Here is a 40634-nt window from a genome sequence, read left to right as displayed (position 1 = left end):
ACAGTTCTCCCTGGCAGACCGCAGGGATTCGGCCGAAAGCCGGCCGTAACTTGGGGCTAGATTGGAGGTACGGAACAGTCGTTTCCGGGTGCAGGGGTGCGCGTGCAGAATTCGAAATCGACACCGACGACCGTGCCCGGGCTGCGGGTCTACCGGCCCGAATCGCCCGCGGCGCGGATGGCGCTCGTCGGCGCGACGGTCGTGGTCGGGCTCGTGCTCATGTGGATGGCCGGACGGTCGGGTCCCGTCCGCACGTGGATGGTGGCGTCCGGGATCGCCGTCCTGCTCGTGGCCCGGGGGCTGCACCTGCGGCGGCCCGTCACCGTGACGCATGCGGCCGCGGCGGTACTGATGGTGGCGGCCGCGGATGTGGCGTATTCGAGCGCACATTCGACCCCGGGGTTCCTGCTCCTCGTGGCCACCGGACCCGTCCTGATGTTTCCGGTGCGGAGTGTGCCGCAGCCCGAGGACCGGGCCCGCGTCTTCACCTTGATCCAGCAGACCACCGGCGACCCGTTGTCGCCGTTCGCCCTCAATTCGGCGAAGTCGTACTACTTCAACGCGTCGGGTACCGCGGCGATCGCCTACCGGGCCCGGTCCGGGATCGCCGTCGTCTCCGGCGATCCCATCGGACACCCGCTCGAGTTCGGCGCGCTCCTCGACGAATTCGACGAGTTCGCGGCCGAACGCGGGTGGCGTGTCGCGGTGCTCGGCGCGGGGGAGCGGGTCACGCGGCTGTGGGAGATCGGCAGCGACACCCGAAAACCGTTGACGGCGGTCCCGATCGGCCGCGACGTGGTGATCGACGTCGGATCCTTCACCCTGCACGGCAGGAAGTTCCGCAACCTCCGGCAGGCGGTGCAGCGCACCCGCAACGCCGGGCTGACCACCGAGATCGTCCCCGAAGCCGCGCTCGACGAACCGACACGCCGCGACCTCACAGACATCGTCGACGACGCCCGCGCCGGACACCAGCGCCGGGGGTTCTCGATGATCCTCGACCACCTGCTGGACGGCACGCTCCCCGGACTTCTCGTCGTCGTCGCCCGCGACTGCACCGGTCGCGCCGTCGCCTTCCAGCGGTACGGCACCGCCGATTCCGCCCGCGAGCTGAGCCTCGACGTTCCGTGGCGCGGTGACGGCGCACCGAACGGCACCGACGAACGCATGACCGTCGACGTCATCCGCTACGCCGAGCGGACCGGTGCACGCTCCGTCTCGCTGTCGTTCGCGGCGTTTCCCGAACTCCTCGACCCCGACGCACCCGGTGCCGGCGCCCGGCTCTTCCGCCGCGCCCTGCACCTGGGCGACGCGCTGATCGCGCTGGAGTCGCTGTACCGCTACCTCGGCAAGTTCCATGCGACGGGGAACCGGCGCTACGTGCTCCTGCGTTTCCGCTACCTGCTGCCCGTGGCGTTCGCGTGCCTGACATTCGAATTCGTGCCGCACCGGGAACGGGACTGACGCGCGGGTTTCAGAAGTCGAAGTTCTTCTCGTTCGTCGCCGTGAGCGCGTCGACGACGGCCGCGAGATCGGTCTTGGAGACGTCCGCGGTCTCTACTTTCGGCGTCGATCGCGTCGCCTTGTCCGGTCGGGTCTGGTTCTTGGCGGGCCGTTCGTCCGTCATCTGTGTACCTTCGCGATAGGCCGAGCCGGGCAGGGTTACTCACCAGTACACCGTTACGAGCCGGCCTCCGCAACCCGACGGGGTCCTGATGTGACGTGGTGCACGTCGAGTCGGCTATCTGTCAGCTATCAAGCTGTGTTCGGCTGGGGCGACAGGTGCTCGTGGACGGCGATCCAGCCCGAGCCTTCGCGACGCCGGAACAGGATCGTCTCCCGTTCGTCGAGTTCGACCGTTCCCGTCGAATCCCGCACCGTGGTGCCGACCCGATGCGTCAGCACCGCGACATCCGGGGCCGGGAACGTGACGTTCTGCTCGCTGGAGCGGCACGCCAGGACGCGGAAACCGTCCGACTCCCACTCGGTCCACAGATCGCGGTAGGCCTCGCGACTGGGCAGCGGCTCCGGGTGGGTGTAGAAGACGAACGTCGCGTCCGGGCTGAACGAGGAGAAGTAGGCGGTCGTGTCGTGCTCGCCGAATGCCCGGATCAGCGCGTCGATCGCGTCCTGGACGCCTGCTCTCGTCGCCGTGTCAGCCATGAGCGGGGGTCTCCTCGACTGCCAGTGCGGCTTCGCTGTCTTCGATGAACCGCTCCTCGGTGTCGAGGTCGAGCGACCGGGACAGGAACCAGTACACGATCCCGGACACGGCGAGGCCGACCGCGAACGCGACGTCGACGTCACCGAGCGCCGCGGCGATCGGTCCGACGTAGAACGGCAGCACCATGAACGGAACGGACGCGACGATGCCGGCGAAGAAGGCCGTCATGCCCCGCCACGACCACATTCCGTACAACCCGTCCGGCGTGAACAGGTCGGTGATGGCGTAGTGCCCGCGGCGCACGAAGAAGAAGTCGGTGAGATTGACGGCGGTCCACGGCACGAGGAGGTACAGCATGATGAGCAGCGTCGTGTTCAGGACGGTCGTCGAATCGGTGAACAACAGACTCAGCACCAGCCAGACCGCCGCCAGCGCGAGGACGGTCACCACCCGGATCCGGCGGGAGGGGGTGACCTTCCGGAACGAGTCGATGCCGGTGATCACGGTGAGCATGCCGCTGTACGCGTTCAGGCCCATGGTGGCCACCAGTACGAGCGTCGCGACGAGGGCGAGCACGCTACCGAGGAACGGGACCACCGAGTTGCCGGCGTCGTGGATGCCGGCGAGCGCATCCGTCGCTCCGAGTCGGGTGGCCATCCACGCGCCCACCGGGATCAGCCAGACCGGCGACGCGGAGGCGCCGAGGAACACGGCCGACACGATCGCCGACGTCCGCGTGTTGCGCGGCAGGTACCGCGAGTAGTCCGACACGTACGGCGCGTACGTGATGTTGTAGGAGGCCGCGACACTGAACTGGGCGATGAACGCCAGCAGGGTGAACCCGCCCGTCGTGGCGCCCGCGTCGCCGCCGGCGTGCCCGAACACGACGCCCCACGTGAGGATGGCCCACAGCGGCAGCGACAGCCAGAACAGCACACGGAACGACAGATGCAGCAGGTCGTGGCCGTAGATGGCGAGGAGCGTCGCGACGGCGGTGATGACGACGGCGACGACGGCCGCGTGCCACCCGAAGATGCTGTGCAGGCCCGACTTGATGATGACGACGTCCACCACGTTGAACCCGACGTACGTGAACAAGGTCCCGATCAGCGCGAGGACGACGCCGCGGTAGCCGAACTGCGCGCGGGACTGCACCATCTGCGGGAGTCCGAGGACCGGGCCCTGCGACGCGTGGAACGCCATGAACAACGTTCCGAAGAAGATGCCGAGAATGCCCGCGACGACCGTCCAGCCCAGCGACAGGCCGAGGGCGGGGCCGACGAAGCCGATGGCCACCGTGAAGGGCTGGAAGTTTCCGACGAACCAGAAGGGGCCCTGGTCGCGGACCTTCCCGTGACGTTCGTCCTCGGGGACGTAGTCGATCGAGCGGGTCTCGATGGTGCCACCGAGGGTCGCGGCGGTGTCGCCGGAGTGATCTGTCACTGAAACTCCTAGGAGGTGCTGTGGCTCTGATCACCACTCTGCGCAGTGCGCCGCTCCGGCACCAGAGGCGAGATGTACAGTTCGTCTATTACGGTTGGGCAATTCGTACAAGGGGATGCCGGTGATCACCGTCCAGGACGTGCTGTCCGCTCCCACGCTCCGGCTCACGTCGATGAGCGGCAGGGCCGGGGTGAACAACCCCATCACCGCAGCGCACGTGTCCGAACTGACGCGCCCGCGGGACTGGCTGCAGGGCGGGGAGTTGCTGATGACCGTCGGTCTCATGCTTCCCATGACCGAGTCCGGGTGCCGCGACTACGTCCGGGACTGCGTCGCGGGCGGGGTCGCCGCGCTGTGCCTGGGGCTGGGGCACGGGCTGCCCTATCAGGCACCGCCTGCGCCGCTCGTCGAGGCGGCGCGGGAATTCGGCGTCCCGCTGCTCATCGCCCCCGATTCGGTGCCGTTCATCGCCATCACCAAGTGGATCTTCTCCCGGATCGCCGAGGAGGAGAAACGTGCGCTCGAGGACGCCATCGAAGTGAGCTATCAGCTCACGGCGGTCGCGGCCGGACCGTCGCCGCTGAGCGGACTGCTCGACACGTGGTGTTCCGTCAGCGGCTCACTCTGCGCGGTGCTGGACGCGTCGGGCGGGGTCGTCCAACTCTCCGACGGGGTCGATGCGGCGTTCCTGCACGACGCCGAGGACCAGGTGGGTCGCTACACCACCCGCGCCAGGGGCTGGACGGCGTTCGGCGGCGCCGGTCGGCGCGAACTCGAACTGCACCCCGTTCGCATCGAGAACCCGCTCGCGTTCGTCGTGCTCGAGAGGTCGGCGGACAGCGCGCTGCGGCACGCGTCCAATGTTCTCGTCTCGCTCCTGTCGCTCGAACTCGAACGCCGTCACGTGGCCGGCGAACCCGAGCGGCAGCGGCGGGCGGCGGCGCTGGCGCAGCTGCTCCGGCCCGGACTCCGGCGGGAGCGCGCGCATCAGATCGCCGCCGGCATCGGGCTGTCCCGCGACCCCCTGCAGATCGCTGTCGTGCGCTCCACTCCCGACGCGGTGGCCGATCTGACCGTCCGGATCGGTTCGGCCCTCCCGGATGCCGTCCTGCGGCAGCGCAATTCGGACATCGAGATCGCGCACCCCGAGTCCTCCGGGCTTGCGGACCTGCTGTCCGGTGTCGCGGAGGGATGCGCGATCGGGATCGGCGCGCTGGTTCCCGTGGACGCGCTGGCCGTGTCGGCGATGCAGGCGCGGTCCCTCGTCGCGGTCAGTGCCCGGCTGGGCCGCGTCGTCGACACCAAGGAGGGGGAGACCGTCCAGTTGCTGCTGCGCCTCGGCTCGGCCGACGTGCTCAGCGGCTTCTCGACCGCCGTCCTCGCACCCCTCGATCAGCTCGAGCCGCGCGAACGCGTCGAACTCCAGCGAACACTCGAGGAATGGCTGCGCGCCAACGGGGCATGGGACCCCGCGGCGGCCGCCCTCTCCGTGCACCGCAACACCGTCCGGAACCGGATCGACAAGATCGCGGCGCTGACCGGACGGAACCTCGACCAGGCCGACGATCGCATGGAGTTGTGGCTGGCACTCAAGGCCAGGGCGGTGACGCCGTCGACGGACGAACCCGACTGACGCTCACGCCCGGACCAGGATCTTCACCGCCGTGTCGTTGTGCTCGATCAACGTGGTGAGTCCCTCGGAGACCAGATTGTCGAGTTCGATCCGGCCCGTGATGAACGGGGCCAGGTCGATCACCCCGCTGCGGACCATCTCGATCACCGCCTCGTGGTCGCGGACGTAGGCGATGGTGCCGCGCAGGTCGATCTCCTTGAGGACGAGTTTCTGCATGTCGACCGTCGCGGGCTTGCCCCAGATCGACACGTTCACCACCACGGCCGCGGGTCGGACGGCGTCGAGGATGGTGTCGAGGACGGCATTCACCCCCGCGCACTCGAACCCGAGATCGGCGCCGACACCGCCGGTCAGCTCGAGCACCCGGGCCTTCACGTCCTCCGACGACGGGTCGATCACGTGATCGGCGACCCCGCTGGACAGCGCCTTCTGCTTCCGGGCGTCGCTGAGTTCGGTGACGATCGTGGTGACACCCAGACCCTTCAGGACCGCGGCGACCAGGAGTCCGATCGGTCCGGCACCGCCGACCAGCGCGACGTCGCCGGCCTCGGCCCCGCTGCGGACGACCGCATGATGCGAGACGCTGAGCGGTTCGATCAGAGCCGCCTCGTCGAGCGGGATATCGCCGATCTTGTGCACCCACCGGCGGTCGACCACCACCTTCTCACTGAGTCCGCCTCCGCCACCGGCCAATCCGATGAACCCCATCTTCGTACACAGGTGATAGTTGCCCGCCGTGCAGGACGCGCACTCGTTGCACACGAAGTACGGCTCCACCACCACGTTGTCGCCCACCGCGACATCGGTGACGCCCTCACCGACCTCCTCCACCGTCCCGGAGAACTCGTGGCCCATCGTCACCGGCGCGTTCTCGTGCGACAGCGGATGCGGATGTCCCGGCGGGGATATGAAGATCGGGCCCTCCAGGTACTCGTGCAGGTCGGTGCCGCAGATGCCGCACCACCCGACCCGGAGTTTCACGGCGCCGGGCCGCACGTCCGGTTCGGGGATGTCGTCGATCCGGATGTCGCGTCGTCCGTGGAAGCGCGCTGCTCTCATGAATCCGCCCTCACCTCGTTGTGAACCTGCTGATGGGCCGAACGGTACGACGCCGGTACGGGGCCGGGAAGGGTTGCAGTGCGTTGCAATCCGACGACGACTGTGTGACGTTCACCGGCGGATAGCTGGTTTGGCCGGATCCGCGGGTATCTTCGAAGGGAAAGACTGGTTCGATCTGGGGGAGTGAGGCATGGCACGCATACGCACGGCGGCTGAAGCTGAAATCAATGCCGCCGAGCAGATGCAGAAGCTCGGTTACGGCGACGCGACAGCGCTACTCGGCGGCACGGACGGCGGCATCGACGTCTACTCGTCGCGCGCGTACGCGCAGGTGAAGTGGCGCGGCGGCAGCGCGGGCAAATCCGATCTCGCGAACCTCTACGGCACCCGCGGAACCAGCCACGCCCGGAAGCTCCTGTATTTCTCCGGCCCCGGATACACCGACGAGGCCGTCGACTACGCGGACACCGTCGGCATCGCCCTGTTCCGGTGCGAACCCGACGGCGAAACCCCGCCGGTCGGCGCCCACGCCCCGAAACTGGTGGCCGCTGCGCGTAACTCGACGGTTGCGGTGGCCCCGTCCCCGCCGCCGCCACCCGTGCCCGAGTCGCCGGCGCGCATCGTCGCCCGCAACACATGGGCGATGATCGCGGGCTTCTTCGGCGCGCACTGGCAACTCCTCGGCGCCGTCGTCTGCACGATCGTCCTCATGATCGCCCCCTTCGGTGAAGGGAACGTCGGGCTCCGCGTGTTCGCGACGATCCTCGCCGTCGTCGGCGCGCCGGTGTTCTGGCTCCTCTTCGTCCAGCACCGGAGCGCGTCGCACAGATAGTTCGATCCGTAACGATCTCGCTCGCGCCGACGACAGCCAGCGTGACTGTCGACATTCGAGTGGAATCGCGGAGATGAATATGGGCTTGATGAACGGCCTGATGGGTAATGCGGGAAAGATCGACCCGGCTGCGGCGCAGGCGGAGTACTCGCGACTTCTCGGAAACGGTGAGCAGGTCCACGCCGCGTATCTGCTGGTTCGCGATGCCTTCCTGTTCACCAACCGGCGACTCATTCTCGTCGACAAGCAGGGGATCACGGGAAAGAAGATCGAATACCACAGCGTGCTGTACAAATCGATCACGCATTTCGCGGTGGAGACCGCCGGGAACTTCGATCTCGACGCCGAACTGAAGATCTGGATCTCCGGCAATCCGATTCCGCTGCAGAAGCGGTTCTCGAAGTCGGTGGATATCTACGAGGTGCAGGCGATTCTGTCGCATTTCGTCGCCGGGTAGCGCCCGACCCCTGAATACGACAACACCACCGCCGGAACGTATCGGCGGTGGTGTTCTCGTTGCGGATTCGGGAGGCGAGTCAGTTCGCGGTCGGCAGCGACTTCAGCGATGTGACGGTGGCGACGCAGGCCCGCGCGGCCTCGGCGCCCTTCTTGACGAAATGCTCGCCGAAGTAGGTGAGGTGCTCGTCGTGCTCGTGGAAGTGGTGCGGGGTCAGCACAACCGAGAACACCGGCACGTCCGTGTCGAGTTGCACCCGCATGAGGCCGTCGATCACCGCGGTCGCGACGAACTCGTGCCGGTAGATGCCGCCGTCGACGACGAGCGCGGCCGCGACAACGGCGTCGTAACGCCCCGTAAGGGCGAGGCGGCGTGCGTGCAGCGGGATCTCGAACGCGCCCGGCACCTCGAAGAAGTCCAGATCGTCCTTCGAATAGCCCAGCGTGGTCACCTCGTCGGTGAAGCCGTCGCGTGCGCGGTCGACGATGTTGCGGTGCCACGTGGCCTGGATGAACGCGATTCGTCCCTGACTCTCACTCATGGTCTGAAACTACTGCACCGGTACTAGCGGTGTGAACGGGGCAGTGCCGTCGACCGGCCCCACCCGGAGTCGTCGGTGAGGTGCTCGAGCAGCGGCTGAATCCGGTACGGCAGCGGGCTCGTCAGCGCGATGGTGGTCGTCGAATGCGTGATGCCGGGCAGGTTCGCGATCTTCTCCAGCAACTTCTGCAGTTCCGCGTGCGTGGACGTGGCCACCCGCACCAGCAGGTCCTCCCGGCCGGTGGTCGCGTGGATCTCGATGACCTCCGGCAGGTCGACGAGACGGTTGCCGACGGCGGTCAGCTTGCCCTGTTCGAGTTCCAGTCCGACGAACGCCTGGATGGGAATGCCGACCTCGGCGAGGTCGAGGTTGGGGCGGAAGCCGGTGAGCAGCCCGCTGGTCTCCATGCGCTTCATCCGGGACTGCACGGTGTTGCGGGCGACGCCCAGCGAGTTGGCGAGTTCGGCCACGCTCATGCGTGAGTCCTGGCCGAGCAGTCCGAGCAACTGCACGTCGAGCTTGTCGATGCTGAGCACTTTGGGTACCTCCGGGAAGTGACCACCGTCACCTGTTGCGTGAACTGATCAGTTGATCCGATTTGCGTTGACCAAATCATAGAGCAGATACAGGATCAAGCTCACGAAATGCTCAACGCGACGGATCGGGAATCGCAATGACTCAGCTAGACGACGCTCGTACCAGTGCAGCATCCTTTGATCTCGCCGACCGATACCGGGCCGACTCGGGTCCGGTGTTGATGACCGGTGTCCAGGCCATCGCCCGCCAGCTGGTGGAGCAGCACGAACGCGACCGCCGCGCGGGCCTGAACGTCGCGACGTTCGTCTCCGGCTACCAGGGCAGCCCCCTCGCCGGCCTCGACCGCACCATCGCCGCCATCCCCACGCTGAGCACCGACCACGACGTGAAGTTCGTGCCCGGCATGAACGAGGAACTCGCCGCGACGTCCGTCTGGGGCAGCCAGGTGGACCTCCCGCAGGGCGAGCGCACGCACGACGGCGTCGTCGGCGTCTGGTACGGCAAGGGTCCCGGCCTCGACCGCGCCAGCGACTCCATCCGGCACGCCGCGATGTACGGCGCCAATGCGCGCGGCGGCGTCCTCGTCCTCGTCGGCGACGACCCCAACGCCAAGTCCTCCACCATCCCCTGCGCCAGCGAACGGTCCATGGCCGCGATGGGCATGCCCGTCTTCTTCCCGCGCAACGCCGAGGAGGTCATCACGTTCGGCCTCTACGGGGTGGCGCTGTCGCGGATCTCCGGCTGCTGGTCGGGCATGAAGATCGTCGCCGACGTCGCCGACGGACTCTGGACCCTCGACCGCGACTTCGCCGACCTCGACATCGTGCTCCCCGAGATCGAGTGGAACGGCAAGCCGTGGTCGTACCGGCAGCGCGTGCTCGCGTCCCCGCCCGACAGCGTCTACGCCGAGGCCGACCTCTACGGCCCGCGCTGGGCGATGGTCGAGGCGTTCAACGCCGCCAACGACATCGACGCGATCGAGGTCAACCCGCGCACCGCGTGGCTGGGCATCGCCGCCGTCGGCACCGCCTACGACTCGCTGCGCCAGGCCCTGCTCGACCTCGGGCTCGGCGACTCCCAGCTCGAGGACGCCGGCATCCGCATCCTGCGGGTCGGCATGCCCTACCCGCTGGGCGCCGACAAGGTTCGCGAACTCGCCGACGGCGTCGAGCAGGTCCTCGTCGTCGAGGAGAAGATGCCGTTCGTCGAGTCGCAGCTCAAGGACATCCTGTACGGCGGCGCCAGTGCACCCGCCGTGCTGGGGAAGAAGAACGCGCAGGGCGAGAACCTGATCCCCGTCGACGGCGAACTGACCGCCGCCCGGCTCACCGGACCGCTGCGTCGTGTCCTGAAGGACCGGGTCGCGCTGACCCCGGCCCCGCCGCCGCGCCTCGAGCTGACCGTCCTCCCGACGTCGCGCACCCCGTACTTCTGCTCCGGCTGCCCGCACAACCGCTCCACCGCGGTGCCCGAGGGATCGATCGCGGGCGGCGGCATCGGCTGCCACACCCTGGTCACCATGTCCGGCCGCACCGACAGCGCCGTCACCATGCTCACCCAGATGGGCGGCGAGGGTGCGCAGTGGATCGGGCAGGCCCCGTTCAGCGACGTCAAGCACATGTTCCAGAACGTCGGCGACGGCACCTACTTCCACTCCGGCCAACTCGCCGTGCAGGCGTGCGTCGCGGCCGGCGTCAACATCACGTACAAGGTGCTGTACAACTCCGCCGTCGCGATGACCGGCGCCCAGGACGCCGAGGCCGGGCTGACCGTGCCGCAGCTGACCCACAAGCTGGCGTCCGAGGGCGTCAAGCAGATCATCGTCTGCGCCGAGGACCCGAAGCGGCACAAGGGCGCCCACTTCGCCGCCAACACGCTGCTGTGGGACCGCACCCGGCTCGACGAGGCGCAGCGCGTCCTGCGCGACATCGAAGGCGTCACCGTCCTCATCTTCGATCAGCAGTGCGCCGCCGAGGCCCGCCGCAAGCGCAAGCGCGGCAAGCTGCCGGCCCGCCGCACCCGCGTCGTCATCAACGAGGCCGTCTGCGAGGGCTGCGGCGACTGCGGCGTCAAGTCGAACTGCCTGTCCGTGCAGCCCGTCGACACCGAGTTCGGCCGCAAGACCAAGATCGACCAGACCAGCTGCAACACCGACTACTCCTGCCTCGAGGGCGACTGCCCGTCGTTCGTGACGGTCGAACTGCCCGAGGAGGGCGCGCCGAAGACGTTGCGCGAGATCCCGGTTCCGCCGGAGGTCGGCGACCCCGATCCCGCCGTGTGGACCGGAACCCACAACCTGTTCATGGCCGGTGTCGGTGGTACCGGCATCGTCACCGTCAACCAGGTGCTGGGCATGGCCGCGCTGCGTGCCGGGCTGCACGTCGAGGGACTCGACCAGACCGGCCTCAGCCAGAAGGCCGGGCCCGTCACGTCGCACCTGCGGCTCAGCGACCAGACGACTCGGTCGGGAAGCTCGGCGCCGTCCAACCGGATCAGCCCCGCCACCGCCGACTGCGTCCTCGCGTTCGACCTGCTGACCGCCGCCGACGCCAAGTACGCCGGGTTCGGCAGCTCCGACCGCACCATCACCGTCGCGTCGACGAGCCAGACCCCGACCGGCGACATGGTCTACGACCCCGCCGTCCGCTACCCGGACGAGGACAAGCTGCTCGAGCGTCTCGACGTCTCGGCCCGCGAACTCACCGCGATCGACGGGCTCGCCGCCGCCACCGCGCTGTTCGGCAGCACCGCCGCCGCAAACTTCCTGCTGGTCGGCGCCGCCTACCAGGCCGGCGGACTGCCCGTCCCCGCCCGGTTCATCGAGGAAGCCCTCGAGATCAACGGGGTGGCCGTCGAGTCCAACAAGGCCGCGTTCCACTGGGGACGCGTCGCCGTCGCCGACCGGGAAGCCTTCCTCGCCGCCACCAGCTCGGCCGCCGTGCCGCAGCGCAGCGACACCGTCGTCCCGTTCCACCTGTTCGCCGGGTCCACCCTGGGCGGCACGACCCGCGAGCTCACCGAACGCCGCGCCGCGAACCTCGTCGCCTTCCAGGGTGACCGCGTCGCCGCCCGCTACATCGCCCTGGTGCAGCAGGCGTGGAACGCCGAGCGTGAGCTGGGCGACCGGACCGAGTTCAGCGAGGCCGTCGCCGCCGGGCTGCACAAGCTCACCGCCTACAAGGACGAGTACGAAGTGGCCCGGATGCTCACCGACCAGGCCTTCCTCGACGCGGCCGCCGGTGAGGTCCCCGGCGCGGGGAAGCTCACCTACAAGCTGCACCCGCCGGTCCTCAAGGCCATGGGCCGCAAGACCAAGATCGGATTCGGCCCCCGCTCCCACGTCGCGCTCAAGACCCTCGCCAAGGCGAAGTTCCTGCGCGGCACCGCGTTCGACCCGTTCGGCTACGCCAAGGTCCGTCGTCTCGAGCGTCAACTGCTCGCGCACTACGAGGCCACGGTCGCCGGCCTGATCGCCGACCTCACCGCCGACACGTACGACACCGCCACGCTGATCGCCGCGACTCCCGACCTCGTCCGGGGCTACGAGGACGTCAAGTTGCGCAACGTCACCGTCTACCTCCAGCGTCTCGCCGAACTCGGCGTCGACACCTCCACCATCACCATCGCCACCCCTTCGGAAAGGTCCTGAGAAGACATGACTCTCACCGCGGAACGTCACGCCACCGCACCGCTCCAGAACGCCGGAGTGTTCGAACGGACCGATTTCCCCACCGACACCGCGCACGAGCAGGTGACGTTCTTCCAGGACCCCGCCACCGGACTCAAGGCGATCGTCGCGATCCACGACACCACCCTCGGACCGGCGCTCGGCGGCACCCGGTTCTACCCCTACGCCGACGAGGCCGCCGCCCTCAAGGACGTCCTACGGCTGTCGCGGGGCATGACCTACAAGTCGGCGATCGCCGGAGTCGACCTCGGCGGCGGCAAGGCTGTCATCATCGGCGACCCGGCCACCGGAAAGTCGGAGGCGCTGCTCGAGGCGTACGCCCGCTTCGTCCAGACGCTCGGCGGGCGCTACATCACCGCCGGTGACGTGGGCACCAACTCCGACGACCTCGACGTGATGGGCCGCGCCACCGACTACGTCGTCGGACGCAACACCGCCGCCGGCGGATCCGGTGACAGCGCCCCGATGACCGCCCTCGGTGTCTTCCAGGGCATGCGCGCCGGCGCGCAGGAGAAGTGGGGCACTCCGAGCCTCGCCGGCCGCGTCGTCGGCGTCGAGGGTGTCGGGAAGGTCGGGTACCAGCTGATCAAGCTGCTGCTCGCCGACGGCGCATCGGTGGTCGCCACCGACGTCAACGCCGCCGCACTCGATCGCGTGGCCCGCGACTTCCCCGACGTCAAGATCGCCTCCAGCGTCATCGACCAGGGACTCGACGTCTACGCACCCTGCGCGATGGGCGCCACCCTCACCGACGAATCCGTCGCCGCGATCACCGCCCAGGTGATCTGCGGGGCCGCGAACAACCAGCTCGCCCACCCGATCGTCGAGCACGATCTCGGTGACCGCGGCATCACGTGGGTCCCCGACTACGTCGCCAACGGCGGCGGGCTCATCCAGGTCGCCGGCGAGCGGCTCGGCACGTCCGCCGACGACGTCCGCGCACAGGTCGAGAAGATCTTCGCCACCGTCGTGCAGATCCTCGACGTCGCGAAGCGGGACGGCATCCTCGCCGGCGCCGCAGCCGACGCCGTCGCCGAGGCCCGGATCGCGGCAGCGAAGTAGGCGGCTCCGCCGCCCGTGAGTGGTTAACGAGTCCCTGCACTCGTTAACCACTCACGGGCCGTATGCCTAGGCCGTCAGCCGCCGGTGCAGCTCCCAGGCATTGCGCTCCACGCGGTTGGATTCGAGCATCCCGTCGGCGCGAACGTTCCACACGGCGGTGCCGATCAGGTGGATGGGCTGCCCATCGGGTTCGGTGCCCATGAATCCGCGATTGCGGCCAGTCATCTCCCACAGCGACGCGACGCGGGAGCCGTCCGCGTTCTGGAACGTTTCGACGGGGATGAACTCCAGATCCTCGACGGTGGACTGGAACTTCAGCACCCATTCCTTGAAATGGGCCCGGCCGCGGATCGTCTCTCCGCCGCTGACGATGACGAAGTTTTCGACCACGAGCTCGTCGATCGCGTGGGGGTCCTGGGGTGACTGCCACACCCGGGCCCAGAAATTCTCGACTGCGTGAACTCCGTGTTGATGGGACATGCGTTCTTGCCTCTCTCTGGCTTGGAATTTCCAAGTTAGCATGGGTATGACGAGGTCAGGCCGTCGTTTTCTCACGATGTGGCCGGCTTCGTCAGTCGCCCGCGGGCGCCGGTTCTCCCCGCTGCACGTGCAGAGTCGATGCGGACACGCGTCGGCCGTCGTCGGTGACGAAGGCCAGGGACACGGCCTCGCCGGTGGTCTCGTCCGAGTATTCGGGGGAGGTGCTCCCCGGACGCGGCAGGTGGTCACGACCGAACTGGCCCAGCGCCCCGATCACGACATGCAACTCCCTGCCCTTCTCGGTCAGCACATACTCCTGACGTTCCCGCGACCCCACCTGGCGGTACGCGCGGCGCTCGAGTATGCCTTCGTCGACGAGCAACGCCAGCCGGGCGGTGAGCACATCGGACGCCACACCGAGACTGCGCGTGAACTCCGAGAATCGGCTGTGACCCCAGAAGGCGTCACGGACGATGAGCAGCGTCCACCGGTCGCCCAGGACCTCGAGCGCACGCGCGATGGAACAGCGGGCAGGCGTGGCCGGGGACGGGCTCATACGACGAGAATAGTCGCGCCAGGCTTGGCGGGTCCAAGTCAGCGGCTGCGCCGCCCGTGCGCGGCGAACGAGTGCAGAGACTCGCTAACCACGCACGGGCGCGGAGCGCGTCACGCCCGCATCCCGATGATGACGGCGTCGAGGAACTCGTCCGCGATCTCCTCGGGCGTTTCCGCGCCCAAGGGGGTGATCCACAGGTAGCTGTAGTTGAACATGCCCAGCAGGCCCTTCACCATCAGCCGCGGGAGTACGCGGAAATGCCCGTCGCGAATGCCCTGTTCCAACGCGTTCCGCCAATGGGATTCGTAGCGTTCACGTTCGACGATGATGCGATCACGACGCTCGTCCGTCAGCGCGTGGTACTCGCGGAAGAAGACGGTCCACTCCGCGCGGTGTTCGGCGATGTTGCGCATCAGCGCCCGGGCGAGGCCGCGCAGTCGCTTCTCCGGATCGGCCTCGGACAGCGCGAGTTCGTCAGCGACCGTGTTCATCTGGGCGAGTTGCCTGCTGCTGATCTCGTAGAGGATGGCCTCCTTGCTGCCGATGTAGTGGTACAGCGCCCCGCGACCGAGCCCGACCGCCGTGCCCAGGTCGGCGATGCCGGTGCCGTGATACCCCGATTTCGCGAACAATTCGGCGGCCACCTGCAGGACTCGGTCCCGGTTGGCGTCGTACTTGTCGCTCATCGAAGGGCCCCTTTGTCTCCCGGCGGTCGAAGCTGTGAGTCTAGACGCCCCGGATCACGGGTTCGGCGCGCCCAGGGGCAGGCCGAGGCGGACGGCCGTCGACTTCCGCGTGACGACGACGGCGCAGGCACCGTCGGCCCGGGCGTCCTGAGCCTCCCGCGTGATGTCGTACCCGGGATTTCCGGCCTCGGTCAGCGCCCCCATCGACAACCCGGTGAAGGCATCGCGGAGGCCGTCGAACGCGAGGTGATCGATCAGGACCGCGTCGCCGTACCGGTGCCCACGACGACCGTCCCGGAGCAGGTGCGGTGCGATGCTCATCGATTCCCGACAGCGATCCCATGAAGCGTCCGAACGGGGTTCGTGCACCCGCCACGAGGACGGTGGGGTCTGAGTTCGGCGGATGGCGGGGTCAGGGTCGACGCGAGGTCTCGAATGCGTCGGAGAACGCGTACCCGTCGAGCAGTCGTCCCGCCGCCACCAGGTACTGGATCGTCGGCGTGCCCTCCTCGAGCCAGTTGAGGCGGGCGTCCCGGTACAGGCGCTCGATCGGATGCGCACGCGTGTAGCCGATGCCGCCGTGGACGAGCAGCGCCCGGTCGGTCACCCGGCCGACCACCTCGAGGCCGAACAGCTTGCACATACTGGCCTCGGCCGGAATCCGTTCGCCCGCATCCCACTTCCTCGCCGCGTCCGCCAAGATGCCGCGCAGGGCGTAGACGTCGGTGGCCATCTCCGCCAGGTAGCGCTGCACCGCCTGCCGCGTGCCGATCGGCTTGCCGAACGTGACGCGGCTCTTCGCGTGGACGATCGACAGTTCGAGGGCGCGTTCGGAAGTGCCGAGCGAACTTGCCGCGATGAAGACCCGGCTGATCTCCAGGGCGCGTTCGAGATGCTCGTTGCCCTGCCCCTCGGCGCCGACGAGTGCGGTGGCGGGAACCCGGACGGAGTCGAGGGTGACGCGTCCGTGCTCGGTGCCCTTGCAGCCCATCGTCTCGGGCAGTGCCGCGATCGACAGTCCGTCGGTGTCGCGGGGAACGAGGAACGCGGAGACTTCGCGGTCGGTCGTCTTCGCGAACACGATGAAGTGAGACGCGATGTCCGAGTTGGTGATCAACCACTTTTCGCCGGTGATGACGTAGTCGTCGCCGTCCCGTGTCGCGGTCGAGCCGAGGTCGGCTCCGGTTCCGAATCCCGGCTCCGTGAGCGCGAACGCGACCGAATTCCGGCCCGTCGCCGCGCCCGGAAGCACCGCCGCCTTCTGCTGCTCGTTCCCGATTTCGGAGAGCGCGTGGGCGAACGAGTTGTGCACGTGCACGATGACCCGCAGGCCGCCCTGCACCTTGGCGAACTCGGCGATGATCGGCAGGTACTGGACGATCGAGAGTCCGCTGCCGCCGTACTCGCGGGGGACCAGCAAGCCGAGCGCGCCGATCCGGGTGAGGATCGGCATGACGATGTCGTGCGGAACCTGCTCGTCGTCCTCGATCCGCTGTTCCAGCGGATCGAGTTCGGACCAGATCGCCTCGAAGATGCGGTCCCGGAGGGTCAGGTACTCCGACTCCGGAATTCCGGCCGAATGCGTGAGTGTCGCGGTCATGGTGTTGCTTCCCTTCGTTGGTGGTCACAGTCGTGGTGTGTCACAGCGCCCAGCCTCCGTCGATGGTGAGAACGGAGCCGGTGCAGAACGTGGCGTCTTCGCTGAGGAAGACTGCGGCCTTGGCGATTTCGTCGACGGTGCCGAATCGGCCCAGGACGGTGTCCTGTTCGATGCGCCTGCGCGCGGATGCGGGCACCGCGTCGGTCATGTCGGTGGCGACGAAGCCGGGGGCCAGGATGTTGACCCGGATGCCGTCACGGGCGACCTCCTTCGCGAGCGATCGTCCGAAGCCGACCATCGCCGATTTCGCGCTCGCGTAGGCGGTGTCGCCGGGGTGACCGATCACGCCGACGACCGACGACACCAGAACGATGCTCGGTGACGTGCCGTTCGCGAGGTGGGGTAGCGCGGCCCGGGCGAGGGCGACGCTGCCGCGCAGGTTCGTCTCGATCACGCCCCACCAGGCGTCCGGGTCCGTCGCGGTGAGCCGTCCGCCCGACCACTGACCCGCATTCAGGATCAGCGAATCGAGGCGTCCCCAATGAGAGACGACGCGCTCCACCGCGGAGGCCGCCGTGGTGTCGTCGTGTAGGTCGAAGTGGATCGGCAGTACCTGTTCCGGGGCGTTCGCGGTGAGCTTCTCGGCTTCGTCACGGCCGGTTCGGTACGTGCAACCCACCCGGCAGCCGCGCTGGGTCAGGCCGATGGTGACGGCGGCCCCGATGCCGCGGGAGCCGCCGGACACCAGTGCGACGCGGAGATCCTCGTTGTCGTTCTCGTTCATGTTCAGAAATGTACTGACCGATACAAAAATAGTCCAGGGCTGTCGAAAAGAACGCTGTAAACGCACATAATGATCGATAAATGGGCGTGCACCGAAGTTGGATCAATCGGTACAAAAATGATTGCGGTCGACGCGGCGGCTGTGCTAAACCTGTGACTGCGGCCACACGGGGCGACGTCGCGGACACGAGGTCCGATCGGCGAACTCCCCGGGCGAGGCCCGACCGCTCGATCACAACCTTGGTGGCACCGGGCCGACAGGCAACCGCACCGCCCCACATCAGCAGCGATGGGAGATTCGATATGAGAGTCATCGACGACCTGGAGGTCACCAGGGTCGAACCCCGGAAGGTCGCGTTCGCGTCCTTCGTCGGAACCGCGATCGAGTGGTACGACTTCTTCATCTTCGGGACCGCGGCCGCCCTGATCTTCGGGAAGGCGTTCTTTCCGTCGCTCAGTCCGCTGTCGGGAACGCTCGCCGCGTTCGCGACGTTCGGCGTCGCGTTCGTGTCCCGCCCCGCCGGCGCCATCGTCTTCGGGCACTTCGGAGACCGCATCGGCCGCAAGAAGATGCTGGTGTTCTCCCTGGTGCTGATGGGGTCGTCGACCGTCGCCATCGGTCTGATCCCCACCTACGGCGCCATCGGTCTCGCGGCGCCCGTGCTGCTCGTCCTCGCGCGCCTTGCCCAGGGCTTCGCGGTCGGCGGAGAATGGGGCGGCGCGGTACTGATGGCGGTCGAACACGCACCGCGCGAGAAACGCGCATTTTACGGCAGCTGGCCGCAAGCCGGCGTTCCCGCCGGACTCGTGCTCGCCACGCTCGCGTTTCTCCTCGTCGAGCAGCTTCCGGAGGACCAGGTGCAGGCGTGGGGTTGGCGGCTTCCGTTCCTGGCCAGTGCAGGGTTGGTCGCGGTCGGCATGTACGTGCGGCTGAAGGTCGTCGAATCGCCGGAGTTTGAGAACGTCAAGCGCGACAAGAAGATTGCCGACTTCCCGATCCTCGCGGTGCTGCGGGGCGAGAAGCGCGCACTCGGCGTCGGGATACTCACCCAGGCCGCCTCGCTCGTGCCCTTCTACCTCGTCACCGTCTTCGTGCTGTCGTACGGCCCGAAGGAACTCGGCATCTCGCGGCAGACGATTCTGCTCAGCATCCTCGTCGCGTGCGTCCTCGACATCGTGTCCGTGCCCTACGCGTCGATGATCGCGGACCGGATCGGGACTCGGAAGATGCTGATCTACGGCTCCGTCTACATGGCCGCGATCGCGTACCCGTTCTTCTGGCTGCTCTCCACCGGCACGGGTGCCGCGGTGCTGCTTTCGATGATTCTGATCATCACCATCGGCCACGCCGTCACCTACTCCGCGGTCGCTGGATACGTCACCGGTCTGTTCCCTGTCGAGATCCGGTACACGGGCGCGTCCGTCGCCTATCAGTTCGGCGGCGTCGTGTTCAGCGCGCCGGCACCGTTCATCGCGGTGGCGATCACGGCCGAGACGGACGGTGCGTGGGCACTGGCCGCATACATCGCCGCGGCGTGCGCGATCACCGTCCTCGTTCTGACCCTGACGAAAACTGCAAAGGTGAACCACTGATGTCTCTCGACGGACCCGCGTCGCCCGCACTCGCCGCTGCATGGCAGGACATCGAATCCCTGCTGGACCGCGACCCGTACGGCGGCGACTTCAACACGGCACACGAGATCTGCACCCGCTACACCGCCGACCCGAATCGGGTGGCGCTGACCGTCCGGCACGAAGACGGGTCGGCCGACCGCTGGACGTACTTCGAACTAGACCGTCTCGCCGCCAAGGCGGCACGGGTGTTCGCCCGCGCGGGCCTGAAGCGGGGAGACCGCGTCGGCGGACTGCTGTCCCGGCAGGTCGAGAGTTGGATCACCGCGCTGGCGGTGTGGCGATCCGGGCTGGTGTACGTGCCGTTGTTCGGCGGCTTCGCCCCGGACGCGATCGGTCTTCGGCTCGACGCGGCAGGAGTCCGCGCGATCGTGGTCGATCAGCGGTACCGGCCGGCGCTCGCGGAGGCGCAGGCGACCCACGGACTCGACCCGGCCGTGTTCGTCGTCGGCGACGGCGCCGCAGGCGGAACCGACAAGTCGTTCTGGACCGAGGTCGACCTGGCCGCCGCCGACGGTCCGCTCTTGAAGACCGCACTCAGCGACACCGCCACCCTGCTGTTCACCAGCGGAACATCCGGAACACCGAAGGCGTGCACCATGACCCACGCCACGTTCGTCTCGGTCATGCCCTACGCGAAGACCGTTCTCGGGGCCACCCGCGACAGCGTCGTCTTCTCCACCTCGGACCCGGCGTGGGCGTTCGGGCTGTTCAGCACGGGCGCCGCCGTCATGGCGCTGGGCGTGCCGCGGGTCATGTACTCGGGCAAGTTCGTCCCCGAGGCCTGGCATCGCGTCATCCGGGAAGAGAAGGCGACGATCCTCACCACCGCGCCCGCCGCACTGCGGCGTCTGACGGCGACGTTCGCGCAGGAAGGGGTACCGGCGTCGCTCCGCACAGTCGCCGCTGCCGGTGAACCGCTGACCGCAGCGGTCGCCGCAGACTGGGCAGGCACCGGTGCACCCGCCGTGCGCAACGGATACGGACTGTCCGAGGTCGGCATGCTGCTCGGCGACACCCAGGGCACCGAAACGCGGCCCGTTCCCGGCTGGATGTCCGCCGGGATCCCGGGTTTCGACACCTTCCTCGCCGACCGGGACGGCGAACCGGTGGCCGAGGGCCTGCCGGGATTGATCGCGGTACGGCAGCCCCGCCACCAGATGTCCAGCGGGTACGAGAACGCCCCCGAACTGTGGGCCGCCCGCCGGCGCGGTGACGTGTTCCTCACCGAGGACCGCGCCATCACAGACTCGGAAGGGCGGTGGCAGATACTGGGCCGGGACGACGACATGATCATCGCGTCGGGACACAACATCAGCCCGGTGGAGGTCGAGAACGCGCTGCTGCAGCACCCGGCGGTCGCGGACGCGGCGGCAGTCGCGTACGAAGATCCGGTCAGCGGCGGAGTGGTCCGGGCGGTCGTCGTCCGCGCGGACACCTCGGGTGACGACAGCGACCTCGTCACGCAACTGAAGCAACTCGTCGCGCAGCGCGTCGGGCCATATGCGGCGCCGAAGGTCGTCGACTTCCGGCCCGACCTCCCACGCACCGAAGTCGGCAAGCTCCGCCGGGCGGCGGTCCGCGCACTCCCGTAGGGCGGCTCCGCCGCCCGTGAGTGGTTAAGGAGTCCCTGCACTCGTTAACCACTCACGGGCCGTAGGCCTAGGCTCTCCCTCATGGAAACCGAGTTCGTCCGCTGGACCGAGGACGGCACCGAGCATTCGGCGGTGTGGCGGTCCACCAGCGGGGCGGCGCCCCCGAAGAAGATCAGGGTCGCCGACGACTCGATGACCGCCGACGAGGCCTACCGTCTGGCGTGCGAGGGGACGGCGCTGCTGTGGCGCGGCGATTTCCACAACGCCCGCCAGCTCGGCACGGCCGTCGCCGCCCGCACGGACCGCAAGGCCCGCAAGACGTCCACGGACCCGGCCACCGCGTTCCATCTGCACCGGCAGACGCAGTCGCGGCGGGCGGGCATCCTCGGGATGCTGCTGGTGCCGTTCGACGCCGACCAGACCGTGCCGCTGCGCCGCGCCCCCGACGTGCGGCAGGCGGTGCTCGCGGCGTACGGACCCACGGACCAGCCCACCGTCAGCAGCTTGCGTGATCTGCTCGGGGCGATCGGCGCCCACGAGTGGCAGAAGAAGGGCGTCGAGATCCCCGCCCTCGGTGCGCGCATTCACCCCGGCTACGGCGTGTTCTCACCGATTCGCGGCGAATACGTCGACCTCGTCGCCGACACCCCGCTCCCGTCGCTCGCGACGGCGTTCGACATCGGCACCGGCACCGGTGTGCTGGCGGCCGTCCTCGCGCACCGCGGTGTCGAGAAGGTGATCGCGACCGAACTCGACGCGAACGCGCTGGCATGCGCGCGAGCGAACCTGGACCGGCTCGGCTACGCCGATCGCGTGCAGGTGGTGGAAACGGATCTGTTCCCCGACGGCCGGGCGCCGCTGGTCGTGTGCAACCCGCCGTGGATCCCGGCCCGGCCCACCTCGTCCATCGAGTACGCGATCTACGACCCGGACAGCCGGATGCTCCGCGAATTCGTCACCGGACTGGCCGAGCACCTCGAACCCGGGGGAGAGGGCTGGCTCATCCTGTCCGACATCGCCGAGCACCTCGGACTGCGGACCCGCGAGGAATTGCTGACCATGATCGACGACGCCGGCCTCATCGTCCTCGGGCGGCGGGACGTGGCGCCCCGGCACGGCAAGGTCGCCGACCGCTCGGATGCGCTGCACGCAGCCCGCAAGCGGGAAGTGACGTCGCTGTGGCGGCTCGGCGCGAAGGACTGACGACCGCGACTGCGTGGTGTCCGGGCCGTACGACTCCGGCGTGTTGACCCGCGGCGTCGTCACGAGATCCGGACTCGTCCACAACGGTTCGCTCGTCACGCGATCGTAGGCGGCCGTCACCGAGCAGCACCGGAATCGTGGTGTCGGCGGGACGAACGACGGCCTCGGAGCCCAGCACCGTGCTGAGGATGCAGTCGCTGTGGACTCGGAAGGCCACGCCACCCTCGGTGGCCCGGGGGACTGCTGCACCTGTGGCTCTGGGGAACGACGATGGGCGCCTTGCGGATAGGCCGGCCATCGGGTGATGTCTCCAGTTTCCGAAGTGGCTCGTCAACGAACCCATTTCCACGGCTTGTCCCAGAGTCCGGGCGGCGGCACGAACGGTAGCTGGCCCAACTGTCCCGGCGGTGGGAAGAATGGCAGTTGGCCCAACTGTCCCGGCGGTGGGAAGAATGGCTGCTTCGCCGGTTGTCCGGGCGGAGGACCCAAGTCGGGTACCGAGATGCCGGGTATCGGCGGTGGCCACGGATCAGCATGTGCCGGAACGGCGCCGAGTCCCAGTGTGGTGAAGCCCAGCGCACCGGCGACCAGGACACGCGCCGCACTCGTTTTCAGATTCATCGTGACTCCTTCTGCGTCTGCTCGACCACTGGCTGTGGTGGGCAGACCACCGGTATGCACGCTTTCAGTGTGCGCCTGTGCGCATTTTTGTGGGTTACGGATGGGATTGTTGCGAAGTGGCGGCACCACCGCGCTTCAGGGGCCTCGGCCGACCGCGACACCGTCGACGGCTGCCGCTGCCTGGGTCGGGGGTGCCGGTCACCGCGGCCGGTGGTGTTACCGCTTGTGCGCCTTTGTGGTTGCTGCTGCTACCACAAAGGCGCACGGGCGCGGAGCGCCTACGGCTCCTCGGGGTTGTTGAACAGTCCCATCTGCTCGGGCCGCGGCTTGGTGTCGGGAGCGTTCTCGGGCGGCGGCAGTACGACGGTCCGGAGGGCGTTGCGCAGGGTGCGGACGACGCGCTCCCAGTGCTCCACCGACGCGTCGTCCGTGTCACGCAGACGGGACACCCACGCGGTGCCGGTGTCGAGGAGGGCGAGGATCCGGTCGCGGTCGTGACCGCACACGTCGGCGACGACGGCCGGATCGGTGTCGCCACCGCACCCGGGATCGAGATGGAACAGCGTCTGGAGTTCCTTCGGCAGATCGGTCGTCGACGTCCCGTTCCCGGTGTGGGGTGCTGACACCGGATCGGTGTCCTCGTCGGGGCCGGAGTCCCGGTTGAAGAACAGTTCGCCGCCGAACCGCGCCGCGAAGTCGCTGTCGACGGTGCGCAGGAAATCGGCGAACGACTTGCAGCTGTCCGTGAGGTGCTGCGGGACGAACGGGTTGCCCGACACCTCCAGGAACGCCGACAGACGGTCGTCGACAAGCACGAATTTGATCCGCGACCAGGTGCGGTTGAGGTCGGCGGTGACCTCGGCCGCCCGGGTGCGGTCGCTGATGTCGTGCACCAGCGGCGCGAACAGTTGCACGTCGACGGTATCGGCGAGCGGCCCGACGAACAGGATGGTGTTGCCCATCCGGATCGGGACGTCGCCGTCCGGGTCGCGCTCGGGCAGCAGCCCCAGCATCGGCACCAGCGAGAGCGTGATCAGCTCGTGCAGGTGCTCGACGTCCCGCGGGACCACGGCGGCCGCGGGGTCGAGTTGCGCGACCAGCGGCGGCCGCACCGCAACCGGGTCGAACGTGGCCTCGGGATCGGTGCTCGACGTCTCGGTACTCAGGAACGCGGGATGCGTGATTCCCCAGACGTCGCGGAACGCGGCCACCGCCATCGCGGCCAGCTGATCCGACCACGACAGCTTCTTGTCCACGTAGAACGCGGGGGAGCCGTCGTCGGGTTCGTCGTCCGGGCCGCGGGTCGGACGGTTCCAGCCCAGCTCGGTGAGGTACGTCTGCTCGGCCTCGGTCAGCGCGCGGTCGGGGTGCAGGTAATGGTTCGACGGCACCTCGCAGCGCACCGTGTCGCCGTCCCACACCACGAACTGGATGCACGGCATCAGCCCCTGGGATTCGTCGAGTTCCTCGAATCCCGATTCGAGCACCAGAAGGTCCTCGTCCTGCATCGCCGCCAGATAGTCCGCGAGGCGCCGCTGGAACTCCGCCCAGTCGCGGTTCACGCTCGAATCCAGATCGAAGTCCTGCATGTCTGCTCCGTCCGGGTCGGCCACAGGTCACCTACTTCCGCTGTATACGGTAGCGGCGATCGCCGACACCGCAGCGCAGGAGGGGGTGCGGGGCTCAGACGGGGTGACCGGCCGCGATCCGTCCGGTCAGCCGGGTGACCGCGTCGAGGAGGTCCCACGACGTGCCCGGTTCCACCGCCACCGCGGTGTCGCCCCACACGAGATATCTGCCGTCGCCGTCGATGTCACGCCACGCCAGACCGCCGACCGGGCGCGGTGAGTGCCGCGCGCCGCGGACGACGGTGACGACCCCCTGACCCGTAGACGGCCGGTCGAGGACGCGGGCGACCTCCGCCTGCCGATGCGCGGCGGCCGCCCGGTCGACCACGACGCCGCGACGCGTGCCCGCGTCGGTGTCGGGTAGCTGCGCGATCAGCTGCCTGCCGACGTCGTATGGTTCACAGCTGCGGATCACCACCTCGCCGCCCGGATGCTGCACCGCCGCGATCCCGTGCCCGCGCGCGAGCGCTCCGATCAGGCGGATCGGCGTGCCGCCCTCCGAACCGGAGATCTCGATCCGGAGGTCGGGTTCGGCGAGCACCAGCAGCGCCGACGCGAGCGGGTCGTGTTCCGGTCCGGAGAAGTCGGCGCGGATCCGGCGCTGCTCGGCCTCGTACTCGTCGGCGGTGGCCAGCGCGCTCGTGACCTTGAACGGATAGGGAACGCGGTCCTGGCCGGTCCGCGCCCACGACGCCGAGAACTGCGGACCGCTCAACACCCAGTGCCCCACGACTATTCGCCGATCACCGCGGGCGTGACGAGGGGCAGTTTCCCGACGAGTTCGCTTCCCTCGTCGATGCTTTCGAGGTAGGTCGGCGGTTTCTCCTCCTCGTCTTCGCGTGCGGCGGGCAGGGCCGGACTGCCGGGCCGTTCGGGGGCCGGCGCCCGGTGCGCGGCCACGATGCCGTGCGCGTACTGCGCCACCCCGCCGCCGACGGCCCCGGCCAGCGCCGCACCGGCGATCGAACCGGGAGCGGCCTGCGCGGCCTGGGGCTGGACCTCGTCACCCTCGCGGGGCTCGGAGTCCCCGCCGGGTTCGGATTCGGGTTCGGGTTCCGCCACCTGCTGATCGCTGGGTATGCCGTGCACGCCGTTCGGTCCGATGTCGAAGCCCAGCGGCTGCGCGTGGGCCGTTGCCGCAGCGTGGGTCGGGGCGAGACCGTCGGCGGGGAGTCGATCGTCGGCAACCCGATACGCCGACGCGTACAGGGTGTCCATGGCCGCCTTCGCGTCCTGTTCCGCGGTGTCGGCGTCGGCTTCCGCGGTCCAGTTGCCGGGTAGCACCCGGGTCCAGTCGGTCGGGTGGTCCCCGGGCGGGCCGACCGCGCCGCGTACCGCTTCGGCGCCGGCGCTCGCGTGCCGCAATGCGTCTCCCACGTCGGTGAACCGGCCGCCGATCTGCCCGGCCCGGGCGGCGTAGTCGTCGAGCGCCGACGCCACCGCGGTCGCCGACCGTCCGCGCCAGCCGGTGTCGACCGCGGCCCGGGTCGCGTCGTGGAACGCGGCCACGGACTCCTGAAATTTTCGTCCGAGGTCGTCCCAGGACGCGGCGACCGCCTCGGACTCGGCGGGTCTCAGGGCGTCGACAGCACGGCTGATGGCACGGTGATCCCAGGCGCCCGATCGAAAATTCTCCCCGGCATTCATCCCCGACCTCCACTGCTGGACACTCTCGGTCCCGGAGTGGACCCCCCAATCCGGCGGGAAGCCACCTTACCGACTGCCGGACGGGGCTTGTCACCGCTCCCGATCTCCGAAAGGCTCGGATCCATGCCTTCGTTCTCGCCCGCAGTGTCCGGAACGCGCACCCGGCGGTCGTCCGCCCTCGCGGTCGGGGCCACGTCGTTCGCGTTCCTCGTCACGATGATGGGAACGACACTTCCCACCCCGCTCTATTCCATCTATGCGCAGGAACTGGCGTTCAGCGCCCTCACCGTCACGATCCTGTTCGCCGTGTACGCGGTCGGGGTCGTGGTCGCGCTCGCCCTGTTCGGGCGGCTGTCCGACGACCTCGGACGGCGTCCGGTGCTCTTCATCGCCGTCGCCCTCGCGGCGGTGAGTGCCGTGCTGTTCTTGTTGCCGTCCACGCTTCCGGTGTTCGTGGTGGCCCGGGTGATCTCCGGGCTGTCCGCAGGCCTCATGACCGGCACGGGCACGGCCGCGGTGATCGATCTGTTCCCCCCCGACCGGAAGGCGGTCGGCGGAATGCTCGCGATCGGGGTGAACACCGGCGGACTCGGATTGGGCACGCTCAGCGCGGGGGTCCTCGCCGACCTCACCTCGAGTCCGCTGACCATTCCCTATGTGGTGAATCTCATGCTCGCTGTCCTCGCGGGCGCCGCGTTGTGGCTGTTCGCGCCTGCACCGGCCACCCGCCCGACGTGGCGCATCCGGCCCCGCCGCCTGCAGGTTCCGGCGTCGATCCGCGGCGCCTTCGTCACCGCCGTGCTCGCCGCCGGAACCGCGTTCGCGGTGACCGGTGTGCTCACCGCCGTGTCGGCGTTGTTCCTGACCGAATATTTGGGGTCGAGGAGCCACACCATGGCCGGTCTCGTCGTGTTCCTGACGTTTCTGTTCATGGCCTTCGGTCAGCTCCTCGCACGCCGGATGTCGACGGCCGCTGCGATGCTCGCCGGGTGCCTCGCGTTGATCCCCTCAGCCGGCCTGCTGGCGCTCGCGCTGGCGAACATCGTGCTCGCGCCGCTGCTCGCGTCCGCGGTGGTGCTCGGCGTCGCCGGGGGCCTGTGCCTCAATGCCTCGATCGCCACCACCGTCGAACGGGTCGAGCAGCCGTTCCGCGGCGGGGTGTCGTCGGCGTTCTTCGCCGGGATCTACGTGATGCTGGCCGTTCCCGCGGTCGGTGTCGGTGTGCTCGCGCGGTTCACCGACCTTCGGGCCGCCGGGATCGTCTTCAGCGCGCTGGTCGCCGCGCTGGGTGCCGGGGTGGCCGTCGCGCAACTGATCGCGCGCAGACGGGCCTGAGCGTCAGCCTCGTGGCCTGGTGGTGACCGGCGGGATCGTGATCACCGGACGGGTCGTCGTCGTGGTGGTGGTCGGCGCCAGTGTCGGCGCCACGGCGGCCTGCGGCGGAACGGTCGCCTCGGTCGTCGTGACGATCGGGGGCCGGGTCACCGGCGTGGTGACCGGGGCGAGGCTGATCGTCGGCGGAGGGGGAGGCGGAGGCGGCGCGAGCGTCGTCCGGACCGGCGGCGGGGGAGGCGGTGCGGAGGTCGTCGAGGACGCGGGCGGCGGCGCGGTGGTCACCGGCGCCGGTTCGGTGGGGAGCGTGACGACCCGCGGGGTGGTCAGCTCCGCCATCTGCCAGGTGGGGGTCGGCGGGACGAACACCTGGAACGTCGCCGGTTCCGCGCTGTACGGCCCCGCGGCCTGCAGACCTTCCGACGACAGCGGTGGTGGCACGACTGTCGGTCCGCGACTGCCGAACGCGCCGCCCGCGGCGCCGATCATCAGCCCGGAGACCGCTGAAACGGTGGCAATCGCAAGCGCCCCGATCGCTACAGTCCTGTCGTCCATGCTTTACCCGTCGTCGGCGTGCAAATGCGTCCACCATAGAGGGCGTTGCCCCCGGCTGGTGCACGTGTCCGCAATCGAGTTGCCCGGGAGGGGTTCGCTCGAAGGTTGCCGGGCGGCCGCCGGGGTTCGGCGCACGCTGACGAGAACCCTTGCCCGGACGAGGTCGCGAGCCGACGATCGAGCGGTGTCCATACCGCTCCGACCGGGGGTAACGATGTCTCTGCTCGACAGATTGTTCCGCCGCCGCCCGCTGTCCGCACGAGCCGGGGCGGCCGTCGCCGCGTCGGCGATGCTGTTCGCTTCGTGAGCGCACTCGAGATCGTCGCCGACGTCCTCGTCCTCGGCGGCGGACCCGCCGCCACCTGGGCGGCACTGTCCGCGGCCCGGGAGGGTGCCCGGGTGGTGCTCGCCGACAAGGGGTACTGCGGAACCAGCGGTCCCACCGCCTCGGGTGGTAACAACCTGTGGAACGTCCCGCCCGGCCCCGCCCGCGAACGGTCGGTGCAGGCCCGCTTCGAGGACGGCGGCCGGCTGTCCGAACCGGCCTGGATGTACCGGGTGCTCGAGGAGACCCACCGCCGGGTGGACGAACTGGCCGATTCCGGCTACCGGTTTCCGTCCGGCGACGACGGGCGGGAGGTGCGCACCAGCCTGCAGGGGCCCGAGTACATGCGCCGGATGCGCAGGCGGGCGCACCGGGCCGGGGTCACCATCCTCGATCACAGCCCCGCCCTGGAACTGCTCACCACCGGCGACGGCGTCGTGTCCGGCGCCGCCGGTCTGCAACGGCAGAACGGGTACGCGCCGTGGTCGGTGCGAGCCGGGGCCGTGGTCGTGGCCACCGGCGGCTGCGCGTTCCTGTCGGGAAGTTTCGGAACGAACGTCGACACCGGCGACGGACTCCTGATGGCCGCCGAGGTCGGGGCGTCGTTCTCCGGCATGGAATTCTCCACCGCCTACGCGTTGGCGCCCGCGTGGAGCGGGCACACCAAGGGCTTGATGATGCAGTTTGCCACCTACTACGACGCGGACGGCCAGCCGCTCGGGGCCGGCGGCTTCTCCGCACGCGGCGCCGCGATGGCGCACCTCGCCACCGGCCGCCCGGTGTACGCGCGGCTGGACCGGGCCCGGCCCGACATCCGCGCGGCCATGCGCACGTCTCAACCGAATTACTTTCTGCCGCTGGACAAGGCGGGCATCGACCCGTTCACGCAGAAGTACCCCGTGCGGGCGGTGCTGGAGGGAACGGTGCGCGGGACCGGAGGCATCCGGATCACCGGCACCGACTGTGCCAGTGACGTTCCCGGATTGTTCGCGGCCGGCGACGCCGCCACCCGCGAGTTGATCACCGGCGGCCGCAGCGGCGGCGGCAGCCACAACGGGGCCTGGGCGATCTCCTCGGGAACGTGGGCGGGCGCGGGTGCCGCCCGGTTCGCGCGGGGGCGTCCCGTCCCCGACGGAGTGCGCGGCGCGGGAACGGCCGGTCTGCGCGGCCCGTCCGCCCGGCGGCAGGCGTCGCGCGCCATCGTCGGACTGGTTCAGGAGCACACCCTCCCGCTGCGGCGCAGCTACCGGCGCAGCGCGGCGAGCCTGCAGGACAGCGTGACCGCGCTCGACGAAGCCTGGTCGGGTGCCGCCGATCTGCTCGGCGGTGCCGAACGGGAACTGCTGCAGGCACGTTCGGCCGCCGCGATGCTCGCCGCGGCCCGGTGGGCGACCCACTCGGCGCTGGCGCGGACCGAGACCCGGGGCATGCACGTGCGCACCGACCTGCCCGACACCGATCCGTCGCAGACCCGTCGACTGCTGTCGGGCGGACTGGGCGAAGTGTGGGTGCGGCCGGAACACGGCGCCGCCGAAACCCGGACGGTGGCGTCGTGATCGAGATCGTCCTCGCCGACAGGTGCGTGCAGTGCGACATCTGCATCAAGGTCTGCCCGACGGACGTCTTCCGGCGCGGCGAGGACGGGGTTCCCGTCGTCGCGCATCAGGAGGACTGTCAGACGTGCTTCATGTGTGAGGCGAACTGTCCCACCGACGCGCTGTACGTCGCGCCGTTCGACACCCCGGTTCCCGAGGACTCCACCCACACCGACGCCGACGCGCTGGCGGAGGCGGGGGCGCTCGGCGCCTACCGCGCCGTGATCGGGTGGGGTGGCGGGCGCACGCCGGGTTCCACGCTCGACCGGAACCACCTGTTCGCACCCGTGAGTACTTCGTAACCGCCGGACGTTAACAAGTACTCACGGGGGTGGCCCTGCGGATGAACCGGCCGATCTCGCGGATGGCGCGGGTGCCTTCGGGGAGCAGTCCGGCGGCGGCCTGGAAGACGTGCACCTGCCGCTCCCACACCTGCAGTTCGCACGGCACACCCGCCTGGGACAGCCGTTCGGACATCAGTTCCGCGTCGACGTACACCATTTCCTGCGAGCCGGTCTGGATCAGGGCAGGCGGCATGGAGGCGAGGGAGCCGTCCACGGGGGACGTGGACGGCTCGTGCCCGCCCCGGGTGTCCAGGCGTTCGATCAGCCTGGACAGGGCACCGACCGCGCGTTTGGGGAAGACGGCGCAGAGGTCGGCGTTGGGATGGGCCAGCTTGTTCACCGGGTCGAGGTCGGTGAGCGGCGACAGTGCGACGTCGGCTGCGGGACGCGGCAACCCCTGACGCAGCGCTTCGAGTGTCACCATGAACGTCAGGAATCCGCCCGCCGAGTCGCCGGCGACGACGATGCGGTCCGCGGTGTACCCGTGCGCGAGCAGCCACCGGTACCCGTCGACGCCGTCCTCGACGGCCGCCCGGATGGGGTTCCCCGGGATCATCCGGTACGCGACGTTCAGCGTCGACGCCTGGGACTCCGCCGAGATCCGGGACACCATCTGGCGGTGCGAGTTGATCCCGCAGCACAGGAACGCCCCGCCGTGGAGGTAGAGGATCGCCCGGTCGCCGAGCTCACCCGGAGGCCGGATCCATTCGGCGCGGCAGTGCGGCAGCCGGACGGGCCTGCGCTGGGTTCCGCGGATGGGGCCGAGCGAGTACCCGAACAGGTCGACGACTCCGGTGGGCCACGGCAGTTCGGGGTAGCGCGCCCACCCGTCGAGGAACGGCCGGACCGTGCGGCGGAGGGTGTGGGCGAGGGCCGCCGACTGCAGGCTGGTTCCGGCGAACTCCCGCCGGGTCACCGGGAGCGGTGACGGGCAGAATTCGTAAGTCGCAGTGCTCATTGTCTGCCTCCGTTCCGGCCTCGGTGCCCTTCGACGTGCTGCCTTCAGGTTTGCCACCTCTTTGCGCCGTGCGGTCTACATCGAAGTAGGTCGCACGGACGCTACGCCCGACGTAGCATCCAGGCGGAAGTCGTAATGGGATAGTGACCGAGCGGGGGTGAACGTCCAGGTGGGGATCATGCCGGTTACCGATTCGATATTCCTTCTCGGCGAATCGCGAGAGCATCCGATGCATGTCGGATCGCTCGAATTGTTCACACCGCCGGAGGGTGCCGGACCGGACTACGTGAAGTCGATGCACGAAACAATGCTCGAGCACACGGACGTCGACCCCACGTTCCGCAAGAAGCCGGCGGGCCCGGTCGGCAGTCTCGGGAACCTGTGGTGGGCCGACGAGTCGGACGTCGATCTCGAATACCACGTGCGTCATTCGGCCCTGCCTGCGCCGTACCGGGTCCGGGAATTGCTGACGCTGACGTCCCGGTTGCACGGCACGCTCCTGGACCGTCATCGCCCGCTGTGGGAGATGTATCTGATCGAGGGCCTCTCCGACGGCCGGTTCGCGATCTACACCAAGCTGCACCACTCGCTGATGGACGGGGTCTCCGGGCTGCGGCTGCTGATGCGGACGCTGTCGACCGACCCGGACGTGCGCGACGCGCCGCCGCCGTGGAACCTGCCGCGCTCGGGGTCGGCGAACGGAGCCGCCGCCCCCGACCTGTGGTCGGTGGTGAACGGGGTCCGCCGCACGGTCGGCGACGTCGCCGGTCTCGCGCCGGCGTCGCTGCGGATCGCCCGCACCGCGATGGGTCAGCACGACATGAGGTTTCCGTACGAGGCGCCCCGCACCATGCTCAACGTCCCGATCGGTGGCGCGCGCCGGTTCGCCGCGCAGTCCTGGCCGCTCGACCGGATCCATGCCGTGCGGAAAGCGGCTGGCGTCAGTGTCAACGACGTCGTGATGGCCATGTGCGCCGGGGGGCTGCGGGGCTACCTCGAGGAACAGAACGCGCTGCCGGACGAACCGCTGATCGCGATGGTTCCGGTGTCGCTGCGCGACGAGCAGAAGGCCGACGCCGGCGGCAACGCGGTGGGGGTGACGCTGTGCAACCTGGCGACGGACGTCGACGACCCGGCGGAGCGTCTGACGGCGATCTCCGCGTCCATGTCGCAGGGGAAGGAATTGTTCGGCAGCCTCACCTCGTTGCAGGCGCTGGCGTGGTCCGCGGTCAACATGTCACCGATCGCCCTGACGCCGGTGCCGGGGTTCGTCCGCTTCACGCCGCCGCCGTTCAACGTGATCATCTCCAACGTCCCGGGACCGCGGAAGACCATGTACTGGAACGGGTCCCGGCTGGACGGCATCTACCCGACGTCGGTGGTGCTGGACGGGCAGGCGCTGAACATCACGCTCACCACCAACGGCGACAACCTCGATTTCGGTGTCATCGGGTGCCGCCGCTCGGTGCCGAGCCTGCAACGCATCCTCCACTACCTGGAGGCTGCCCTCGGCGAACTGGAGGCGGCACTGCTCTGAGACGCTACTGCTCTGAGGCGCCGCGGGTTTCAGCGTCGGCCCGCCTCCTGCTCGACGAGGGCCCGCCGCGATTCCTCGTGCAGCACGCCGAGCAGTTCGTGTTCGACGTCCGCGAATTCGGGTGACGTCATCATCGACAGTTCGCGGGGGCGGGGCAGGCCCACCGTCACCTCGCGGCGCACGGTGGCGGGCCGGGCGGACAGCACGACCACCCGGTCCGACAGGTAGACGGCCTCCCGGATGTCGTGGGTGATCATCAGGACGGTCCACCGGTAGCGCTGCCACACGTCCTGCAACCAGGTCTGCATCTCGGTGCGGGTCAACGAATCCAGGGCGCCGAACGGCTCGTCGAGCAGCAGCACCGGACGGTCCTGGACGACGGTCCGCAGCATCGCGGCGCGTTGCCGCATCCCGCCGGACAGCTGGCTGGGGCGGGCGTCCTCGAACCCGCCGAGACCGAAGACGGAGAACAGTTCCCGGGCTTTGTCCCGCGCCTGTTTCCGGGGCATGCCCTGCACCTCGAGTCCGAGGGTGGTGTTGTCGAGGACGCTGCGCCACGGGAACAGCAGGTCCTTCTGCGGCATGTACGCGCATTTCGACGGGCCCCTGCCCGCGGGACGCACGGGCTCGCCGCCGATCGTGACGGTGCCGGTGTCCGGCTGGTCGAGTCCGGCGAGCATGGCGAACGCGGTGCTCTTCCCGCATCCGCTGGGGCCGATCACCGACACGAACTCACCCGGTTCGACGGTGAACGAGACGTTGTCGAGGACGGGACGGATGCCGCCGCGGACGGGGAATCCCTTGCTCAGTCCGGACAGTGCGACGCGCGCGGTCTCACTCATGCCGGGCCCTCTCGTTCTTGATCCAGGGGGCGACGACGCGCTCGACCGCGAACGTGAGCAGGTACAGGCTGACGCTGATCACGGCGGTCACGAGCACCGCCGCCAGCACCAGGTCGGTGCGGAAGGAGTTCTTCTGCGTGGCCATGTAGATGCCGAGACCGGACGTGGCCCCGACGTATTCGGCGAACACGGCACCCACGACGGCGTACGTGATGCCGATGCGCAGGGCGGTGAAGAACCGGGGGATCGCCGAGGGCAGCCGCACGTAGCGGAATTCCTGCCACCGGGAGGCGCCCATACTGCGCAACAGCGCGCCCGCCTCCCGGTCGGCGGCGGCGAACCCCTCGATCAGGCCGATCGTCATCGGGAAGAACGTGGCGAGGGCGATCACGAGGACTTTCGGCAGCAGACCGAATCCGAACCAGATGATCATCAACGGCGCGATCGCGATGATCGGCAGCGTCTGCGACACGACGAACAGCGGAACAAATGCGCGTCGCAGCCACGGCGAGAAGTCCACGAGCACGGCGAGAGCCCACGCGCAGAGCAGGGACACGGCGAACCCGATCAGCGTCACCTGCAGTGTCGCGGAGGCGTGACCGGAGATGGCGTCCCGCGCCCGCCAGCCCTGCTGCACGACCCGCAGCGGCGACGGCAGCACCTGCGGCCGGATACCGCTGACCGTCACGTACACCTGCCACGCGACGACGAGCAGTGCCACGACCACGACCGCAGGCAGCACCCGCCGCAGCAGCGGGGACGTGCCCGGGGCCGGGGTCCGGACGGTCGGGTCAGGGCTGAGCGAGGTACTCATTGGTGAAATACGTCGACCAGTCGGGTTCCGTGGTCAGCGGTGCCCCGTCGGGGCCGGTGAGCAGGCCGTGCTGGAACAGGAAACCGGAGTACCCCGCCCACTGCTCGGCCGTCTGGGTCCCGACCTTTCCGGAAGCGTCCTTCATGTACTCGGAGGACAGCATCTGCTGGCTCTCCCGCACGAGGGACTCGTCCGTGAACGCGCCGGGATTGGCGTCGATCAACATCTGCGCGGCCTCGTCCGGCCGGTCGGCGGCGAACTGGTAGCCGCGCTGCAGGGCCTGGACGAACTTGCGGGCCTGCTCGGGATGCTCGTCCATCCACTGCTCGTTGCCCTCGATGACGAGTGCGTACGCGTCCGGGAAGCCGTAGTCGGTGTAGTGGAAGTAGCGCATCGGGGTGCCCCGGTGCTCGGCCTCGATGCCCTCCCAGCCGAAGAACGACACGGTGAAGTCGGCGGTGCCGGAGTACACGGCCTCGTAGGCCGACGTGCCGAGCGTGACGGTGGTGAATTCGCCCTTGCCGCCGTCGTTCCGGATGATCTGCTTCAGGGTCTCCTCGCCGTCGGGGTCCGCGAAACCGGCGTAGATCTTGCCGTCGAGATCCCGGGGGCGGGTGATGTCGGCGCGATCCGCCTTCACCGCGATACCCGTCGCCCAGTGCTGCAGCGGGGCCATGACCGACGTGGTCTGGGCGCCCGCGGCCTTCGAGAACGTCGCGGAACTCTGGAAGCTCACGCCGAACTCCGCGTTGCCGGCGTCGACGAGGGTGTCGGGTGAGGTGTCGTTGTACGGCAGCACCTGCACGTCGAGACCGGCGTCCGCGAACCAGCCCTCCTGCTGGGCGACGAACAGGCCGGTGTGGTTGGTGTTCGGCGTCCAGTCGAGTGCGAACCGGATGGTGTCGTCGGACTGCGAGTCGCCGGCGCAGCCGGTGAGCATCGACAGGGCCGAGACGAGGATGACGGCCGCGGTGGCCGCGCGCTTGGTACGGGAGAAAAGTGTCACGACGCCGGCCATTCCTGCTTGTTGAGTGCTGTGTCCCAGAACATGAGTTCGTAGCGGCTGGCGATCGTGAACGCCTCCACCATCTCTTCGCGCTGGGCTTCGGTCGCGGCGTCCGCGGCGGCGTCCACGAGTTCGCGGGCCTTCGCGACGGCGGCGTGGAACTCCTCCGCGTCGTACGTGGTCACCCACTGTGCGTACGGGTGCGACGGATCGGCATCCAGCACGTCCCGGGCGCTCGCCGCGAGCCTGCGTCCCACGTCCGCGTAGATCCAGAAACACGGCAGCACCGCGGCGGCGGACACCGCGTACGGCTCGGTGGCGGCGACCGCCGTCAGGTAGGAGATGTACCCGAGGCAGGCCTGCGAATGCTGCGGCTCGGCGTCCGACGCGGGGAGTCGCCCGCTGGTCAGCAGATTCTGGTGCAGCGTCGCCTCGACCGTCGCGGCCTCGGCCGCCGAGCCGGCCCAGAAGCCGGCCTCGACGGGGCCCGGCGCATGCGCGGCGACCAGGGACAGGGCCTTCGCGTACCCGGTCAGGTACAGGAAATCCTGCTCGATGTACGTGCGGAACACGTCCAGCGGCAGTGTTCCGTCGCCGAGGCGGCGCAGGAACTCGAGTTCGTCGATCGCCTCGCGCAGCACCTTGGTCCGGTCCCACAAGTGGTCCGTGAATCGGGCGTGCCGGCCTGCGCCCGCAGCACCTTGGACAGAGCTATTCACAACGTTGACATCCCTTCGTCAGCATTACCTGAGCAGGTTCCCGGGTGTGTTCTCAGCCCCGCCCTTGCGGAGCACCCCGTGTCAGAACAAGCCGACCCTAGCACCGGCCGTGCCGCGAACGGAAAGGCCCCGGGTGGGTGGACGCGCTCAGCCTGCGAGGAACGCGGCCGCGCCCGGCGGGAGGGGCGCGGGGCCGCGCGTGTAGATCTCGGCGGGCCTGCCGGTCCCGACGACGGCCATGTCGCCGGTGTGCTCGAGGGCGGGCATCATGTGCCGGCGGAACGAGTCCTTCGGGAGGGGACGGCCGAACACCACCTCGTAGACCCGGCGGAGTTCGAGCACCGTGAACGTGTCGCCGGCCAGCCCCGACGGGTCGACGGACCGCGCGTACCGCTTGCGCAGGTCGGCGACGGCGAGGGTGACGACGTCCGCGTGGTCGAACGCGAGGTCCTGCGTCACCCGGTCGCCGTCGACGGGGATCAGCAGCGCGTCGCGGGGGAGCGCCGTGCGGGGCAGCGCCGCCCCGTGCGTCATCGACAGCACCCACCCGCGGTCGTCGCGGCCGGGGTCGTCGAACATCGCCAGCTGGTGGAACTCGGCACCCGCCAGTCCGGCCTTGATCCGCAGGCACCGCTCGGCGGCGTCCCGCAGCCGCTCGCCTTCGTGGAGGAAGGTGCCCGGAAGCGCGAGCCGGCCCGAACGGTGCGGAACCACAAGCACTTTCAGCTCGGGGCCGTCGACGGTGAGGACGGCGACGTCGACCGCCACGGACGGCCGCGGGTAGTCGAGGAGACTCTTGCCCTCGGGATCGGTCGATGCGGCCACGGAGCACATGTTAGCGCGCGGTTGATCTATATCGCGTTCGAACGGTCCTGCCTGCGCATCGTTGGTAGTTTGGCGAGAGATTCCCGTACGCGCTGCGTGAGGAGATTCGGCCGTGGATGTCGAGAAGTCAGGCGACACACTCGTCGTCCGCGCCCGGGACGGCGACGTGCGCGGCTATCCCGAAGGCGACGTCTACGCGTGGAAGGGCATCCCGTTCGCCGCCGCCCCCGTCGGCGACCTGCGGTTCCGGGCGCCGGCCCCGCCCACGCCGTGGGAGGGCGTGCGCGACTGCGTCGACTTCGGCCCGATGGCCCCACAGGGCCACGGCACCGCCGTCCCGATCGACGCCGGACTCGAGATGGACGAGGACTGCCTGTCGGTCAACGTCTGGGCACCCAGGCCCGACGGCACCCCGCGGCCGGTGATGGTGTGGATCCACGGCGGCGCCTACTGCCTGGGAACCGCAGCTCAGGGCATCTACAACGGGCGGATCCTGTCCACTCTCGGCGACGTCGTGCTGGTCTCGTTCAACTACCGGGTGGGGGCGCTCGGCTTCCTCGACCTGTCGTCGTTCTCGACGGCGGAGCGGGTGTTCGAGACCAACTGCGGGTTGCGCGACCAGGTCGCCGCCCTCGAATGGGTGCGCGAGAACATCGCGTCGTTCGGCGGTGACCCGGACGAGGTGACGGTGTTCGGGGAATCGTCGGGAGCCGGGTCGATCACCACCCTGATGACGTGCCCGAGCGCGGACGGGTTGTTCCACCGCGCGATCGCCCAGAGCCCACCCGCCACGTCGGTCTACGGCAGCGAGCGGGCGGCCACGGTCGCCAAGCAGTTCCTCGACATCCTCGACGTGGAACCCGCCCGGATCGACACGTTGCTGCGCCTCCCGTACCGCACGGTCATCGAGGCCAGCGACACCCTCGTCAACGAGGTGCCGACGAAGATCCCGGGCACACTCGCCATGGCGCCGGTGGTGGACCGCGACTTCCTGCCCCGCTACCCGGTAGCCGCGTTCCAGAAGGGCTACTCCCACCGCATCCCCCTCATCATCGGTTCCAACAAGGACGAGTCGTCGATCTTCAAGTTCATGAAATCGCCTCTGCTGCCGGTCACTTCGGATTCGGTGCAGGAGATGCTGCGGGCGATCGCGACCGATCACCCGGAACTGCCCGCGGCCCGCCTCGCCGACATCCTGTCGGCGTACCCGGACCGCGGCAAACCGAAGGGCGCACTCGCGATGTCCCGCGACGCCGCGTTCCGGATGCCCGCCCTGTGGGTGGCCGACGCCCACAGCAGGCACTCGCCGACGTGGATGTACCGGTTCGACCAGGCCACCCCGATGCTCAAGGCCGCACGAATCGGTGCCGGGCACGCCACCGAACTCCCGTACGTCTTCGGCAATTTCGACACCCTCAACATAGACCCGACGTTCTGGCTCGGCGGCCGGAAGACGGCACTCGAGGTGTCGGGCCGCATCCAGCGCCGGTGGCTCGCGTTCGCGCGGCACGGTGTCCCCGCCGCCCTGGACGCGTCCAAGCACTGGGCCCCCTACGACGAGGAGGACCGCGCCACGTTGCTGATCGACGGCGCGGACACCCTCGTGAAGGACCCGGACCACGAGATGCGGGTGGCCTGGGGCAACGACGTCATGGGGTTCAACTGAGCGGAACCTTCTCGTCCAGTTCCTTCAGCACGGGCAGCGCGAAGCACGCCAACCCGATGATCAGGACCGGGATCGCGAGCACGAAGAACGTCGGCTGGATACCCCACTTGTCGAGGATCGGGCCGGCCAGCAGGTAGCCCAGCGGACCCGCCGCGTACGCCGTGGACGTCATGACCCCGGTGACCCGGCCACGCATGTGCTCCGGACTGCGAGTCTGCATGGCGTAGTTGGCGATCGGGCCGACCGGACCGAACACCAGACCCTGCAGGAGAGCCAGCGCCAGGATCGCCCACAGCGGCGGCAGGAACGCCATCGCGACCATCGCCGCGCCCAGCACCGTCACCGCCACCACCATCAGCATCCGGCGCGACACGAACGGTGCGAGCGGTCCGTACGCGAGGGCGCCCACCACGCCGCCGATGCTGAGCGCCATCAGAACCGAACCGAGTTGCGCAGGTTTGTCGAGTTCGGTGAAGTACACCGGGAACACCACCGACTCGACCGGCATGTACAGCGCGACCACCGCCATGTCCACGAGCGCGATCGTGCGCAGGAGCCGGTTGTGCCACACGAACTTCAGCCCCTCGAGCGTGCCGTGCCAGATGGACGTCGGACGCGTCGCGGTGTCCGGTCTGCCGGCGTGCTCGAGACGCAGGAACGCGATCGTCGCCACCGACAGCACGAACCCGGCGGCGGCGACCCACAACGTGTTCACCGCGCCCACGGTGGCGATGAGGACGCCGCCGATGCCCGGACCGACGAGATACGCCACGTTGTAGTTGGCCTCGTAGAGACTGTTCATCCGGTCGAGTGACCACCCCGCGGACTTCGTGGCGGCGGGCAGCATCGACTCCCTGGCCGCGATGCCGGCCGGATCGAACGCAGCACCGATCGCGGCGAGGACGGCGATCACCGTGACGGTGAGGCCCGCCGTGGTCGCGATCACCGGGATCGCCGCCACGGACAGGGCCGACAGGCAGTCGGAGATCAGCGACGTGCGGCGTCGTCCGAACAGGTCGACGAACGTGCCCGCGAACAGGCTCGACAGCAACAGCGGGAGGGTGGCCGCGCCCGCGACGATCGCGGCGTCCGATGCGCGACCGGTCTGCTCGAGCACGAGCCACGGCAGCACGACGATCACGATGCCGTTGCCCGTGGAGGAGAACAGGGTCGCGACGTTCAGGAGGACCAGGGGCCCGAACCGGCGAGTCACAGCCGTCTCGGTGGCGGTCACGGCAAGGGTCCTCTGGTCGGCTCGGTCGGTGGTCCTTCGACGCTAACAGCGAGGTCGTGGCCACCGCGAGCGAATTTTCGGCCGCTACTGGTTGCGTTGCAGAGTCAACTCGGCGAGCGTGCGCGCACCGTCGCACGGGTCGCCCGTCCCGGAACGTTGCTGCACCCACCACGTGATGACACCGGAGTAGGCGGCGGTGATCCCGCACGTCGCCGAATCACCCGGCCGCCGGGCGCTGAACGCCGACGTGCCCGCGATCGTCGTGGTCTCCACCTGATAGCCCAGCTGGTCCGCCACCGCCCGCTCCCGCTGCAACGAGTTGTTCTCGAACCAGCCGAACGTGACGTCGATCGATCCGGCGGCGGACGACACCGTCCACATGCACACCGCGCCGTAGAAGTACTGGTCGATGCCTGCGCCGTGCAGTGTCTCCACGATCTTGTCGTTGGGGACGGCGTCGCATTCGCGCAGGAGTTTGTCGAACTGCGGCGAGCCGCCGTCGTCGGAGGGGGCGGCGCCCTCGGGCAGGGGAGTGCCCGTGACGGCGGTGCCGCAGCCGGCCAGCACCATCGCCGACGCGACCACCGCGGCGAGTCGCCGGCGGCCGCTCATCTGGCCTTCTCCAGCGTCAAACGGCCGAGCGCGGTCGGTGCCTCGCACGGATCGGAGGGTGCACTGCCCGTTCCGTAGCGGACCAGCCAGTGCACGAAGTCGGAACCGGTGCCGAGCGCGACCTCGCAGAACCCGACGTTCTGCGACGAAAACCCGCGATGCCCGGCGATCTCGAGGTCGTGGACCTCGTGACCGATGCCCTTGGCCACCGACCGCTCCCGGTCGATGGGGCTGCCGCGGTACCAGGTGAACATCACGTACCGTTCGCCGCCGTCCGCTTCCCACCGGCACTTGATGCCGTTCCGCGACACCGGGGTGAGCCCCGCGACCCCCGCCCGCTCGTACACCTCGGCGTCGGTGAGCGAGCCGCATTCACCCACGAACGGGCCGGGCTGCACGGCTACCGAGGTGGTCGGCGCGGAT

39 protein-coding genes, 1 pseudogene and 1 riboswitch (1 of these 41 cut by a window edge) are annotated in these 40634 nt (G+C 69.1%); of the genes and pseudogenes, 14 read left to right on the top strand and 26 right to left on the bottom strand.

Features of this window, described 5'->3' with window-relative positions; all coding sequences use genetic code 11:
• Positions 1-96: 96 nt before the first annotated feature.
• Positions 97-1464, top strand: coding sequence for a phosphatidylglycerol lysyltransferase domain-containing protein (locus P3H15_RS26635; RefSeq protein WP_346348806.1), 1368 nt, complete (start codon positions 97-99; stop codon positions 1462-1464).
• A 10-nt stretch (positions 1465-1474) separates the two neighbouring features.
• Here P3H15_RS26635 and P3H15_RS26630 read toward each other — a convergent pair whose 3' ends face one another.
• From P3H15_RS26630 to P3H15_RS26620, 3 genes are all read right to left on the bottom strand, one after another.
• A complete protein-coding gene (locus P3H15_RS26630) occupies positions 1475-1627 on the bottom strand; it encodes a hypothetical protein (RefSeq protein ID WP_276139972.1) in 153 nt (50 codons plus the stop codon).
• Positions 1628-1755: 128 nt separating this feature from the next.
• On the bottom strand, positions 1756-2163 hold the full coding sequence (locus P3H15_RS26625) for a nuclear transport factor 2 family protein (protein ID WP_276139971.1): 408 nt from the start codon (positions 2161-2163) through the stop codon (positions 1756-1758).
• Positions 2156-3607, bottom strand: a complete 1452-nt coding sequence (locus P3H15_RS26620) for a cytosine permease (RefSeq protein WP_276139970.1) — start codon at positions 3605-3607, stop codon at positions 2156-2158. Before P3H15_RS26620 ends, P3H15_RS26625 begins: the two co-directional genes overlap by 8 nt.
• 121 nt (positions 3608-3728) lie before the next feature.
• Between P3H15_RS26620 and P3H15_RS26615 the strand changes: the two genes are divergently transcribed.
• A complete protein-coding gene (locus P3H15_RS26615) occupies positions 3729-5240 on the top strand; it encodes a PucR family transcriptional regulator (protein ID WP_276139969.1) in 1512 nt (503 codons plus the stop codon).
• A 3-nt stretch (positions 5241-5243) separates the two neighbouring features.
• Here P3H15_RS26615 and P3H15_RS26610 read toward each other — a convergent pair whose 3' ends face one another.
• Positions 5244-6299 (bottom strand): 2,3-butanediol dehydrogenase, encoded by a 1056-nt coding sequence (locus P3H15_RS26610; RefSeq protein ID WP_276139968.1) that lies wholly within the window; start codon positions 6297-6299, stop codon positions 5244-5246.
• Between the two features lie 190 nt (positions 6300-6489).
• On the opposite strand from P3H15_RS26610, the gene P3H15_RS26605 reads away from it, so the two are divergent.
• Both P3H15_RS26605 and P3H15_RS26600 read left to right on the top strand, forming a co-directional pair.
• Positions 6490-7131: a restriction endonuclease gene (locus P3H15_RS26605; protein WP_276139967.1), complete on the top strand. Its 642-nt coding sequence runs from the start codon at positions 6490-6492 to the stop codon at positions 7129-7131.
• 79 nt (positions 7132-7210) lie between these two features.
• Positions 7211-7588, top strand: coding sequence for a PH domain-containing protein (locus P3H15_RS26600; RefSeq protein ID WP_276139966.1), 378 nt, complete (start codon positions 7211-7213; stop codon positions 7586-7588).
• Positions 7589-7667: 79 nt separating this feature from the next.
• Here the strand turns inward: P3H15_RS26600 and P3H15_RS26595 are convergent, their stop codons facing one another.
• Together P3H15_RS26595 and P3H15_RS26590 are read right to left on the bottom strand one after the other, a co-directional pair.
• On the bottom strand, positions 7668-8129 hold the full coding sequence (locus P3H15_RS26595; protein WP_087557879.1) for a 6,7-dimethyl-8-ribityllumazine synthase: 462 nt from the start codon (positions 8127-8129) through the stop codon (positions 7668-7670).
• Between the two features lie 23 nt (positions 8130-8152).
• Positions 8153-8665, bottom strand: a complete 513-nt coding sequence (locus P3H15_RS26590; protein ID WP_072945874.1) for an Lrp/AsnC family transcriptional regulator — start codon at positions 8663-8665, stop codon at positions 8153-8155.
• A 137-nt stretch (positions 8666-8802) separates the two neighbouring features.
• On the opposite strand from P3H15_RS26590, the gene P3H15_RS26585 reads away from it, so the two are divergent.
• Positions 8803-12315 carry an indolepyruvate ferredoxin oxidoreductase family protein gene (locus tag P3H15_RS26585; RefSeq protein WP_276139965.1) on the top strand — a complete coding sequence of 1171 codons (3513 nt, stop codon included), beginning with the start codon at positions 8803-8805 and terminating at the stop codon, positions 12313-12315.
• 6 nt (positions 12316-12321) lie between these two features.
• Entirely contained in the window at positions 12322-13416 is a 1095-nt protein-coding gene (locus P3H15_RS26580) for a Glu/Leu/Phe/Val dehydrogenase dimerization domain-containing protein (protein WP_276139964.1), read from the top strand.
• A gap of 66 nt (positions 13417-13482) precedes the next feature.
• Here P3H15_RS26580 and P3H15_RS26575 read toward each other — a convergent pair whose 3' ends face one another.
• From P3H15_RS26575 to P3H15_RS26550, 6 genes and pseudogenes are all read right to left on the bottom strand, one after another.
• Positions 13483-13896 (bottom strand): ester cyclase, encoded by a 414-nt coding sequence (locus tag P3H15_RS26575; protein ID WP_276139963.1) that lies wholly within the window; start codon positions 13894-13896, stop codon positions 13483-13485.
• Positions 13897-13987: 91 nt separating this feature from the next.
• On the bottom strand, positions 13988-14452 hold the full coding sequence (locus P3H15_RS26570) for a helix-turn-helix domain-containing protein (RefSeq protein WP_276139962.1): 465 nt from the start codon (positions 14450-14452) through the stop codon (positions 13988-13990).
• Positions 14453-14562: 110 nt separating this feature from the next.
• Positions 14563-15138, bottom strand: a complete 576-nt coding sequence (locus P3H15_RS26565) for a TetR/AcrR family transcriptional regulator (protein ID WP_276139961.1) — start codon at positions 15136-15138, stop codon at positions 14563-14565.
• A gap of 186 nt (positions 15139-15324) precedes the next feature.
• Positions 15325-15468, bottom strand: a pseudogene (locus tag P3H15_RS26560) (acetyl-CoA C-acyltransferase); the annotation flags it as partial.
• Between the two features lie 82 nt (positions 15469-15550).
• The gene (locus P3H15_RS26555) at positions 15551-16738 is read right to left on the bottom strand and encodes an acyl-CoA dehydrogenase family protein (RefSeq protein WP_276139960.1); all 1188 of its coding nucleotides are present in this window, start codon (positions 16736-16738) and stop codon (positions 15551-15553) included.
• A 40-nt stretch (positions 16739-16778) separates the two neighbouring features.
• Positions 16779-17522 (bottom strand): SDR family NAD(P)-dependent oxidoreductase, encoded by a 744-nt coding sequence (locus P3H15_RS26550; protein WP_276139959.1) that lies wholly within the window; start codon positions 17520-17522, stop codon positions 16779-16781.
• A 302-nt stretch (positions 17523-17824) separates the two neighbouring features.
• Here P3H15_RS26550 and P3H15_RS26545 point away from each other — a divergent pair, with 302 nt between their 5' ends.
• The 3 genes from P3H15_RS26545 to P3H15_RS26535 all read left to right on the top strand — a co-directional run bounded on the left by P3H15_RS26545 (position 17825) and on the right by P3H15_RS26535 (position 21951).
• Complete coding sequence (locus P3H15_RS26545; RefSeq protein ID WP_276139958.1) at positions 17825-19114, top strand: MFS transporter; 1290 nt, start codon at positions 17825-17827, stop codon at positions 19112-19114.
• Complete coding sequence (locus tag P3H15_RS26540) at positions 19114-20748, top strand: AMP-binding protein (RefSeq protein ID WP_276139957.1); 1635 nt, start codon at positions 19114-19116, stop codon at positions 20746-20748. Before P3H15_RS26545 ends, P3H15_RS26540 begins: the two co-directional genes overlap by 1 nt.
• An 81-nt stretch (positions 20749-20829) precedes the next feature.
• Positions 20830-21951 (top strand): class I SAM-dependent methyltransferase, encoded by a 1122-nt coding sequence (locus tag P3H15_RS26535; protein WP_276139956.1) that lies wholly within the window; start codon positions 20830-20832, stop codon positions 21949-21951.
• A 330-nt stretch (positions 21952-22281) separates the two neighbouring features.
• Here the strand turns inward: P3H15_RS26535 and P3H15_RS26530 are convergent, their stop codons facing one another.
• The 4 genes from P3H15_RS26530 to P3H15_RS26515 form a co-directional block, all read right to left on the bottom strand.
• Positions 22282-22572: a hypothetical protein gene (locus P3H15_RS26530; protein ID WP_276139955.1), complete on the bottom strand. Its 291-nt coding sequence runs from the start codon at positions 22570-22572 to the stop codon at positions 22282-22284.
• Between the two features lie 278 nt (positions 22573-22850).
• Positions 22851-24185, bottom strand: coding sequence for a hypothetical protein (locus tag P3H15_RS26525; protein ID WP_276139954.1), 1335 nt, complete (start codon positions 24183-24185; stop codon positions 22851-22853).
• Positions 24186-24255: 70 nt separating this feature from the next.
• Positions 24256-24918, bottom strand: a complete 663-nt coding sequence (locus P3H15_RS26520; protein WP_276139953.1) for an ESX secretion-associated protein EspG — start codon at positions 24916-24918, stop codon at positions 24256-24258.
• 14 nt (positions 24919-24932) lie between these two features.
• Positions 24933-25847 carry a hypothetical protein gene (locus P3H15_RS26515; protein ID WP_276139952.1) on the bottom strand — a complete coding sequence of 305 codons (915 nt, stop codon included), beginning with the start codon at positions 25845-25847 and terminating at the stop codon, positions 24933-24935.
• Positions 25848-25970: 123 nt separating this feature from the next.
• Between P3H15_RS26515 and P3H15_RS26510 the strand changes: the two genes are divergently transcribed.
• Entirely contained in the window at positions 25971-27182 is a 1212-nt protein-coding gene (locus P3H15_RS26510; RefSeq protein WP_276139951.1) for an MFS transporter, read from the top strand.
• A 3-nt stretch (positions 27183-27185) separates the two neighbouring features.
• On the opposite strand, the gene P3H15_RS26505 is transcribed toward P3H15_RS26510, so the two are convergent.
• Positions 27186-27734, bottom strand: a complete 549-nt coding sequence (locus P3H15_RS26505; protein ID WP_276139950.1) for a hypothetical protein — start codon at positions 27732-27734, stop codon at positions 27186-27188.
• A 303-nt stretch (positions 27735-28037) separates the two neighbouring features.
• On the opposite strand from P3H15_RS26505, the gene P3H15_RS26500 reads away from it, so the two are divergent.
• Both P3H15_RS26500 and P3H15_RS26495 read left to right on the top strand, forming a co-directional pair.
• Complete coding sequence (locus tag P3H15_RS26500) at positions 28038-29615, top strand: FAD-binding protein (RefSeq protein ID WP_276139949.1); 1578 nt, start codon at positions 28038-28040, stop codon at positions 29613-29615.
• Positions 29612-29956 carry a ferredoxin family protein gene (locus P3H15_RS26495; RefSeq protein ID WP_276139948.1) on the top strand — a complete coding sequence of 115 codons (345 nt, stop codon included), beginning with the start codon at positions 29612-29614 and terminating at the stop codon, positions 29954-29956. The genes P3H15_RS26500 and P3H15_RS26495 overlap by 4 nt, the downstream gene beginning before the upstream one ends.
• 10 nt (positions 29957-29966) lie before the next feature.
• On the opposite strand, the gene P3H15_RS26490 is transcribed toward P3H15_RS26495, so the two are convergent.
• Entirely contained in the window at positions 29967-30956 is a 990-nt protein-coding gene (locus P3H15_RS26490; RefSeq protein ID WP_276139947.1) for an alpha/beta hydrolase, read from the bottom strand.
• Between the two features lie 178 nt (positions 30957-31134).
• Here P3H15_RS26490 and P3H15_RS26485 point away from each other — a divergent pair, with 178 nt between their 5' ends.
• Positions 31135-32493, top strand: coding sequence for a wax ester/triacylglycerol synthase family O-acyltransferase (locus tag P3H15_RS26485; RefSeq protein WP_276139946.1), 1359 nt, complete (start codon positions 31135-31137; stop codon positions 32491-32493).
• A 29-nt stretch (positions 32494-32522) separates the two neighbouring features.
• On the opposite strand, the gene P3H15_RS26480 is transcribed toward P3H15_RS26485, so the two are convergent.
• The 5 genes from P3H15_RS26480 to P3H15_RS26460 all read right to left on the bottom strand — a co-directional run bounded on the left by P3H15_RS26480 (position 32523) and on the right by P3H15_RS26460 (position 36699).
• Positions 32523-33335: an ABC transporter ATP-binding protein gene (locus P3H15_RS26480; RefSeq protein WP_276139945.1), complete on the bottom strand. Its 813-nt coding sequence runs from the start codon at positions 33333-33335 to the stop codon at positions 32523-32525.
• Positions 33328-34149, bottom strand: coding sequence for an ABC transporter permease (locus tag P3H15_RS26475; RefSeq protein WP_276139944.1), 822 nt, complete (start codon positions 34147-34149; stop codon positions 33328-33330). The genes P3H15_RS26480 and P3H15_RS26475 overlap by 8 nt, the downstream gene beginning before the upstream one ends.
• The gene (locus P3H15_RS26470) at positions 34127-35167 is read right to left on the bottom strand and encodes an ABC transporter substrate-binding protein (protein ID WP_072945923.1); all 1041 of its coding nucleotides are present in this window, start codon (positions 35165-35167) and stop codon (positions 34127-34129) included. Before P3H15_RS26470 ends, P3H15_RS26475 begins: the two co-directional genes overlap by 23 nt.
• The gene (locus P3H15_RS26465; RefSeq protein ID WP_276139943.1) at positions 35152-35874 is read right to left on the bottom strand and encodes a TenA family protein; all 723 of its coding nucleotides are present in this window, start codon (positions 35872-35874) and stop codon (positions 35152-35154) included. The genes P3H15_RS26470 and P3H15_RS26465 overlap by 16 nt, the downstream gene beginning before the upstream one ends.
• A riboswitch (TPP riboswitch) is annotated at positions 35868-35963 on the bottom strand. (Overlaps the previous gene by 7 nt.)
• A 58-nt stretch (positions 35964-36021) precedes the next feature.
• Complete coding sequence (locus P3H15_RS26460; protein ID WP_276139942.1) at positions 36022-36699, bottom strand: NUDIX hydrolase; 678 nt, start codon at positions 36697-36699, stop codon at positions 36022-36024.
• Positions 36700-36811: 112 nt separating this feature from the next.
• Here P3H15_RS26460 and P3H15_RS26455 point away from each other — a divergent pair, with 112 nt between their 5' ends.
• Positions 36812-38365 carry a carboxylesterase/lipase family protein gene (locus tag P3H15_RS26455; RefSeq protein ID WP_276139941.1) on the top strand — a complete coding sequence of 518 codons (1554 nt, stop codon included), beginning with the start codon at positions 36812-36814 and terminating at the stop codon, positions 38363-38365.
• On the opposite strand, the gene P3H15_RS26450 is transcribed toward P3H15_RS26455, so the two are convergent.
• The 3 genes from P3H15_RS26450 to P3H15_RS26440 form a co-directional block, all read right to left on the bottom strand.
• Entirely contained in the window at positions 38358-39599 is a 1242-nt protein-coding gene (locus tag P3H15_RS26450; protein ID WP_276139940.1) for an MFS transporter, read from the bottom strand. The genes P3H15_RS26455 and P3H15_RS26450 overlap by 8 nt on opposite strands.
• 84 nt (positions 39600-39683) lie before the next feature.
• Positions 39684-40211 (bottom strand): DUF3558 domain-containing protein, encoded by a 528-nt coding sequence (locus tag P3H15_RS26445; RefSeq protein WP_276139939.1) that lies wholly within the window; start codon positions 40209-40211, stop codon positions 39684-39686.
• Positions 40208-40634, bottom strand: the 3' portion of a protein-coding gene (locus tag P3H15_RS26440; RefSeq protein ID WP_276139938.1) for a DUF3558 domain-containing protein. 113 nt of this gene lie beyond the right edge of the window; only the last 427 of its 540 coding nucleotides appear in the window; the start codon falls outside the window, past its right edge; the stop codon is at positions 40208-40210. The genes P3H15_RS26445 and P3H15_RS26440 overlap by 4 nt, the downstream gene beginning before the upstream one ends.

This window comes from Rhodococcus sp. T2V (assembly GCF_029269925.1).
Lineage (GTDB): Bacteria > Actinomycetota > Actinomycetes > Mycobacteriales > Mycobacteriaceae > Rhodococcus_F > Rhodococcus_F koreensis.
This window is presented reverse-complemented; position numbering and strand designations above follow the sequence as displayed.

Coding starts and splice junctions, on each gene's coding strand:
- P3H15_RS26470 (WP_072945923.1), bottom strand. CDS start 35,167: ATGGCCGGCGTCGTGACACTTTTCTCCCGTACCAAGCGCGCGGCCACC.
- P3H15_RS26490 (WP_276139947.1), bottom strand. CDS start 30,956: ATGAGCACTGCGACTTACGAATTCTGCCCGTCACCGCTCCCGGTGACC.
- P3H15_RS26630 (WP_276139972.1), bottom strand. CDS start 1,627: ATGACGGACGAACGGCCCGCCAAGAACCAGACCCGACCGGACAAGGCG.
- P3H15_RS26505 (WP_276139950.1), bottom strand. CDS start 27,734: ATGGACGACAGGACTGTAGCGATCGGGGCGCTTGCGATTGCCACCGTT.
- P3H15_RS26480 (WP_276139945.1), bottom strand. CDS start 33,335: ATGAGTGAGACCGCGCGCGTCGCACTGTCCGGACTGAGCAAGGGATTC.
- P3H15_RS26535 (WP_276139956.1), top strand. CDS start 20,830: ATGGAAACCGAGTTCGTCCGCTGGACCGAGGACGGCACCGAGCATTCG.
- P3H15_RS26610 (WP_276139968.1), bottom strand. CDS start 6,299: ATGAGAGCAGCGCGCTTCCACGGACGACGCGACATCCGGATCGACGAC.
- P3H15_RS26580 (WP_276139964.1), top strand. CDS start 12,322: ATGACTCTCACCGCGGAACGTCACGCCACCGCACCGCTCCAGAACGCC.
- P3H15_RS26570 (WP_276139962.1), bottom strand. CDS start 14,452: ATGAGCCCGTCCCCGGCCACGCCTGCCCGCTGTTCCATCGCGCGTGCG.
- P3H15_RS26515 (WP_276139952.1), bottom strand. CDS start 25,847: ATGAATGCCGGGGAGAATTTTCGATCGGGCGCCTGGGATCACCGTGCC.
- P3H15_RS26530 (WP_276139955.1), bottom strand. CDS start 22,572: ATGAATCTGAAAACGAGTGCGGCGCGTGTCCTGGTCGCCGGTGCGCTG.
- P3H15_RS26625 (WP_276139971.1), bottom strand. CDS start 2,163: ATGGCTGACACGGCGACGAGAGCAGGCGTCCAGGACGCGATCGACGCG.
- P3H15_RS26575 (WP_276139963.1), bottom strand. CDS start 13,896: ATGTCCCATCAACACGGAGTTCACGCAGTCGAGAATTTCTGGGCCCGG.
- P3H15_RS26555 (WP_276139960.1), bottom strand. CDS start 16,738: ATGACCGCGACACTCACGCATTCGGCCGGAATTCCGGAGTCGGAGTAC.
- P3H15_RS26595 (WP_087557879.1), bottom strand. CDS start 8,129: ATGAGTGAGAGTCAGGGACGAATCGCGTTCATCCAGGCCACGTGGCAC.
- P3H15_RS26540 (WP_276139957.1), top strand. CDS start 19,114: ATGTCTCTCGACGGACCCGCGTCGCCCGCACTCGCCGCTGCATGGCAG.
- P3H15_RS26485 (WP_276139946.1), top strand. CDS start 31,135: ATGCCGGTTACCGATTCGATATTCCTTCTCGGCGAATCGCGAGAGCAT.
- P3H15_RS26585 (WP_276139965.1), top strand. CDS start 8,803: ATGACTCAGCTAGACGACGCTCGTACCAGTGCAGCATCCTTTGATCTC.
- P3H15_RS26510 (WP_276139951.1), top strand. CDS start 25,971: ATGCCTTCGTTCTCGCCCGCAGTGTCCGGAACGCGCACCCGGCGGTCG.
- P3H15_RS26550 (WP_276139959.1), bottom strand. CDS start 17,522: ATGAACGAGAACGACAACGAGGATCTCCGCGTCGCACTGGTGTCCGGC.
- P3H15_RS26475 (WP_276139944.1), bottom strand. CDS start 34,149: ATGAGTACCTCGCTCAGCCCTGACCCGACCGTCCGGACCCCGGCCCCG.
- P3H15_RS26600 (WP_276139966.1), top strand. CDS start 7,211: ATGGGCTTGATGAACGGCCTGATGGGTAATGCGGGAAAGATCGACCCG.
- P3H15_RS26565 (WP_276139961.1), bottom strand. CDS start 15,138: ATGAGCGACAAGTACGACGCCAACCGGGACCGAGTCCTGCAGGTGGCC.
- P3H15_RS26545 (WP_276139958.1), top strand. CDS start 17,825: ATGAGAGTCATCGACGACCTGGAGGTCACCAGGGTCGAACCCCGGAAG.
- P3H15_RS26605 (WP_276139967.1), top strand. CDS start 6,490: ATGGCACGCATACGCACGGCGGCTGAAGCTGAAATCAATGCCGCCGAG.
- P3H15_RS26445 (WP_276139939.1), bottom strand. CDS start 40,211: ATGAGCGGCCGCCGGCGACTCGCCGCGGTGGTCGCGTCGGCGATGGTG.